The sequence below is a fragment of the Bradyrhizobium sp. SUTN9-2 genome, from assembly GCF_003122645.1.
GTDB lineage: Bacteria > Pseudomonadota > Alphaproteobacteria > Rhizobiales > Xanthobacteraceae > Bradyrhizobium > Bradyrhizobium yuanmingense.
Window position 1 is genome coordinate 2,240,018 of the sequence record NZ_LAXE01000001.1, and the last position, 57,671, is coordinate 2,297,688.

The following is a 57,671-nucleotide window of genomic DNA, read 5'->3' on the forward strand; positions in this document are numbered from 1 at the left end:
ACGTGATAGAAGTGTTGCCAGGATCGCCCTCGTTTGCACCGTTAATGTGGAATGGTTGGGCCGAACTGCGTCGCAGGTACTGGGCAGCGTATGGGCTCGGCCATTTAGGCACCGAAGCTATCGGTTAGAATCACCACGGCGCCCTGGGGAGCCGCGGTGGCGCTCGTCGAACCCGGCGGGTAACGGTTCAGTTTGGAAGAGCTCTCCAAATCCAGTCGGACGGGTGCGTCTATTGCGACGACGTGTGTTGTTGTGCCGGTCCGAGGACGCAGGCGGGGCAGAGCAGCCAGCCACTTGCTAGCCGAAAGTGATCTTCAGTTAACGAAGCGAACAAGCAAGCCGTGGCGCCGGCGCCTATCGTTGAGGAGGGATTTGAAAGTATGAGCAACGTCAGCAGAACGGCCATGTCAGCGGCGACCGGCCGCGCAGCAGCCAAGAAAGAGCTGCCGGAGCGCTTTAAGTCGTACAAGCACGTCTGGGTCTTCGTCGAGCTTGAGCGTGGTCAGGTGCATCCCGTTTCCTGGGAGCTTATGGGTGCAGGGCGCGGCCTTGCCGACAGGCTAAAAGTGAATCTTGCCGCTGTGGTTATCGGCCCGGAGGGGCAGCACACACGTAACGCCGCGCTTGAAGCCTTTTGCTATGGCGCCGATCTGGCCTATCTCGTGAGCGACAATGTTTTGTCGAATTACCGTAACGAATCCTACACCAAGGCGCTAACCGAACTTGTCAATACGTACAAACCCGAGATCCTGCTGTTGGGTGCGACGACGCTCGGTCGCGATCTCGCAGGTTCCGTGGCGACGACCCTGTCGACGGGGCTCACTGCCGACTGCACCGCGCTGGACGTGGACGCCGATGGTTCGCTTGCGGCGACGCGTCCGACCTTTGGCGGCTCGCTGCTCTGCACGATCTACACCCTGAATTATCGTCCGCAGATGGCCACCGTCCGCCCGCGGGTCATGCCCATGCCTAAGCGTGTCGAGCGCGATGCCGCTCGTATCGTCGTGCATCCGCTCGGCCTTTTCGAAGACGATATTGTCACAAAGGTATTGTCATTCCTGCCGGACCGCGATGCACAAACGTCCAATCTGGCCTATGCCGATGTCGTGGTTGCGGGCGGCCTAGGACTAGGATCGCCTGAGAACTTTCGGTTGGTGCGCGAGCTCGCAAGTCTGCTTGGGGCTGAATATGGCTGCTCGCGTCCTCTCGTCCAAAAAGGGTGGGTTACGTCTGACCGGCAGATCGGCCAGACAGGCAAAACCATCCGGCCGAAGCTCTATATTGCCGCGGGCATTTCCGGTGCGATCCAGCACCGGGTTGGCGTCGAGGGCGCGGATCTGATCGTCGCCGTCAATACTGACAAGAACGCTCCGATCTTCGACTTCGCTCATCTCGCGATCGTCAGTGATGCCATTGAATTGCTACCGACGCTGACGGCTGCATTCCGCGCGCGGCTTTTGCCAGAGTCGCGCGCCCGGATCGCGGTCTAGAGGAGATGAGAATGATTGAAGAGAAATTCGATGCGATCGTTGTCGGAGCCGGTATGGCCGGAAACGCGGCCGCATTGACGATGGCCAAACGCGGCATGAAGGTACTGCAGCTCGAGCGGGGCGAATATCCCGGATCGAAGAATGTGCAGGGCGCCATCCTATATGCCGATATGATGGAAAAGCTGATCCCGCAGTTTCGAGAGGAGGCGCCGCTCGAGCGCCACTTGATCGAACAGCGGTTCTGGATGATGGACGACCGCTCCCATGTCGGCATGCACTACCGTTCGGAGGACTTCAACGAGGAGCGGCCGAACCGCTATACGATCATACGCGCTCAGTTTGACAAATGGTTTTCTTCCAAGGTGCGTGAAGCTGGTGCGATCGTGCTGTGCGAGACGACCGTCACCGAGCTCGTACGGGACGATCATGAAAGGGTCGTCGGTGTTCGTACAGATCGCAGAGACGGCGAAATACATGCCGACGTCGTCGTCCTGGCCGAAGGCGTCAATGGCCTGCTCGGCACACGTGCTGGCCTACGCGCGCGCCCGACAGCCGACAACGTTGCGCTCGCGGTTAAGGAAATGCATTTCCTGCCCCGCGAGACTATCGAGGCGCGCTTCAATCTCAGGGGCGATGAAGGCGTCGTGATCGAGGCGGCCGGCACCATTTCTCGTGGCATGACCGGGATGGGTTTCATCTACGCCAATAAAGAGTGCATTTCGCTTGGCATCGGTTGTCTCGTCGGCGACTTCCAGCGCACGGGCCAAACGCCGTACGGACTGCTCGATCAATTCAAGAGGCATCCCTCTGTGGCGCCTCTGATAGCAGGGTCTGAGGTCAAGGAATATTCGGCGCATCTCATTCCCGAAGGCGGTTACAAGTCGATCCCTCAGCTTTATGGGGAAGGCTGGGTCGTAGTGGGCGATGCGGCTCAACTCAACAATGCCATTCATCGTGAGGGCTCCAATCTCGCGATGACTTCCGGCCGTATCGCCGCCGAAGCGATAGGTCTGGTCAAGTCACGCGGCGAACCGATGAGTGCAACAAATCTGTCAATCTACAAAAAGATGTTGGACGAGTCGTTCGTCATCAAAGATCTGAAGAAGTACAAGGATTTGCCGCCCCTAATGCATACTCACTCCCAGAACTTCTTTCTCACCTATCCGCAGCTCATCTCCAAGGCGATGCAGAACTTTGTGCGCGTCGATGGGACGCCAAAGGCTGAAAAGGAGAAAGCGAGCCTGAAATCCTTTGTCAAGGCGCGGTCATGGTCAGGTCTGTTCGGCGATGCTTGTCGTCTTGCGCGGGCCTGGCGCTGATCGCAACGGTGGAAGTCCAAGAATGGAAGGCCAAAGTATGAGTTCCGAACCCGCGGTGCGCGTCGAGGACAAGCTGTATTACAACCGCTATCTTGTCGACGTCGGAAACCCTCACGTCAAGGTCCGTGCGCACACAACGCCATCGCCGCAGCTACTTGCACTTTTGAAAGTCTGCCCCGCTCGCTGCTACGAGCTCAACGACCGCAACCAAGTCGAGGTGGCAGTCGACGGCTGCATCGAGTGCGGTACCTGTCGCGTTATCGCTGAGCCGACCGGCGACATCCAATGGAGCCATCCGCGCGGCGGGTATGGTGTGCTGTTCAAGTTTGGGTGATGGTGAACGAAAGGCTCTCAGCGATCGAGGCTAGGCGATGGGAACTCATCCTATCCGTGGCGCGTGGCGTGTCATTTGCGGGACGGGGGGAATTCGACCACGACGCTCTTCATGAGGACGCTGTGCAACATGACTCGCCGACGTGCCCCGCCGTGACGCTCGTGGCCGCAAAGGCTTCGTTGTGGTGCCACTGCGTGGCGCCCCAACTTCGTTGGTCGAATGGCAGAGCAGAGATCAGCCTTTCGCCTTAGCGGGGACGGGCCCCGCGGCCTCGATAGCGGTCGCCACTGACTGCGTGATCGCAGCAAAGCGCACGGCGGTGTGTATCGCTCGCGAATCAACGCCCGCGGCCCTCAGTGTCTTCTCATGGGCATCAATGCAGACACCACAACCATTTATGACGGAGACCGCAAGCGACCACAGCTCGAAATCTGTCTTGTCCGCGCCGGGATTTCCAATCACGTCCATACGTAGCCGTGGCGGCATCGTCTTGTATTCCGGGTCGGAAACAAGGTGAGCGAAGCGGTAGTAGACGTTGTTCATTGCCTCCACAGTGGCGGCGGCTTTCGCTGCGGCGATCTCTACAGAGGTCATCACGGCGGACGCCGCGGATTCCAGCGCGGCCACTAGGGCTGCATTTCGGGTGGCAGCCGCACTCGCCAGCAGCAGCCCGTATTTTCGTTCCGGCGAAAACGTCTCATCGGTCATCACGGAGATCAAGTTAAGCCTGACATCCTTCGCAAAATCGGGAATCCTTATTTGTTCGATCCACGACATGCTGCCTCAAGCAACTTTCAAGGTTTCGCCGCCGATTTCGCGATTGCAGGGACAGAGCTCGCCGGTTTGCAGCGCGTCCAGAACGCGGAGCGTGTCCTTAGGACTGCGCCCCACACTGAGATTGGTCGCATAAACGTGCTGGATCGTATTTTGGGGGTCAACGATGAAGGTGCAACGATAGGCGACCCCTTGGGGTGAACGCACGCCAAGACCATCGACGAGCGTTCCCTTTGTATCGGCAAACTGCCAGATTGGTAGATTGTGCAGGTCGACATGTGAACGCCGCCAAGCAAGTTTGCAGAACTCGTTGTCAGTCGAACCACCCAGTACAACCGCATCCCGGTCAGCGAATTCTTTGGAAAGCCGCGCAAATTCAGCGATCTCCGTCGGGCAGACGAATGTAAAGTCCTTTGGGTAAAAGAAGATGATCTTCCATTGTTCCGGAAAGCTCGTTTCGGTCAGCGTCTCAAATGCACTCTGCCCTTCTTCTTCCTGCACTTGAAAACCGGGCTTCACGCCTGTGATGTCGAATGGCGGCAACTGACTTCCAATTCCGAGCATGCTGTCCTCACAAACTTCGTTTTGTAGATCGTGACCTCACTGGTGGAGCAAACTATATGCCACTCGTCCTTAGGTCTGGAATGGGCGCAACAAGACCAGCCCAGCGGCTTGGGTTCGGCATGTTCGCGCGTTTAGTGCCTTGATCAGCACTAAGCTGACGGTCATCTGGAGTACCAATGCTCTCATAATGCGGGGCCAACTATAAAACACCGCCATACCCCAGCAGAGGAATGGCTACGATTGCGGTGCCTTAGTTCGACGACACGCGGCCGCTGGTCATGCGGTTGGCGGGAAGAGGGCAGACCTGAACCGTAGCAGGCTCGTCATCGACCGGTAGGCACCGCAAATCCAGCTACGGGCTTGATGTCGGCTTGCGCTGTTTTAGCGCGCGCAGCTGGTCGAACTGCGACGTTTCGCCCTTGAGGGTCCACAATCGTCGCGTTCGTAAGACATCAATGTGGCGCAGGAGCGGACGCTAGAGCTAAGCGGCTTCCGGAGATGGCAAAGATCTGATGGACGGTTGCGGAGCCGACGTGCTCGGCAGCCCCACCGTCGCGTTCAGGTCGTCCGGTCGTAAACAAACACCGCAGCTCGGGTTGGGCTCGGCTGCGCGCCGCGATCAAGGCAGCAGCCTGCCAAGTCCGCGGTGAGGCTCGCTGGCCTTTCCCGCGCGTTTCGCAATAAGATCGATCTCCTCGCGATTAGCAAATTCGCTAAACGAACGGGAAACAGCTGGCCGGTCCGACGGCTGCGGGCTAGGCAAGCTCATTTATCTAGACTACTGGACATTGCTCTGCTCCCGAGTGGTTGCGAACTCGAGATCTTTTCTTCCCTCGCAACGTCGATTGCGAGTATAATGCGCGTGCCCATTTGCCCGCCTCGAGTGTCGCTGCACCTGTCGCCGATGCGTACGCATTGGTGCGCGACATCCTGAGCCAAACCGGCCACTAGCCTATTCGTCTTTTGGAAGGTAGAGAACTGTCCGGTACAGTATTCGGATCTTTCTCATGTGGGCTACCGATCACCGCCAGGATCTTATTGGTGTTCTTCTCGCATCGGACATAGCTGTCGAAGGTGCACATGCGGATGTGGCAGGCGTTGCAAGCAGCCGCTCGGCAGCCCGAGCGGAACGGCGCGCGCGACCTCCGCGAATACTTCGCTCCCATTGCTAAGTTGTAGTGCATCAAAGGAGCGGCGTGTGATGCGCGCCAAAAGCGGCACGTCAGATCGGCCGGTTTCAAGGGTGAGAACCAAGGTGACCTCAGCCTCGCCGTGCGGCAAAGAGGCTTTTATGCGTGCTGTAAAAACATTTAGGATAGAGCTTGCGCGCCGAGGTTCGCGTGCAATGCTCACGGCGTCGGCGGCGATGCGCAGCCGCAGCTGCGCGCCCGGTGTAAGCGGCACCCCAGGTATCAGAAAGCGCACAGCTTTGAGGCGGAGCATGATCAGCCCATAGCGCCCGTCATAACCGCCGACCGTAGTATCAAGACAGATTGCCGCTTCGCCGCGCCTGGCAAGCGCCGGATCGGTCTGAATGACACTTAGAGGACCGGCCGTGGTCACGGCGCCATCCTTCATCATGACGAGATGATCGGCAAAACGCTCCATGTCAGCGATGTCATGGCCGAAGTAAATCATCGGTAATGCAAGCGTTTGCCGCATGCGCTCGAGAAAGGGCAGGATCTCGCATTTGGCGGAGCGGTCGAGCTCAATGAGTGGATCGTCCAGCAAGAGTAGCCGAGGCTGACGTAACAGCGCACGGCCAAGGGCGAGTCGCTGTCGCTCGGCTGCGGAAAGATGTAACGGCAAACGCTCGAGCAGTGGCGCCAAGGCGAGCAATTCGACCACACCATCAAAATCGATCAGTGTCGGCTCCGATTTGGACGCGTTGTACAAGAGTGTGCGTCGTACAGACAAATGAGAAGTGAGGAAAGGCAGCTTAAATACATACGCGACCTGACGCAAATGGGGCGGTCGAAACGTCGTCTCATCCTGCCAAATCTCCCCATCAATCGCACAGAATCCATTCGGCAGACGCTGGACGCCAGCGATGCAGCGCGCGAGTGTAGTTTTGCCGCACCCGGGCGGACCAAAAATGGCTGTGACACCTTTGGCTGGTAGGCTGATTTGCGTATCTAGCGGAATGCTTCCGAGAGAGCCGTTGAAGGCAACTTCGATATAGCCCTTTTTGGCTTCTCTGATGAACCTGCGCATGTGCTGCATCTTCTCATCTACGTCAGGAGCCCAATGGCTGCAGTGGAGCTGATCGCCATGCTTTCGACGATCCAGTCTATCCCGCGGCAGCACGGCGTTTCCGCTCGCGTGAGGGCCTAGGGTGGGAGGGCGGACTGCAGATTGGAGACCCGAGTCTTGTTGAGCAGCTCCGCGCCGCTAGGATTGTGGCAATCGGACGTTGCCCGCTGCCCTTCATTGAGAGGTAAGCGCCCTTCGACCTGCCCAAGGTTGTCAGGCCGCTTGGCAGGCCGAGGGCTTCGGATGAATGTTCGAATAGCGCGCGACTTGAGAGGCTTGGCGGTAAGCTGTCGGATCACGCCTGAGCCGACTAAGTGGCTCGGGCCAAAACTCGGCATCACGGATCCCACAGCTTCGCGAGCCGATTCGAAGTTTGCGTCGGTCGCCATAATCGTGGCCTTGGCACACTCAGGTGCGAGTAGCATCAAAGCTAGATCGATCAGGATGAATCGAATAAACCTCATCGGAATCCCGGCTCCGCCGCGACCGCTTCCTCCGCGGCAACTTGCTGATCCTTCACCCAGCAATCGGCGTGCCGTTTTAAGGAATATCTGGCCGGCTAGTGGCAAGGGAGGCTTTGCATCGGTGTCCAGCCTGCGTTCTAAATTCGCCGCAACGTATTGTAGGACTTTGGACGTTCGCGTCGCCACCCGCACATGCAGGAGCTATGATGGCGGCTGAGGGTGAAACCATGCCTCTCGCGTTGGAGATGGTGCTTCGGCGAATGGGCGGCCATAAAACGCGCTGGTGATGCACAAGTCCCTGCCTCCGGCCGACGCACCTTCAGATCTGCGAGAAGGAGAAGGTCGGCAGCCACTCGCTTGGAAAAAGCGCTGATATGATACGATATCCGCTGCCCGCTCGCTCAAAGTGCTTGAATCGATCGTAACGTCAGGATGTAGGCATTGCGAAGCAGAACGCCATATTGGGAGCCAGCATCGACACACAAGCGCTAAACGGCCGATCTCTGTTTGATCCGGTCCTCGCAATGCGTGTTGCGCCTAGCGGCACGATGATTCCGAGCGCCGGTATCATTGCGGCGCCCGGAACAGTGAGCCAGCGGCTGCCGAGGCGCTCCAATCCTGTAAACAGATCAGCCTGGCGGGCAATGAAAAAACAGTGAAGTATATGCGGCTTAAGAGAGGTTTGGTGGATCAAGCGCGACGAATAGGCGGGACTTGCAATGCGAACCGCTATGCAGCCGTCCTCGCTGCGATCGCGATCGCAGCGACGTGGTGCACAGAATACGCTTGCGCGCGAGATCGTCGGGCCGAGGAAGTGTTGGTGTCGTGCAAACCAGACGTGATCCGCTTCTGTGACCGCTTTACAGGTCGTAACGATGCTGACGTGGCCATGTTTTGTCTAACAGAAAACTTCAAAAACTTACGCCGCGAATGCCGACGCGTTTTGCCGACCGCCGCGGACAGAAACGACCGGTCGAGACAATCTCTCAACAGGCGACCGGTAGGCCTTCAACGAGAGTGAAGCACGGCAATTGCGAACTCGAACGATAGTGAGGTGTTCAGCCTGACGGGGCCTCCGGCTTTGGCCAGCTCGGTGGTTGCAAGTTGATCGGACTGGAGCATCAGCCTGCCGACGCGCAGCTCAACTACTTGAGGACTGATCGGTGGACCGAGTGGCAGCAGTTGCGCTTCAATCCGCGCTGCAGCCTTCGGCGACTTCGAGGCTTTGGTGACGTTGCTAATGGTTCGCGGTAACGGGTCCGAACGACAACTGCGTCAGCTGAAGGGAATGGCCGGACATATGCTGGAAATCCGTACCCACACCGATCTACCGTTGTCGTCGGCGACCAGCTATTTGTGGGCACATGGCTAAGCGGTAATGACAGACAAAAGAGCCGCCGAAATATCAGCGTTGGAGGTCTGTTTCATTGCAGTTTCCTGTAGAGTCTCAGCTTGGGACTACCTTGGGCTGGACTGCCGGGCTCAAGGTAACAAAGTGAGGTAGGAAACCCTTTTTGTTAGCCGCTGATCGACTTCTCGAGGCATCCGCTTGATGCCATTGCGGCGTTCTCGATGGGCGCTTCAGGGGAGTCGATCGTGGTGCTTTTGAACGAATACACTTTAGAGCTCAGGGTTAATGGGAACGCCGTGGACATAAGTCTATCAAAGGCAGAAAGCTTTTCCTGCAGACGCTTCTCAACGGCCTCCCGCTGCGCGCCAGGCAATTTAGTGCCAAGTAATCGACGGCAACGCCAGATTTCGTTTCGCAACCATCTGATCTCACTTAAAGTATCATCAATCGAAGTCATCACAGATATTCGTTCCTGGAGTATCAAACATGACGATCGTCTGAGCGGCCGTTGCTTGGCTCCGCATTTCTGCCGAATAGTAGAGCCTAGGACTTGCGACGTCCCGCCCGTTCGTCCGCGGAGGCGGCGAGCGAGATATGTGCAACTCTTGCCGATCAATATCACCCTACACCGCGCGTGTGACGACAATTCGCGGCAGAATTTCGCGGTTTCACGGCGTCCCGATCGTGTGTCCTGCACAATTTCAGCGCTCCACAAGATTGGTTGGCCGACGAGCAGTTAAGTAGATCCGGCCTGCTATAGGCAGTCACAATTGCTACACGAGAACTAATCTATGGGCGAGGTGGACCTTATCAACGACATGGGACGCGATGAGAACGAACTTTGAGGAGGGCAAACCAGCCTGACTGCGATCCACGGCACGCGCCAGCTAATCAAGGAAGCGAACGCGGTTGCGGTTGGTAGTACAAGGCAAAATGTCGATGGACGCAGGGATGAGGCAGTTGAGCATTCCACAGACGGTCATTGCCGTCGCATCCGCTGCGCACGTATCTGAAGATCGATTGAATAGCTTGGATCGCACTCTGCACCAGGTTGTAGCGTTGTTGATGCGTAAGAGAGCAGGGCTCACATGGCAGGCGTTGGCGTCCCATCTCAAATGAAGATCACGACGACCTGTTGATTTCCAGTTTTTCTTGCCTGCAGGCGATGGCCAGGAAAGCCATTTAAGATGACGGCACGGGGCGCCCGGCCGGCATCGTCAATACACTTGCCGGTTGGAGCCGCGAGACAGCGTCGATAATGGAATGAAGCGGGCGATAAAATGTGTCTGACCCAGCCAAGCCGCGCCTTTCCATCGCTCCGGCATCCGTCAGCTTATCGACAGCTAACTTTCATATCATGAACGTCGCTACTCGCTTGCAGGCTCGGCTCAAAGGGCGCAGATCCCGCAGGCGAGACCGGGGTGGATTCCGATATCAACCGGTCCGCGAGCGAGACGTCGCCTTGTTCGCTGCACTGCTTGCAGTTGCTCGGCGGTACTTGCGCAGGCGTATTCGCGCCAACCGTGCGGGGCTGCCCGGTTGTGGGATTGCGCCTCATTTCGGTTGGCCGGTGGAGCGTCAGCCATAGTGTGGGATTACCAGTTGTAAGATGCGCCGCCCCGGCGCGTTCGCTCCATTTTGACACGCAAGAAACGATATCGATGAACGCAGAACAGCTCGGGGCTGGTGCCCCTTCCGTAACTTCCGATTCAGAAAGCTCCGAACCCGGCTCCGCCGCCGCATCGCAGTGGGGCGAGGCGTTGAGGGACATGCACGGGTCCGGCGCGGAGGGGGCCGCCCGGCCCGAGTTGCTGGCCGACTGGGCTGCCGAAGACGGGCAGGGGCAAGATGAGGATCGGCAACAGGCGGTAAGTCGAACGAGAGCTTGGCGCGGTACGGGTGATCTCAATGAGCTGCTAGATCTAGCGTCCCTCTCCCTGACCGCCTTATCTGCGCCCATTCTGGCCGGAGTGCGCCGCCTGAATGTCGACAACAATCAGCTGGCAAGTCTGCCCGAACGCCTTCCAGAAACGCTTCAGGAGTTGGACGCGAGCGGTAACCGCCTGACCCACCTGCCCCGCCTTCCAGCCGGGCTCCAGCGTCTGAACGTCGAGCACAATCAGTTGGCGGACCTGCCCGAGCCTCTCCCGGCCGAGCTCGAATGGCTCAGCGCCAGCCACAACCGGTTGACCAGCCTGCCTGAGACGGTCCCGCACCAGCTGATATGGTTCGGTGCCAGCAACAATCTGCTGACCAGCGTGCCCGAGACCCTGCTGACGCAGCTAGGCGGTGAGTCGAGCGTTAATCTGGAGAATAATCCGCTCGCCGATTGGGTGCAGGCCGGCCTGGCAGCAGCGATGCATGCCGGACACTATGCCGGCCCTCAGGTTTTCTTCTCGATCACCCCTGGAGCGGTGCAACTTCAGCCGCGGTCCCTGCAAGAGGTCGCCGCGGACTGGCTTGAGGGCGAGCCGACGGCAATGTCCACTTGGCAGCACTTCGCCCATGAGGCGGGGGCCGCGGCCTATGCACGCTTTCTCGACCGGCTCCGGGGCACCGTGAACTACCATGATGAGGCGTTCCGTCAGGCGGTCGCTGAAGATCTGCGGCAGGCAGCTGTCAGGCCGCGTTTGCGTGAGCAGTATTTCGAATTGGCTTCGGGAGCGAACAGGAGCTGCGAAGATCGCATTACTTTGGTCTGGAACGGCATGCAGACTGCACGCCTGAACGCTGATGTCGAGGACGGCGTCTATGACGGGCGACTGGGCGAATTGCTCCAGAACGGCCGCGTCATGTTTCGCTTGGAAGCGCTGGACGGGATCGCGCGCGAGAGGGTCAATTCACTTCGTCGTGCCGATCCCGACGCGTATGTCGATGAGATCGAGGTCTACCTTGCCTACCAGACTCGGCTGCGGGACGCGCTGGAGCTGCGGCACACGGCTCCTGACATGCGCTTCATGAATGTCTCTCACGTGACCGAGGGCGATGCGGCCAGGGCCGAGGTATTGGTGCGGCAGCAGGAAACCGCGGAATTTCCGGACTATTTGGCAGCGCGCTGGCAACCATGGGAAAGCGTGGTGAGGCGCATCGCACCCCAAGACTATGCTGACATGCAGGAGCGGCTCGTCGACGCGATGGGCGTACAGTTTGAAACCCGCTTGGATGAGCGGCTGGCCGAGCATGGTCTGACAGGCGATGCCGATGCCGAACGGGTCCTCGGCGCCCACATCCGAGACGAGATCGCCCGCGAGATCAAAGGCGCGGTCATGCATCAGGTGCTTGGCAAATTGGGCCTGAAGCTTTGAGCGCCTCCCGAAGGAAGCCTCGTCGACCCGCCTAATCGCTCACAAAGTCAAGGCATTCATTGTTTCTTCGAGGACGGGGCTGTCAGCATCAGCCATTGGCGAGTGAGCTGCCGCCGATTGCCGGCCGCGCTGTCCGTGCGCCCGATTGTAAGGATGGAGATCCAAGGGAAAGTCGTATACCGCAATGCGTTTGCGGCGAACGCCATTGAATTCAGCGGTCAACGACCACTCATAGGCCGGACGAACAGATGGTGATCAGTCCGAACTCTTAAGTAGCCCTTGTGCAACGTAGGCTATCGATATCCGTTCCCCGTCGACGGTCAGACCTCCGCAGCGTCACACTCGAATCCAGATCGCGAAACATGCTGTAATTGCGTCGAATCCATTGATGCAGCTCGGTGGACCAATCCTTCTCGTCGCGCAGATATCCAGTGAAGGAAAAGCTAAGCCGGTCTATATATCGTTTAAGGAACAGGGGAAGTGCGGAAATCCGAATCACCCGCTCGTGATCCATCACTTCCGGTAATTCGCCACGCAGCACGAATTCATTGTGGACGGTGACCAGCGACGCCGGCGGAATTCGCCGCCGTAGCATTTCATAAGCGCGAAAGGAGATGCGGTCTGAGCCCGCGACGAAGAGGATGATGGGGGCGACATAGCCGCGCGCTGTCTCCTTCATGAAGCCTATCTCCTCGCACATCTTGAAGAATTCGTCGAAGACGTGAAAGCCGAGGTCAATTACCTTGGGTACCCGATCGTGGATGATCAGAGGGTCCATCAGCTGCATCTTGCCGTAAGTGTCGATCACATCAGCAGTCTCCGTGATGCTGGGGAGGTAGTCGAGCAATGACGGCTCTTTCAAGTTGACATCGAACGATAGCGCCGCGCCGTTTTTCAGCAGCAAGAACTCGCTCATGGCGCGAGCGATGAGGGTTTTACCGACCTGCGGGCTAGGAGAGCAGATGATGTAGATGGGGGTCGCTAACATAGCCAGCAGATCAATTTCGTTCCGTACGTAGGCCCGACCGGAGCTCGCCGGATATGCCGCTACTTTTCGCCGGCCCGGGTGGCGGACTTGGCCCCCGCCAATTCCGTCAAGTTGATGCGATCAAATTCGCTCCAGACATTTGCCAGCCAGTGCCGGACATAGCCGCGCAGGACGAAGGAGTTGTTCGCGGGTTCATCGTTCCGTCCCTTGTTTGCCACGAAGTCTATGAATGGGACGGATGCGACTTCCACCTGCTCATAGGCCATCTCGTTGAGCTTCGGTATGGTCAACTCAGTCGCATGTTTGATGCGGTGAAAATAGGAATTATAAGTCGCTTGATCCCACTGGAAGAATTGGGTGTCGTTGATGAAGTTCTTGACGAGGTAGTACTTTGCGCCGCTCATGAAAGTCGCGGTTTCCGCGATCTCGTCTAGCGAAGCGATGGATGATCCCAGGATGTGGAACACGGCAAATGTGATCTGGCCCGACCGCGCGGAGTCCAGAAAGCCGATGTCACGCAAGGAAGCCAACGCAGAGGACAGTAAGCCTGCCCGAGCATCGATGACAGTGACGGATAGCCCTGAGTTCAAGGTGTCGAAGATTTTCATCTGGTCCGCCGTCGTTGTCATGTCGACGATCTCAGTGATCTCGGGATAGAAGCGCTTCAGCGTTCCGCGGGGCGACTCTGTGTCGAATGCGCGTGTTTGCACGTTGTTGACGCTGAAGTAGTCCAGTAGTGTTCGTGATACGGTCGTTTTGCCGACTCCTCCCTTGTCCGCACCGACCACAATTACAACTGGCTTAACCATCAACATCTCCTGAGACACTCGTTATCGCCGCGCGCAAAGTGCGCAATCGGCGCGTCTCTGCTTTTGGGTGTGAACATGGCAGAAAGAAGGGGCAAATGAACCTTCGATGCTGGAGCTCTGCAACTGATAAACGTTTTCAACATTGAGCGAGTAACATCGTCCGATGATGCAGGCCGGAGAATGGGAGTAATCGCTTGTACTGGTGATCTACGTGAGGTTTGTGGACAGTTGGAATGCGCGAGGCAAGAATCGGCTGTCTGCCTGTTGTGATCGTTGTAACGACATAGGGTATCCATAGATGCCGTTGCTGCCGCTATCTACTTTTCACGAAGCGGCGGAAACTAACGTGGCGTCAGATTGCGAGCTCGATGAAATCGCAAAATCATATGGTTTGGCAGACCGCAAAGGTCTGCTGGATCACATGGTCGTCTTTTCGGCAGAGAGCGAAGCGACTGGTTAACTTCTGAAAGATGACTCTGAACGACCGAGCTCTCACTCTGCTGATGCTGTCGGGATATGCGAACGCTGAAGCGCGTTGACGCAAGCAGCGATGCATCTGTTCGCTCTGCGGCGAGATTATCGGGGGCACGGAGAACTAGATGGAAGGTGGCGGGGCGCCGGCGGACGCGCATGATGGGTGGCGAAGCGATATCGGACGCTCCGATGGAAGAAGCGCGCGTCTGAGTGGCCGGAACGGCGCTCTTTGTCTTGGACACAGATGTCGCCGAGCTACGTCCTACCGGTCAAGGAAGTTCTTAGCGGAATGAACGATGGCCATGGCACTCTCATAGGCCGCTTCCTTGAAGCGGCAGACAGTGTACGCTCCGGTTTTGAAGCGCCTACTTTGGCTAACTTGAAGATCCAACCCGGATTGTCGCCTTGTTCAAACGCGTTTGCGCAAAAGGCGGCCTCGAGGGGACGCATCGTAGCTGCCTCGCGCCGGAATATCTCCACAAGCTAAAGGCGGTGCTAGATGCACTCTGCACGCAAGAGCGATCCGCTTGCTAAGCGGGCGGCGCTGGCGTTGTCGGCGCGGCGTCTGGCTGATCGGCGCCTGGTGGGGGTTTGGTTCCCGTTGGCATGGGGGTGCACTGCGCTGCGTTGCTCGAGGAGCGGCCGACGATAACTGTGAGCAGACCCTCGCCCCACAGCCGCTGCGCTGCTCTCTTGGCGTCCTCCAGCGTCACCCCATCGACCAGGGCATTCTGCTTTTCGAAATAGTCGATGGGCAGCTTGTCGATCTGATTCTGCAGTAGCGTTCGCGCAAGCTTTGATGATGTGTTGAGAGCCACCTGTTGCGAGCCCTTCAGGTAGGACTTTGCGTCATCGAGTTCCTGCTGAGTAGGTCCTTCCTCCGCGATGTGGCGGACCTGCTTCTCGATTTCTTCAACCGTCTGGCCGGCACGATCTGCGCAGGTGCCGCTGCTGCCGAGAAAAATGGCTGAATGGTTCAACCAGAGAAGGTGCTCACGGACGAAATAGGCCAGTCCGCGCTTCTCGCGGACTTCGCGGAACAGGCGAGACGTAAGGCCGGCGCCGCCGAGGATGTGGTTGACGATATAGGCGGCCATGAAATCCGGCTCGCTCCGACGAACGGCCGGACCTCCAAAAGTCACGACTGTTTGCGGCACATCGACCGGAATGAAGACCCGCTGTGGTGGCTTTGCTGCGATGACTTCCGCAACCGGCGCCCGTTCTGCATTGCTCGGGAGGCCGCCAAATGTCTTATCGAGCAAGTTGCAGACGACCGCTGGATTGACGTCGCCGACAATAGCGACTTTGAGCGTGTCTTTTGCGATCACGCGTCGGACATAACTCTTGAGATCCGCGACCTCGATCTTCGGCACGCTTTCCAGCGAGCCTTCGGTTGGGCGAGCATAAGGATGATCCCCAAACGCGACTTCGAGAAACTTGCGATGAGCCAGAGACGAAGGATCGGTCGAGGCGTGCCGAAGGCGCGCAAGCACAGTAGCACGGGTCCGCTCGACGTCGGCCGGTTCGAAACGCGGCGAGGTTAGCGCCGTCCCTAAAAGCTCGAAGGCCTCGTCCGCGTTGTCCTGGAGCGTGCACAAGGCACCGCGAAAGTGATCAGGGGTCACATGAAAGCCCAACTCAATGGCACGACGGTCTAGCCGCTGATGAAAGGTCCTGAAGTCAAAGTCGCCGGAACCTTCCTTGAGCAGGCCAGACACCATGTGACCGAGGCCAGGTTTTGGAGCGGGGTCCTGAGTCGCGCCGCCGGTGAAGGCATATTCCATCGTGATCAATGGGACGGTAGAATCCTTCACGAACCAGGCTTCTATACCGCAAGACGAAATTAGGTGCTTGATCCTTGTTCGGCCAAGAGACCGCGCGTCGGCAACCAAATGTGGCGAAGCGAGCATAGCGATGGAGAGCGACGCTCCGCCGAAAAGGATCCCACGTCGTGTGCAAGGATAAATCACTAGAGCTTCTCCCAGTGTCGTGGAGTAGGCTCCTTTATGAGATAGCCGGTCACCGCTCGTTTCTTGTCGAGCCATTTCCGCGCTACCTCGTGCACCTGCCGTGCACCGACAGCGCGGATGTCGTCCGGCCAGCGTTCAATATCCTCGATGCATAGTCCCGTCGTCAGGCCGCGGCCGTACCGGTGCGCGAGCATTTCCTGACTGTCCTGGGCGTAGGTGAATTGCGCAATCAGCCGCGTCTTCGCCCTCTGCAGATCTTCGGGGCTCACGGGATTACGGCCAATGTCGGCGATTACCTCGTCGATGGACTGCTCGATCAGGCTGAGGTGGACGCCAGGTTTTGGTATGGCAGAAATCTCGAATAGCGAGGGATCGAGTGCGGCAGATTGGTAGCTCGCTCTGGCAGTGACCGCGAGCTGCTTTTCGACGACGAGCGAGAGATAGAGATATGAGTTGACACCGCCGCCCATCAACTGCTCGAGCACCTCAAGCGCCGGACCCTCCCCAGCGGCGGCGGTGCGAGCCGACGGTACGAGGTAATAGCGGTGCAGGGCTGGCTGCTCGACGCGAGAGTCGGCCAACGTCACTCTGCGCTGCGCGGCCGGCGTTGGCTCCTGCGGCCGCAGGCGTTGCACGGGAATCGACGGTTGCACGGGGACGTCGCCAAACGTCTCTTTCACCAGCGAGAGCATCTCCTTGGTGGTTACGTCGCCAGCGACAATCAAGATTGCATTGTTGGGTGCATAGAAGCGCTTGTAGAAGGTAAGCGCGTCCTCTCGGTTAAGCTTTTCGATCTCCTGGCGCCACCCAATAATGGGGTGGCCATAGGGATGGTTAAGGTAAAGCGCCGCCATCATCTGCTCAGCAAGCCGGTTACCTGGTTGGTTGGCGACGCGCATATTGAATTCCTCCAGCACGACGTCGCGCTCGGACAGCACATCCTCGTCCTTGAGAATGAGACCGATCATGCGGTCGGCTTCAAATTCCATCATCTTGCCGAGGTGCTCGCGAGGCACGTGCTGGAAGTAGCAAGTGAAGTCGAAACCGGTAAACGCGTTCTGATAGCCGCCGGCGCGCAGCACAGCCTTGCGGAACTCATCCGCCGGATGTTTGGATGTGCCCTTGAACATCAGGTGTTCGAGGAAATGCGCAAGTCCCGATTTGCCCGGCGGTTCGTCCGCGGAACCGACCTTATACCAGATCATCTGAGTCACGACGGGTGTCCGATGATCCGGGATCACGACCACCTGCAGGCCGTTCTGAAGCGTGAAGCTTGCTGGTCGATCTGATCTGACCGTGCCGGCAAAGACGCTAACCTCATCAGGAACCTTTAAGCCGGTGCGATCCTGCGTTGTGCGCTCAACCGCCGGGGCGGTGCGCGTGGTCGAGTCCGAGGCTTCAGCGGCGGTGCCTGCCGCCTTGGCGGTAACCGAAAGCCGGTTCTTCATGGCATCGCCTTTCGTTCAATAGTGGTCAGTAAGGTGGAAAACCGACACAGCGGGGAGCCGCGCCCGCGTGCTGGCAAACAGCGGAGCAAATACCGGACCAATCGCCGGACATGGCGTACTCACAGCCGCGCGCACGCAACTGAACATGAAACAGAACCGGCGGGTAATATTCTGGTCAAAGGTGAACCGTCGACATGTCGTGAACACGACGTTGCGCACAACGCGTCAGGAGAACTTGGCCTCGATTGCCAGAATGGAAACAGCAGAAAAGGCTGATTGAGCGGCGAATGACGCGGTACAAGTTTCGGCAGGCTCGCTGGTTACACATCTCGCCCTACACGATGAATGGTTGGTAATATTTCTCATAGTCTGAGGCGGGGTCGGCGAGCAGCTCCTTGGAGTACACTGCGCCGAAGTAGTCCCAGGATGATGGTGCCAGAATAGCGTAGATTATCGTTCGCGCGGATTAGGCTATCCAGAATTGTGCCGACTTGGCCGATGCGATCGCGATAGCGCGAGCGGATAACGTTAGGCGTTCATCCAGTGGACCGCCTCGTCGGCAATTACCTCCCGCAGCCAATGATGGAACGTGTTGTTCCCCAAGGATAGGCATACGATGAAGACCGCCCGATTGCCGCGTGCGCGCGGGCTCGGCGAGCTCTATGATGGCGTTGCGTGAAGGTCAGGCGGTCTGCTGACCGGCGGGCTTGCCGGCTTGGCCCAGCTTCGGCTAGCTGTCGGTAAGCTGACAGGCAGGCACCGAGAAACTGCGATCCGCTCTTGTTCGTTGACTACCTCTAACGGTACTGTGCGTGCCGGCCATCCGCTTGCAGTTGTGGGGCGGGATTGCCGTTCTGCGTCGTCCCTTCTAGGGCGAGCGACAGCTTGAGATTGTTGCTCAACATCGGATTTTTTGGGTCAATTGCCAGAGCTTGGCGGTATAGCGTTTGCGCCTCGTGATGGCGGCCCTCGTGATCGAGCACAACACCTTTGGCATTCAGTGCGCGCAGGTCGCCGGGTGCTGCAAGCAAGATGTTGTCGAGCACCTCAAGCGCCTCTTCAGGGCTTTCACGCACCAGCAGGGCCCGCGCAAGAGGAATCGCCGCATTGACATTGTCCGGTCGTTGCTTCAGCGCATCGCGCAAAGCCTTCTCGTCAGCATCCTGACTGAGGGCCTGAGAGATGCGCTCGCGCAGAGCTGGATCGACCTCCTTGGCCCCAACCAGTTCTGTCGTAGAGATCGGTTGCTGTGAAAGACCCGACGTGTGCGAATTAACGCAACCCGCGAGCAGCACAATGGCAAGCATGGGGAGAAAGGCCGAGCACGAATGGCGACGAAAGTGACGCCAGCGCCGCAGAGCGTTAATCCTACATGAATTCATAAGCGACCTCACGACCCCAAACCTGTGCTCGTCAACCGGCCGCAGGGAGGAGGTCACGATGCCCGCCTGTAGGAGTCTTGTCCTTGCCAGGCGCAAGTTTGACGGAGCCAATCGGCTGGACGGTGAAATCCGAGGCGAGATCCTGATACGAGAGAACAGGTAGGTCTATTCCATTGCGGGTGAGAAAGCCGCGGACGAAGCGCCGGATATCCATCGAGCCCAGGATAACTGGCTGGTTCTGACTGCGCGCGATGCTCGAATGGATCTGGCGAAATTGTGCAAGCAGCATCTCGCTTTGCCGATCCTCCAAAACGAGGTAGGGACCGACAGCAGTCTCGCGCACCGCACCTCGCACGATATCCTCGGTCTCACGCTCGACGATAAAGGCCGCCACAACACGATGCGCGTTGGCATAGCGGTGACAGATCTGCCGCTTCAGAACGGAGCGCACATATTCGGTGAGCAGTACGGCACTTTGCTCCCGTTCGCTCCATTCTGCAAGCGCCTCCAGAACCAAACGGGTGTTCCGGATCGGGATGCCCTCGTCCAGCAAGCGACGTAGCACATCCGCGATGCGAGGGATCGGTGTCGTGCGCAGCACCTCCTTCACGAGATCGGCATATTCCTGCTCCATCCGGCTAAGCAACTGACGCGTTTCCTGAATGCCAACTAGGCGCTGTGCGTAGCGTGTCAAAGTCGACTGGATGCGCAAGGCGATGATTTCGCTCGGACGGTGGTGCCCTATTCCGGCAGCTTTGAGAGCAGGCGCATGTCCTTGTTCGATCCAGATCCGATTCGTGTCTGGGTCCTGCCAAAAGGGGATCTCGCTCAGTTCAATGTTCGCCACGTCGTCGTTAAGTAAGAGTTGTGTCGGGTCAATGGCGCCCTCTTCCACCGGCACTCCTTCGACATCCACCCGGAATTGCGATTGGGGCAGGTGTTGTGCGCTTTGGGCGGGAATGCGTGGAATTGTGATGCCAAGATCAGCTGAGACCAGTGCCGAAACCCGTGCGACGCACTGCTCGAGTTCCCCTACGTCGATTGCCTGCATCAGGCTCGGCGCTAGCAACAGCGTAATCGGAAGTGCCTCCGCGGGCACGGTTTGCTTCTGACCTTGTGCGGAAGCGGAAGCCGAACCGGTGGGACCGGCGCCGGCCTTGGGAGCGGTCTTGCCCTCTTGCACGCCAACCTTGAGAAAGCTGGCGGCGGAGAACAGCGCGGCCAGTATGACAAAGGGCGGCAAAGGGAAGCCAGGAACGAACCCCATCACAAGCAAGACACAGGAGGCCAAGCGTAGCGCTTGTGTGCTGGCCGTAAGTTGGTTGACGATATCGGCACCGAGATTGAGTCTGGAAGGACCGTTGACCCGAGTGACAATGGTTGCGGCTGTAATTGACAGCAGCAGGGCCGGAATCTGCGAAATGAGCGCATCACCGATCGTCAGGATGGTGTAATGATGCATCGCCTCCTCGAGGGACATGCCCTTGGAGAGCGATCCGATCGTGATGCCACCCAGCATGTTGATGCAGATGACTATTAGTCCGGCTATGGCATCGCCCTTCACGAATTTCATAGCGCCGTCCATCGCGCCGTGCAGTTGGCTTTCTCGCTCCAGCGCGCCGCGCCGGCTGCGGGCTTCGTGCTGATCGATATGGCCGTTGCGCAGCTCCGCGTCGATCGCCATCTGCTTGCCCGGCAGCGCATCGAGCGTGAAACGCGCCGATACCTCCGCCACCCGTTCGGCGCCCTTGGCGAGAACCATGAACTGCACCATGGTCACGATCAGGAATATGACAATGCCGACGGCGATGTTGCCAGATATGACGAAATCGCCGAACGTATGAATGATGCTGCCGGCATCGCCCTCGGCTAGGATTAGTCGCGTCGTTGCAACGGTCAGAGCGAGACGAAAGACGGTGGAGATCAGGATGACGCCCGGCAGGGACGAAAAGTCGAGCGGCGTGTTGAGATACAGGGCCACCATCAACAGTAATATGGCAAACCCGAGATTGAAGCCGATCAGCATATCGATCACGAAGATCGGGATCGGCATGATCATCATTCCGATCGCCAGAAGAAGCATCAACGCGACCATCAAATCCGGGTGAGCCGGCGCGCGCGTGATGAGATTTCGTAGAAGGTTGGCCATGAGAAGCCTTATCGTTGTTTGATTGCAGCTGTGCTGCCCCGCAACAAAACATAGCGTTTGAAGACGGCTTGCGCTTCGGTCATGCGGCCAGCGTGACGCAGGGCGTGGCTGCGCATCAGCATCAAGGGCGGACACGAAGACGGCTCGTCATCGAGTTTGTCAAGCCTGTCCAATACCGACAGTGCTTCGTCACCGCGACGCTCCGAGATGAGAGCGTAGGCCAGGATGCGGAGCAGGCCGATGTCTTGACACTGTTCGTGAGCGACCAGCCGCAACAGAGCCAGGCTTTTGGCGCTCTGTCCGCACGCAAGGTAGACATAAGAAAGCACGCAGAGCAAATCTCGCTCCGGCCCGGAGATCAGCTCGATAGCGCCGGCTTCGGAAACGATCAGCGGCTGTGTAGATGTGAAGTGTTGCACTTTGTCTGGCCCGACCATTGCTAGCATTTGATCAAGCCGTTGTGACTCTGCCGCAGCAGGATTAAACGTTGCAGCTCCAGTTGCAGAAGGGCGGCCCCTTCACGTGGCACCAAATCCTCTGGCGCGGCTGATAGCGTATCAGCCAAACGCTCCAGAAGAAGGCCGTGTTGCTCCGGACGAAGAACATGCGAATGACGTAAGCGCGGCGTCACGAAGGAGAGCAGACTGTGCGCGAGATTGGGCTCATTAAGCCAAGCGAGTTCCGAGCTTGGCTCGATCTGACCTGGCGGGGCGCGCGCCTCGTCTAGATTGATGCGCGAAACTGCATCGATCGAACTGAGCTCGAGCGCGCTCTCGATCGTGGCGTTCACCAACCGATCCAGCACGTCACTATGACGAGAAATTGAGGTGTGGCTCTTGTGATCATCGCCACGCGTCCGGTCAATCCCGATGGACTTGGCTCGAGAATTGATCGGCGTGATGGCAGATGCATGATGATCAACGTTCGGCTCCTGAAAAGAGGTGCCGGGCTCGACGGGATTCGGGGGCAGCCTAGTCATGGCACTTTGCGTCCTTTCCTGCGGCCTAAAACGCTAATAGGGTAGAGTGGCAAGCCGGCCATCCCGGCTCAGCAGAACACGCCCTTCCTCAATCCCGTAGACGGTCCATCCATTGCTCAAGAGCGCGCCGACGAAATGCTTTTGACCAGCAATGACAATATAGGGGTCGCTCCCGCGCCAAACAGCTTGGACCCCAATTGCGGGAGGCGTCTTATCATCCTTGATAGCCACCGCATTGACGAGCGTATAAGCGCCATTGCTATCGTGATCAAACCGCTGCTGGACGTCTCGCCATGTGGCGAGCGAGGCGGGCGTAACGAAGCCATCGGCGGTGACAACGCCCGCCCCAAAGCCGACCTTGATGCCGACAAGGCCCGCTCTGTCAACTTCCTCTTGCAACCGTTCGGCAGCTGCATCGGTGGCCAGAGCATCAGGAGCGCTGAGCGCCAGCTTGGGCGCAATGTCCGGAGCAGGGGACGACGGACTTGACGCCACGGTGGTATCCGTCTGGACAAAACTGGAGGAGACTGCGCCTGCCGCGGCAGAGCTGATCAGGACCAAAGCGAGAAAGGCGAGCGATATATGCCGGCGGTCGATGGAGCGAGCTTGTTTGTAGTCCGCGATCGTCCAGCGAATGGACATCGCCCCGGCATGCAAAACGACAGGAAGAGGGACAACAATGGATTCGTTCGGTAAAACAGTCTCGTGCCCCTCGATCCTAACGTCCCTCGCAAGGGCCTCGATCTCGATTGAATTGGAATGAGGAGTGACACGAAGATGGTGCGGTTCGAGGCCTTGTTCGATGAAGATTAGGTCAGCATCGAGGCTGCTGCCAATCAGACACGATCCGAGCCCCACTTTACTTGTCAGCCCGGAGTAACACCCCGACAACACTTCGAAATGCGGGCAATTTGGTTCATTCACGGTCGGTTTCCTGAACAGCGAACGGAACCGTACGGCAAAACCGTACGGCCCGTGCGACTTCACAGACTAAGCAGCCGGGGAAAGTGGGGCGGCGACGTCGCCCCATCTCATCCCTTACTGCACCCGCTCATCGGCCGCTTTCTTGACGGTCGAGAGCTCGGTCGAGACGACGCGAAGTTCCACATCCCTCTCAGCGGCCTTTGTGCTGGTCGCGGTCAGAGCGGCGATTTGCCGTTGGAATGCCGCCTCTCCAGCAACTTCAGCAGCCGTGGAGCCGGCTGCAGCAGTAACGGTGCCGGCTGCCCCACCTGCAGTCGAGGTATGAGACGCACCAACGTTTTTAGTCATACTATTCTCCTGTCTGCTCGAATTTCGCCGCGACGCGCGGCTCTTATTTCCTAACGTCGCAACATGCGACGTCAGGAATCCTCCTCTGTCTCGGCCATGACATCGTCGAAATGGCTTATTGCACTATTCGCAAATTGGAGAGCAACGGCTCCCAAAGCGACGCTGAACGCTTGCTGCATAGCGGCTTCTTGCGAGTTGCCGCCCGTGGACGCGCCGCCATTTACGGGAATGTTTGCATCAGGCGATCGGGCATGATCGTCGCGCTCGTCAGGCTTGTGAGATCCTTTTTTGCCGCCGCTTTTGCCGGCAGCCGCATGGAGGTCAGCATCAACGTGCCCAGCGGCGCTAGAGCTCGTAACGCGCATCGGGTTCTCCTATGTCAATTCGATTGTGCCAATGGAGGCAGTTTCCACCCTCCACCATGCAAGTATTAGCTTTCGACAAGCTGACGAGTCGTAGAAAATGCAATGAGCCGTCGGTCATCATTATACGTCTTCACCAGCCGACCGTATTTGAACAAGTTGCCCGCGAAAGCTGGAGATCAGATGTTTAAGACAAACAATCGTTTGTGGAGCTTGATCGCTCGATCCTTGCGCAACCGGCAGGGCTCCGCGGCTGCGGCCGGTCTGTCGCGTAGTGTAAATGCATCGCGGTCTTGACAGGCGGCGCATGCAGTCGATGGAACTTCACAGCGGCAGACTGGGTTTGAGGTCGGATTCGAACGATCGAGTGCGACCAACATAGTTTGTACGCAGTGAAGAGCCGAAATAAGTTCCTCGGATTCGGGGGCGGTCTCAAGTATGCTGGTAGAGCTCGCGCGACCTACTGCTCGGCAGAGAGGCCCAACCGCGCGGAGGCCGCGCAAGCTCGATTAGCGTTTCCAGCGTGATCCTGAGAAGATAGCGTCGCTCCGCCTAGGCGTTAGCGCCTGCAGCTTGCAAGCGCTCGGATTCGATGCGAGCCTTCAAGTTATTCAGATAATCCTCCGCGTAGGACTGGGCCACCGAAACCGGCAGGTTGACGCCGGCCGTCGCGGCTTCTTGAATTGCCTGCTTCACCAACCCTTCTCGCATTGCTAATTTGACTTCAGGTCCGGCGATGCAGCCCACCGCCTGTGCCGCAAGGCTCAGTCCGGCTTCTTCCAGCGCTTGCTTTATGTTGCCGCCACTGATGGCAGTGTGAAGAAGATTTGCAGCTTGCGCCTCGGCTTCGAGCACCATTGACGCCAGATCGGCCAATTCGCCCAAGCCCGGAATGAAGCCAAGTACACCGACTGCTGTCGCGGCCCAGTCGAATACCTTAGAGCCAACGTTGAGCACGTCATTAAGTGCGTGCATGAAGGCGCCACCATTCTTTTTGGGAGACTTGATGTCGGGCTGGTCTGCCACGCCCATCGTCATGTCCGCGACCGCGTCCTGCTCGGCAGGCGTTTGGACGGCATGCGTCTTCACTTGGTGAACGGTACGGTTCGCACCCGACATGTTGTTGAAGAACTGGTTGAAGTCAGTGTTGCTGATGTTGCCGGAATCGACCGTATGGCCGCCGCCGAAGTCGAAGAACTTATGGTGGGTTTTGTAGCCTGTAATCGCGTTGTTCATCAACCCGAACAACACAGGATCGGAGAGCAGCTGGGAGGCTGCCTTTCGCACCTCGGGCGCGAGGCTCTTATCATCGACCATGCTCGCCAGCTTTTCCCGCGTCAGATCATCACCCTTCCCGAAGAAAGCGTTTTGGTTCTTGCTGATCGCATTGAGCGTATCGAGCTCGGCTTGCGTGAGATTCATCGATGATGAAGCAACCTGCAGGAAATCCTCTTTGTGGACCTTGTCTATCGAGCCACCGTACAAGTGCTTCCATTCATCCGGGTGGTCGAGGAAGTATTGAGCGGCCGCGAGGACCTGTGGCGGGCATTTGCCGGTTTTAGCTTCGCCGTCGACGATCCGCTTGAAATCCGCAAGGCTCAGGTTCTTAGGCAGGTTGTCGGAATACCGATAGAGCTCGCGCAATGCATCGGTCTGGGTCATAACCGATGGCTCGCCATTCCGGGTGCCGTCGGAAGGAATGTAGTGTTGCGTATAGCTCTTTGCCCGCTGCTCCTGGAAAGCAGCAACCTGAGGGTGGTGATCGGAGAAGCCGGCGAGATCACCTGCTTTGATCTTCCCGCCGCAGCGGCCGTCACCTTGCGAGCCTATCGCATAGAAGAGCTCTGGGTCCTGTTGCAGAGCCTCGATCGCCGCCTTTAGATCCGGCGGTGTGGAGGGATCGTTGGCCAAATCTCCGAGAGATTTCCAATCCAGCGGGCATTTGTCTTTGTGTCGGTTCAGCACCGACACAATCTGCAGCTCGGCATCAGTCAGCGTGCCGCTGTTCCACGTGATCCTGGAGCTTTGTACGGGTGCCTCTGCAATCTTCGAGGCGCTCGCAGCGGAGGAGGACTCCGCGGAGGATGGCTCTGGGGCCTGCTGACATGCGTCCAGTGCGGCCTTGATCTCCGGCGGGAGGATGTTCCGCACCTTCTGCGTGAGTTCGTCCGTCAGCTGCTTGGCTGAGTCTGCAGCCGGCGGATCCTGTGGAGTGGAATGGTCATCGGCATTGTCTTTCAACGAGAAACTAGCCAGCATCGCCTCGAAGTTTGAAGGATCCCGCGCCGATGAGGGCCCGGGGGCCAGCCCGGACAAACTCGAGCTGGCGGTTAGCGATAGGTTGTTGACTGACATTATACGTCCTCTGATTTGAGATCGCACCACAAGCCGGTCATGTGGCGCAGCCCGAGAATCGCGACGAACAACGAGCAAGAAATGTCGATAGGCTTCGATGGCTCCTACCACTTGCTTCCGATTGCTCGGAGCGCCCCCAGCGCTCAGTTCCGCTACAATCTATAGGCAAATCGCCGTCTAGATGTTCACGCCACATGGTAGGTTGGATTAGCTTTCCAAAAGCTGACGGCGCTCAGAGGTTTCACAACGAGAGGCGCAATGAGGTGTGAGAGGCGGTGATGGGTTCTCGATAGCGGAATCGGCTTGCTTGTTATGCTCGATCGCTCGCCTCCGGGCCAACTAGGTGGAATTAGCGAGGCCGAGTCTGCCGCTATGCGGAACGTGCGCTGATTCGTGAAACAACGTCGCAGGTACCCGCAGCATCTTATGTTGAAATCACCCACGTAGCGACCTCGCGCCTGCGCCCAACGGGAGTGTTGGCGCTTGCGTAGATACTCGAGAGAGTCCGACGGTATTGTGCGGACGTATTGCCCCGAGCGGATCGAAGCTCAGCTGCGCTCGGCATTCTTCATGTCATCATGCTTAGCCGCTTGGCGAGTGTTCGCTCGAACCTCTAGCCAAAGGGAAGGGCCCAGCGACGGTTTGAGACGAATAAAACCTTCTTCTCGCCATTCCGCCGTGTGAGGCACACCCAGGATGGTGAACGTTGTTGTCCGGACGTCCCTGGTAGGTTTGAGATCGCGGCTTCTTAGCATTTCGATCTGAGCGGGCGTAGCTGTTTGGCCAGTGAAGACCCAGTCGTCCTTGGCGCGACGACCGTTCGCCATGGCGAAATCTCCAATTTCCGACGAAGCAACCCCTGCGTGCAACATGGACGGTCCAGCGTGAAGTGACCCGGCCCACATGAGCCAAGGCTCAAGATCTTGCCAAACAAGGTCGTTGCCGAAATCGGAGGCGTCCGCGCGGTGTTGAGCGATCGGCTGTTGGGAATTGGACCGCCCGCCGCCGCTCAATGATGGCTCGACACGCGATGATCTGCCTCCGAGTTCCTGCCAAATTAGGTCCTGGCTGTATTCGGGTATTTCATGCAATTCCATTAGTTCACGCTCAAACTCCCTTGGACCGGCGGGCGATGAGGACGGGTGGGACGCTGGGCTGTTGTCCGCCCGGCTTAGCGCGTTGAAGTCCATCCTGTTCCTCCTTTTGGACAGCGGAGTGGCTTTCATTCTTGTGCGACGAAGCTCATTTGCATGACGGACTGTGGAGTTGTTCAAAAGCTCACATGAGGCGCTAAAGTGGCAAAGGACGCTCACCGATGCTGCTGGGTAGAATTCTGGTTCGCATCCGTGGCTCCGGCTTGGACGTTTATTGCGCCACCCTGCGGCATCGGCCATCCACACATCCGCGCTCTGACAACGGCAGCAGTAGCTTTCGAAAAGCTGACAGAGGGCATAAGCAGACGCATTGCAATCTCTTCCAGGCCATCTGTTGTCATCAAGTCATTTCTTACCTGCATCGGGTGTGTGGACCACGCCGTCTTGATGCGGTGCCTCCGGCGAAGGAGCCTCATTCAGTCGTCCTTCGCGAACGACCACGCTGGAGGATCCCCGAAACAGCATCAAAACCGACTCTTGCGGCGGCTTTTCGGCACCGCTCGAGTTTCGCCGTGCCTGTGCCTCGGCCGCAAGTCCTTTTACTGTTTGCTCCACAAGCGCGACAAAGCGGGGTGGACCGGAGGCGAAGACGAGGCCATCTCCCGGTACGGGTCTCACGATGTAACGCTCGTCGGAGATGTTGAGCGCATCGAGTGCCGCCTTGAACGCATCAAAGCTGATTGGACTCAAGACCAAGAGGCGGCTTTGCGCCTCATGCGCATCGGATACGTAGAGCACCAGCCCATCGTAGTACCATTGAAGATTATAGAGATTAATCAACCGTTCGAGGAATTCTCGCGGTGGGAGATCCGGCATTCGCCCGCGAATCCGCCCCTTCACCCCGGTGCTGACATTGACTCTGATATTTAGGTTGTTGCCGAATTCCTGCAGTGCGGCCGCGAGGTCCTGATCCAGAACTGTGTAACTATAAGGCGTCGATGGCAGCGCCAGGGGAGCGCCGAGCGCCTCGACGACGCCCAAGCAAATGAAAACACCAGCATAGAGGACTTTCTTCAAGATGTGCAGCCTTGTGAATGGGATGAGCATTCCTGCGATTTCTACACGTGAGAACAAGCACCGGAATTCCTCCCAAAATGTGGAAGCCGATGCTTCGTCCCAAATTGGAAGCTAACCGTGATCATTAGATGACAGATGCTCGTCAGTTTTTGGTCAGCTTGCTTCTCTAAGGTGCGGCCCATTCGTGTGAACGAACGGGTCATCTCACCGCGTGACAGAAATGATTTCCTCCATGTTGTTTGGCGTTACGTCGATCTCTGCCAACTCCGTCGAGTGTGCCTCCAACAGCTGTTCGCCGGTACACGCTCAGTTTGACGAGAGTCTTGCGCAGGCGGCCTCGAACCAAGGTGTCGCCTCTTCTGTGACCGAGCGCGCGCCAGCTCCATCGCTGCCGGAAGTGCAGCGCGCAGTAGCGCCGGCGAGCCCACTAGGCGATCGCGTCCTTCAGAGCATTTCTGCTATCCACCAAGGCAAACCATTTCCGTCGGGTGCAGTTTCGCCGACGCTCGTCGGCGAGCCCGATCCTACCAGGAGTCTGCAGCTTGGGCCGGCCGCGCAACGTGTGCAGCAAGTGGAGGTACATCCAGTGGGCAGACCGGAGGGTGCGGATCATTTCGATTCGGCGCTGGCGAATCTGCGGGATGTTTACAACGGCGTCATCCAGGCTTCGCTTATCTCCAAGGGGACAGGTGCTGTCAGTTCATCCCTGAATAAGCTTCTATCGGCGGGCTGAGCGGGCCGTTGGCTGTCTTGACGAAAGACAAGATCGGTAATGGCCGGCCCGCAAGAAAGCGGCTTGATGCTCTCGTCCTATTGCTGCTTTTGCTGACCCTCGCCGGTTGCAAAGCTGATCTGTATACCAAGGTTCAGGAGCGTGAAGCCAACGAGATGCTTGGGCTGCTCCTGAGCAGGGGCGTCGATGCCATCCGTGTCGTCGGTAAGGATGGGACCAGCACAATTCAGGTGGAAGAAAGGCAGCTCGCCTACTCAATCGAGCTGCTGAATGACCATGGCTTGCCGCGCCAATCCTTCAAGAGCCTTGGTGAGGTGTTCAAGGGGGCGGGCCTCGTTGCCTCTCCGGTTGAGGAGCGCGCCCGCTACGTCTATGCTCTCAGTGAAGAATTGTCGCGCACGATCAACGATATCGATGGGGTTCTCTCCGCCCGTGTTCATGTCGTTCTGCCGAAGAATGATCTTTTGCGACAGGATGCAACCCCGTCCTCGGCGTCGGTTTTCATTCGACACGCCTCCAACGCGAAGCTCTCAGCCTTGCTGCCGCAGATCAAGATGCTCGTCGCCAACAGCATCGAAGGTCTATCGTACGACAAGGTGGCCGTCGTGTTCGTGCCGGTTGAGCGAGCACAGCATGAGGTCTCCGTTGTGCCAGCGGCGGCAGCTTCCGCCGAACCAACCAAATTCATCGCAACTCACATTGCGATCGGCGCAGGAGGTGCGCTCGCCGCGCTGGGCATTCTATCTTACGTGCTGCTGAACACACGTGGGCGACAGCTTCGTCAATCCTGGCGCAAAGTGACAAATCTCGGCAGAGGTGCCAGCAAGCCAGCGGTCCAGTCCGCCGGCAAAAAACTGTCCTCCGATCCGAAATAGGCGGCAAGCAGGTCCGTATCGATGGCATCCACTGACCCAAATCCTTCACTCAATCCGCATTCCGATCGCCTGCGCGAGCTTGCCGCTTTGATTCATCCCGGCCGGTTTGCCGGCCATCTTGATGGGCTCCTGTCGGCCGGCACAGTGCTGCAGCTGCAGAAGACTCCGAGACTGCAGCAAAGACTGGTCGAATTGCTGCTGGGCAGTGAGCTGGTCTCGAGCGGAGGTGACTGGGGTAGGGACGTTCTGCTCGGGCATGATCCGCGTCGGGCGGCCCTGCTCGCCGGAAGTATCTGGCATGCCCGTTCGGTGCTCAAGCTCGTGTCAAAGCACGATGTAGCGATTCTGATCGAAAATATTGGTGCGGAAGCTCATGCTTTCGCAATCCGACACTTATCCAGCGCCGTCGCAACCACATCGATTGACGATCCGCAGAAGCTCGCGAGCCAGATTGAACATGACGGATGTGCCTGCCTTGGTGCTTGGCTCAAGGACGCATCAGAGCTTGACCGTGTGCGGGTTCTTTTCCGCTTACCTGTGGGGACCACCGCCGAATCCCCAGCAGCCGAACACCACAATTCAGCGGGTCAGTTACTGTCTTTGGTGGTGGCCCACTTGGCCAACGAGGAGCCAGCGGCGTGACGGCCAATGAAACAGTTTTGCCAGATAGCCCGCGGATACGGCCGCTTGGTCCGCTCATACCAGCCGCGGAACTTGGTATCTGGTACGATGCGGTGCAGACGCGCGCGCTAGCCGAGCGATATCTGCGGCAGGTTCGCAGTTGGGCAAGGAAAGCCTATCAGCAGGAGCGGGAGCGCGGCCATTGCGAAGGTCTTAGGTCAGGCTCGGACGAAATGGCACAGTTGATCGCCCGAGCTGCTTCCGATGTGGCCCAGCGAAAAGCCGTTCTGCAGCAGGAATTGCCACAGCTCGTGATTGAGATATTGACCGATTTGTTGGGCTCCTTTGATCCGGGTGAGATGTTGGTAAGGGCCGTTCGTCACGCCATCGAGCAAAGATATGGCAGCGCAGAAGTATGCCTTCACGTGTCTCCTGTGAATGCTGATGCACTAAGGCATGAATTCGTGGCGTTCGATGGAACGGATAGTCGGCCGAAAGTCAGAATTGATCCGGACCCGGCCGTTGGGCCTGACCAGTGCATTCTGTGGAGTGAGTTCGGCAGTGTCGATTTAGGACTTGCCGCGCAGCTCCGCACATTGCGTCTCAGCCTTAATCCATCTTCTCAGGCAAGCGATCCGTGACGACGCAACGATCAGGCCATGATCAATCGGCCGGAGAAGGAGATGTGCATGCGGCGATAGCATCTCTAAGATTCGCAGCAAAGGATGTCGATACGCGTGCCGTGCGGGGACGGATCACGCGTGCGATCGGCACCTTGCTCCATGCCGTGTTGCCGGGGGCCCGTGTCGGAGAACTTTGCCTGTTGCAGGATCACGCTTCCGGATGGTCACTTGAAGCGGAAGTCATCGGTTTGCTGCCGGACGGGGTATTGCTGACGCCCATTGGCGATCTGGTAGGCTTGTCCCACCGCGCGGAAGTGCTCCCGACCGGGCGCATGCAGGAGGTGTCTGTCGGGCCCGACCTGCTCGGCCGCGTGATCGATAGCTTCGGCCGTCCACTCGATGGCAAGGGGCCGATAAAGACGGTCCACACGTGTCCGCTCCGCGGCAAGGCGCCCAACCCGATGAGGCGGCGTGGCATCGATCAGCCGTTTCCGCTCGGCGTTCGCGTGCTGGATGGACTTCTGACGTGTGGCGAAGGTCAACGGATCGGAATCTATGGAGATGCCGGTTGCGGTAAGTCGACGCTGATGTCGCAAATTGTAAAAGGCGCGGCCGCCGATGTCACCGTGGTTGCGCTCATAGGAGAGCGTGGACGCGAGGTGCGTGAATTCATCGAACGTCATATTGGAGATGCCCTCGCTCGCACGATCGTTGTCGTTGAGACATCCGATCGATCGGCAATGGAGCGGGCGCAATGCGCTCATATGGCGACCGCACTCGCCGAGTATTTTCGTGATCAAGGGCTGCAGGTCGTTCTGATGATGGATTCGCTGACGCGCTTTAGTCGTGCGATGCGCGAAATCGGACTTGCCGCAGGAGAACCTCCTACCCGGCGCGGCTTTCCTCCTTCCGTCTTTGCGCTGCTGCCTGGTCTGTTGGAGCGTGCCGGTATGGGCGAGCGGGGCTCGATCACGGCATTCTATACCGTGCTTGTTGAAGGTGACGGCACGGGCGATCCGATCGCCGAAGAAACGCGCGGCATTCTCGATGGTCATATCATTCTTTCGCGCGCGCTGGCCTCGCGAGAGCATTTTCCCGCCATCGACGTGCTGTCGAGCCGAAGTCGTGTCATGGATGCGGTCGCCTCTGGTCCACATCGCAAGGCGGCATCCATCTTCCGCGATCTGCTCTCGCGCTACAATGAGGCTGAGTTCCTGATCAAGGTCGGTGAATACAAGCCGGGCAGCGATCCACTGACTGATCGGGCAATCGATTCAATCGAGGAACTGCGCGCATTCTTGCGCCAGGGACAGGACGAGCCGTCTAGCTTTGAGGAGACCGTTTCATGGATGTCGCGTTTGACGGCCTGAATCTCGTGCAAGCGTCGAAATTGCGGCTGGTGCAAGACATGAGAGAGCGAAGTGCGCTTCGTGAATTGTCGAACATGGAAGCCAGGCGCCGAATTGCGGTCGAAGCGCTGCAGCGAGCGTCTGAGAATCTTGAAGACGCGGAGAATCGTCGCGCCAAGGTCGAAGCTGAACTTTATCAGGAGCTGGCGTCGCTCAAGACGATGTCCGTGACCGAGCTCGATCATCGCTGTCAACTCGTCCCTGGGCGACTGGCAGCACAGATCGAATCGGCGCGCCAGGCGCGTGAGCAGGCGCGCGTCGCGCATGAGCAGGCTCAGCGGTCAGTGAATGAGGCGCGCACCATATGGGCCAAGCGTTCGGCGGCGAGCCAGAAATGGGAGGAGATTGAGGGCGATGTCCGGCGCACTACCGCTGTCCGTTCGGAGTGTGCAGCCGAAATCGATGCCGACGACGAGGTTTTGCTCCGATATCAGGGTGGTTCGCGCAACCAAGCGGTCGGTGGCTCGAAGTGATGGCTGGTTCTCTTATGACGTCGCGAGCTGCGCCCGTGGAACTTGTCGGTAAATGCCGTGGGTGAACCCGCATTTCAGCCAGCGGTAAAGTTGTCGCATGGCGTGGTCTCGTGGCTCAACGAGGTCGCCGCACCACGCACGGTTCTGCAGAGCCGCCTTGGCGATAAGCCGCTATCGATCCGTATAAGCCGGCTTGTTTGGCAAGCCGAGCCATATGCCATGTCGATGCTCGACTGCGTATTTTGCGCCGGAGGCGAGACCGCTGTCTTGTCCTTGCCCCGCCTTCTCGTCGAGGCGCTGATCTCAATGGTCCAGTATGGCCTTACTTTACCTTCCGACCCAACCCGCTCGCTGCTTCTCGAACTTGCTCTGGAACCTTGGCTCGCTCGATTAGAGATCATGCTCGCGCGGAATTTGCAGCTGATCCGCATCGAAGACGCGACGGCCAAAGACCCCTATTTGGAGCTCGACGTTATTTTCGGACCGCTGGCGGCCAAGGCCCGCCTGTTCTTGTTTGCGCCGCTTGACGGTCTGGTTCCGTCTGCGTTTCGTGTGTTAGGCGAGTTGATCGGCCAATTACCGCGAGACTTAAGCAAGATTTCTTCGGAATTGCCGGTCGTGATTGCGACAGAGATCGGCTCGCTGCGGGCGCCCGTCAGGCTTCTTCGTCAAGCACAGCCCGGCGACGCACTGCTGCCCGACGTCATTCCATTTGTCCATGGCCAGCTCATCCTCGCTGTGGACAAGTTGTGGGCGCCGGCGCAGGTCGCGGGCGACAAACTTATCCTTCGGGGACCATTCCGCCTCCAGTCCCATCCTCTAAGGTATGCAAATATGACGATACGACCCCAATCGGAGCAAGCAATCCCGCCCTCGGAAGCCGACATCGACAGCGTTGAGATCACGCTTGTGTTCGAATGCGGCCGCTGGCCCATCCCGCTGGGTACGTTGAGAAGCATCAACGAGGGGCACGTGTTCGAGCTTGGCCGGCAGCTGGACGGTCCGGTCGACATTGTCGCCAACGGCCAATTGATCGGCCGCGGCGACATCGTACGTGTCGGTGAAGCGTTGGCCATCCGGTTACGTAGCAGGTTGGCGGTCAATGGTTGACATTCAACCGAGCATCCTTGCGCTTGTTGCGGCGACCGTCGGCCTTGGCCTGTTGACGTTCGCAGTCGTCACAACGACGGCGTTCATCAAGGTTTCCGTCGTTCTCTTCCTGATCCGCAACGCGCTCGGCACTCAGTCCATACCACCGAACATCGTTCTGTATGGCGCTGCATTGATCCTTACCGTGTTCATAGACGCCCCGGTATTCGAGCAAACATACAACCGCGTGACCGATATGCAACTTCGTTACCAAACCGCCGACGACTGGTTGACCGCCGCCAAGGAGGGCAGCGAGCCGCTGCGCGCCCATCTCAAGAAGTTCACCACTGAGGAGCAGCGCACGTTCTTCCTGTCGTCGACGGAACATATCTGGTCGGAGGAGATGCGCGGCAACGCAACAGCCGATGATTTTGCGATTCTCGTGCCGTCCTTTTTGATCTCGGAGCTTAAGCGTGGGTTTGAAATCGGTTTCCTTCTCTATCTTCCGTTCATCACAATTGATCTGATTGTGACGACAATTCTGATGGCCATGGGCATGTCAATGGTGTCACCAACAATGATATCCGTTCCATTCAAGCTTTTTCTGTTCGTCACAATCGACGGCTGGTCACGGCTCATGCACGGATTGGTCTTAAGCTACGCATCTCCGGGGAGTTGAGATGGACGAGGCCAGCGTCCTCACCCACCTGAGCCGATCACTTGTCCTGTTCATGATCTGGGTTCTACCGCCTCTCCTGGCAGCCCTCGTGGCCGGATTGGGTATCGGCATCGTGCAGGCAGCAACCCAGCTCCAGGATCAAACCTTGCCGCTTACCGTGAAGCTCCTCGTCGTCGTCGCCGTGCTCGTTCTGTTTGCTCCGATGCTGAGCGCGCCGCTGATCGAGCAAGCCAAGCATATCTTCACTGAGTTCCCCGCGCTCACAGCGAGGTATTAGTGCGCAGAACGCACGGCTGTCTAAGTTTTAGCTATACGCGCGTTTGTCGGCCTTGATTGTGAACCACGAAAGGGCGAGTTCGTCAGCTTATCGAAAGCTCGCCTCACTAGCATGCGACGGATAGATATCCGAGCTGTCCTGTTCGGCTCTGTGAGCCTGCCGTATTCGGAGGAAGAATGACCCCATTTGGAAGCTCTATCCATTCGGTCTAGGTTTTGCTTACGACGTGACGGAATTACCTACTGAGACCTGGTCCTCGATGCATTGCCTGGCGAGTTGTCGACGCAGTGAACGGGCGAACCGCTTTGATTGCAAGCGGCCCCACGATTCTGGCGTTCTGGTGAATGAGCCTGCGAGCGAAGGTGCCGCTCGAGACCGATCTCCATAGACTGCGAAATGGATGGAAGCTTTGAGGCCCTCAGATCTCCAAACCGCGCTGCGGCCGGTGAGAGCGGAAGAAGCGTAGCTTGTAGGCCGCGCAGCGGCGCGATTTTGCCGGTGCTCTCATCGAATGGTCATACCTCTGCGCCGGATGGCTATAGTCATAAGGATGGTTGAAGCCGAAGTCATCTGCCTTGTGGGAGACCTGTCGCTCTGCAATCGCTGGGACACGAGATCTGCAGAGTTCTTGACGTTCTCACATCGTGGCGACGTGAGTGCGACGGTTGTATTGGCTGAACGAACGACGAGCTGAGCTCAAATGGATGCCTTGTCGCCCACCGAGACGCAAACTCTGATTCAGGCTGCTGTCGAGTTCGGCGTTGCGGCCGGACTTGGCGCGGCCCGGGCCCTCGGCATTATGCTGGTTCTTCCGGTATTCACGCGACCACACATTAGCGGGATCATCCGCGCAAGCGCCACGGTTGTGATTGGATTGCCTTGCTTGATGCAGATCAGGAACGGCTTGCAGACACTAGATCCGGGCACCCGTATGGTTGCGGTCTCGCTCCTCGGTTTGAAGGAGATATTTATCGGCCTGCTGTTCGGTTTTCTGCTTAGTATACCACTTTGGAGCATCCAGGCCGTTGGTGACATCATTGATACCCAGCGCGGCATCTCCAGCCAGGTGGACGATCCTGCCACACGCAGTCAAGCCGCGCCGATGGGGCTCTTTCTCGGAACTGCCGCGGTTACGATTTTCGTTGTATCAGGAGGTCTGCAGACCATGGTCAGATGCCTCTATGGAAGTTATCTGATCTGGCCCGTGTATCGGCTGCTACCGCCCCTGACCCACCATGGGGCAATGGAGTTTATCGGGCTTCTCGACCATATCATGCATACGACCCTCGTGGTCGCCGGGCCCGTGCTGGCTCTGCTGCTTCTGATCGACGTATCCCTCATGCTGCTCGGGCGCTTTGCGCCGCAAATCAAGCTGAACGATCTCTCTCCGACCATCAAGAATGCCGCCTTTGGCATCATTATGGTCAGCTACGCCGTCTTCCTGACCGAATATATGAGAGCAGAGATCTTTCGGTTCAACGGCGTGCTGGAGTGGCTCCAGAAGTTCTTGAAATGAACGACACGAGCGAAGAGAAAAACCTTCCACCAAGTCACAAGAAGCTAAGGGACGCGCGTAAGAAAGGGCAGAGCCCGCGCAGCGCCGACTTTGTGACCGCGGCAAGCCTTTGCGCTGGTTTCGGCTGCCTGTGCTTCATGGCGAGCCCGATCGAAGACGGATGGCGCGAAGCCGTGCGGCTCACCGACAAGCTGCAGGAACAGCCCTTCAACAGTGCGGCCCGGCAGGCGTTGGTCGGATTGATTGACCTTTCTATAACAGCCGCGGCTCCCATCTTAGGTGCGGCGGTTGTTGCGGCGATTCTGGCCGGTGTTTTGGCCGGCGGCGGGCTGACGCTTTCGGTTGAGCCGCTTAAACCCAGCTTTGAGAAATTGGACCCCGTCAAAGGGCTGAAGCGGATTGTCTCCCAACGTTCGGTTGTCGAGCTTGGAAAGTCCATCGTCAAAGTGTTGGTTCTTGGCGCTACGTTCGTTTTCACTGTGCTCGCAAGTTGGAGGGCACTGGTATACTTGCCCGTGTGCGATTTGAGCTGCTTTGGTGTTGTCTTTAAAGAGCTCAAAGTGCTGATCGCGATTGCTGCCGGCGCTCTTCTGATTGGCGGCTTGGCCGATCTGCTCATTCAGCGTTGGTTGTTCTTGCGCGACATGCGCATGACGCAGAGCGAAGCCAAGCGCGAGTCCAAGGAACAGGATGGTAATCCGCAGATCAAGGGTGAACACCGCAGGCTCCGCCGGGAGTCGGCGAACGAGTCGCCGCTCGGCATCCATCGGGCGACAGTGATAGTGAGGGGGCGAGCGACATTGATTGGGCTGCGTTACGTTCGGGGCGAGACCGGCGTCCCGGTACTGGTGTGCCGCGGCGAGGGCGAAACGGCTTCACAGTTACTGGCGGAGGCGCGCGCCCAACGTCTGAGCATTGTCGAGGATCATGTGTTGGCGCGTCAACTGATCCGAAAAGGTGCGATGGGCAAGGCCGTTCCGATGGAGTATTTCGAGAGGGTTGCCAAGGCAGTCTTTGCCGCCGGCCTAGCTTAGCGACGCGCAAAACAGCGATGCGCTCAAATCTCTGTTCAACGACCCAACTGTCCCAGAACTTGATCTGCAAGCTGCACGATCCCAAGAAAAGGACCGAGCAAAGATCTGATTCCAGGAGGCTCGTAGGCCGATTCCAAGACTGATATGGACAAGAATGGCCAACCGACGTTCATGCTGCTCGGGTCTTACGAACTGCTTATTGGGTTTCTGGCGCAACCTTGTTATGCGTTTCATCCTCCAAATTGCTCCTGTTGCCCGCCGACGTGGCCCCACGTGCGGTGATGGGAAGCACTGCACGATCACCACTGGTCGGCATGACAGCGCCATTGCCTAACAAGTCGCCAGGTTCATTGACCATGACCGCAAGGTTGTTCCGGACTGAGCAGCCAAGGGTTGGATTGAACGAATTGTCGTTCACTGTAGGAGCGACGATGGAGAGCGAGGGGCAGACCGGAGGATGGGCTTCGAAAGTGATCGCTTCGATCCTCACCCCGGAACGAGCCGGCAAATCCACACGAGAAGCGGACAGGCGGATGTTGTAGGTGGCAACGCCCATGGCGCGAGCCTCGTGGGCCACCTGTGCAATGAGTCTGGGTGGGCCGATGACACCCACATGGAGGGCATCCCGCCGGCCGCGACTGGTCGCTGCAATAAAGCTTCGCAGCCGATGCCGTTCGGGGCCACGAAGGCTATGCAGGAACAGCACGCTCCTCTTCTGCTCGACCTGGATCTCTTGGTCAGCCGGCGCGGGCTGGATCGAGGTAGTATTTGCGCAGCCCCCCAATGTTGCTCCAATAACGATCGGGTAGCACAGGTGTCGCAAAGTCATTTGGCAATCCTCATTCGATAATAAAGCCGGCGCTGCCGGTCAATCCTGGTGCGCTGGCGCGAGGCGCATCGCGCTCTCGTGGCGGCCGGGCCACCGTGTTCGTCAGAATTCGCCCCGCGTCTGAGGGCGGTGCGATGCGGTCGCTCGGCGCACTCATCCGGTTCGGATTCGGTCCGGGCCGCACGATGTAGGGCGTGACAATAATGACCAGCTCGGTTTCACGTTTTTGAAAAGATGAGGAGCGAAAAAGCGCGCCCAGGATCGGCACATCGCCGAGCCAGGGAAATTCGCCGATATCAGTGTTGAAGTTGCGCCTGATAAGGCCGCCGATTGCAAAGCTCTGACCGCTGGCGAGCTCGACCACTGTGCTCGCCCGCCGAGTCGAGAGGGCAGGAACCGCCATGCCATTGATTTTGACTTCGCCTTCGCTCGACAATTCGCTGACTTCGGGCTTCACACGGACATTGATCTGATTATTGTTGAGAACCGTCGGAACGAACTCGAGGCTCACGCCGAACTGGCGAAATTGGACGGAAACCTGTCGATTATCCTGCATGACCGGAATCGGAAATTCCCCACCGGCGAGAAAGCTTGCGGCTTCGCCGGACATTGCGGTCAAATTCGGCTCAGCCAGGATTGAGGCGAGGTGCTCGCTCGCGAGGGCGTCGAGAACAGCGCTGAGGTTGGTATTGCCGGCGCTAACCCCGATCCCGATCGTGCCGCCGCCGCCGGCCGCGCCGGACCCGCCCCCTTTGCCGGTAATGAGGAAAGCGCCGTTTGGGCCGGAGGCAGTGAAGTTGATATTGAGATTTTTGACGGCGCTGCGGGAGACTTCTGCCACCCGTACGCTGAGATTCACCTGTAATGAGCCAGCCACCTGGATCTTGTTGGCAACCAGCGCGCCCGCCCCAAGAAACTGCTCAGTGACCTTCCTGGCGTTCTCGACAACATCGGCACTGGGCGCGATCCCGGTAAGAATCGCGCCGCGGGGGGTATAGCTGACCTGTATCGGATAGTCGCCGACCTCGGCCTTCAGCGCGGCCCGCAGATCCTCGATCGGTTGAGTAACGACAATACGCAGCTCAGCCAGAGCCTCTCCCTTGTCGTTCAGGGCGAACAGGCTCGTCCGTCCCGACTTTTTGCCGAAGACGAAGATCGTGGTGTTCGACGGCGCCTGATAGTCCGCAATCGCCGGGTCCGCGACAAAAATGCTCGTAGCCGGTCCGGTCAGATGAACTGTCTTGCCCTGTGAGGAGGTAAGGCTGAGCGTGCCAGTGGTGCTGCCAGACGCCGCGCGTGGCTGTTCTGCGTTGCCATCTCGCTTTGTCTGAGCCGTGCCAGCCAACGGAAATATCAGAGCGACTGCGCACAGGGCGTAGCAGAGGTGGCGAAAAGTGGCATGGTGCGAGCGGTCTGCCACCATGGACGGCTCGTCGGCGCCGGCGGCATTGCTAACGATGTTCAAGGAAGTATCGCTTTCAAGTTCGATTGGCTAAGCAGCGGAGGCTGCGCCAATGAGTTCAAGGGTGTAACCGACACCGCGCGCGGTCTTGATCCTGAGCGTTGCACCCGCCTGGCTCAAATGCGTGCGCAAGCGATAGATCCCGACTTCCAGCGCATTGGTCGAGACCTCGTCGTCAAATGCATACAAGCTATCTTCAAGGGATGCGCGCGGTACGGTACGGCCCGCTCGGTTGAGCAGATGTTCAAGAATGCACACTTCCCGGCGCGCAATTCTGAGGATACGACCACCAACCGATACTTGTCGCGCGATCGGATCGAAATGCAGATTACCGAATGTCACCACCGGCGCCGTCATTTGCGTTGACCGTCGCAAAATCGCTCGCATACGAGCAATGAGTTCGTCGGTGGACACGGGCTTAGGCAGAAAATCATCGGCGCCCGCATTAAAAACCGCAATCCGCCATCCGAGGTCATTGAGACTGCTCATCATCATGGTGGGCATTGACCGTCCCTCGCGCCGCAACTGCTTCAGCCAATCTAATCCGTCTCCATCGGGCAAAGCCGATTCGAGCAGGACCATGTGGTAGTTCGCGCAATCGAGCGCGGCCGCCGCCTCATCCAGCGTGCGTGTTACGTCGACCGCGAAGCCGCAATTTAACAGCACTTCCTTCACGTGGCGGGCAAAGTCCGCATGATGATCAACTAGGAGAATTCTCATTTCATTGCCTCTTGTCCATCCACGAAGACCGGAGCGCGTCACGATCGAGCATGGGGCTCGATAGAACTGAGAGGAGGCTGGGCTGGTGCGAGTTTGGACAGCCCGAAACAAGAGGGCGGGATATGTTGACTGGCGTTCGCTATCTGCCGGTCGATTGTCGTTGGAAAGACCCCAGACCGCTGCCAACTGCTTAGGGTGTCGGCGCCGCTCAACATGCCCCTCATGCCAGATCTGACCTTGTTTATGACACTGACAACCGCGGCAGCCCGCCGGCGCGTACGTGGGCCGATCAAAGTTGTTCTTGCACGCACCGACCCGCCCCCTGCAGTACGAACAGCGCCGAGCCGCGCAATCGAAACCAGAGCGCGGGAGACGATCGGATTTGCGGCTGAACAGATGAGCGGAACGGACATAGATTTTCCCCAATTCGTCTTGGTCTGCGGCCAGTTTTGCTGGACTGTCGAGCCTCTCGTGTGGTGAAGTCACGACAATGTAAGTCTTTCCTGCATTCGAAGACACATCACGCGACGCATCTGGCCAATTGTGTGACCGGCCAAGATGCACGCCGAAGCGATCAATGCCTCTCTCGGCCGGAAGGGCACCCTCTCGCTCGCAATTGTTGGCATGCAAGATGAGCCCGTGCTGAAGTTCTGCCGCGCAGGAGGTCCCCCCATATGTCGCAGTCGAGCGAAAGCTGCGAGCGCATGCCGAATCGAGCTCCATGGTGTTGTCATCGCGCATAGATCCCGGTGGCTACACCAGAGCCATTTCGTCTCACGGAGTACACGGCGCCAGAATGATCTGATCTCGGTTGTGGAGTTGGAGTGTGCCCGGCAAGGCCCATATTGCGGCCGCAAGCGTTCTCGCGCGGTGCATCTTGCGTCGCTTGTGATGGGATCGGCGCTGCGTCCTTCGATCTGTCCATAGGCGATGAGGGGCGCTGACCTTGGAGAGGAGCCGACCAGCAGCATGGTTTGGCGGCGCGGCGGAGCATTGTGCTTTTGAGACGTTCGCAATTCTTGCTACCTGTCAGGAAGAGTTCACGCGAGCGGATTTCCGTGTCGCGGTTGTCAGAAATCCTACAATCTGACGCTATGTGAGGTTCAAGTGCTTTCGACCGCTGGTTAGTAGCAGTGCTTTAGTACTCACAAGGAGCCTGAAGCGATGACTACACGTCGGCAACGAGACCAGTGACCTGCGCGGAACGCTCCCTCTCCCCAATGTCATGAGCATTTCGTCGGTCCAATCGAAAACGTAGCTTGAGCTAAAGGCATGTCGGTGTGTGAAGGCGGTCCTCTTTGCTGTCTCTGAAGGTTTGAGGTCACGACCGTGCGATCGACCTCGCGCATGCCAATTCAGCAGGGAGACGGTGGCGAGCCCTGTGATGCTTCTATGTGAGGCGCCGGAGCTAACTTCTGGAATGCAGGCGCCCGAGCGCGCTAGCTGAGTTGACCGGCAAGGAACTGAAAGGATTGCCAAACGACATTCTTGAATGCTACCTCCATGGATCACGAGCGACTATGGAGCTTTGGGGCAAGATCGGCAAAATCGATTGTTTTGATGGAACGCATCCAAGTAGCGAATAGACCATTGGGCGACGGCAAGGCTTGTCGGGTGAGCGAGACTCTATTGACTTGATCTTTGATGCGATCGCGTTCGAGCTCTTGGGATTGATCGCACCATCGATGGCAGGTCGCGCTGCGGAAACGATCGATGCGCGGCCTCATCGCTCACGTCATCTGAACTATTTTCCGGTGTGTCGTCGGCCACTGGATCGATGCGAGGAGAGGCCGCAGAACTCGAGTGAGGGCCGTGGAAGAGCGAACAATGTCGCGAGTGTGTCCTCCTCCACACTATCGAGTACCTCTTACAATGCGGCGCGCCTTCGTTCCCCGCGTAGGTCAAGGGATAAGGTTGATCAGAGCGTGTGGCCAAGGCATTGGCGTTGTTCGTGAAGCGACGCCGTTGGGATGCCCCTTTCTTCGGGTCGTCATCTCGTCTTCACTAAGGGACCTACGCGCATGGCGCAGTCGCCAGTTGGCTAGTCGTTACTATCCAGTCTCCCGCTTGGACGGATTGTCTTCGCTGGCCACTTGATAGCTTTCCAAATTGCCGCCCAGGAACAAGCGCTCACGGGTTGGCGCTCTACCAAGCGAACACATCAAATCCACGTCCGCATCGATGTTGTCGTTATCCTCCGCATTCATTCCAGGGCCAATACTGCTCAGTACGTCGTCGGGCGTCCAGACTGCAGACTTCGGTACGACGTAGGTATGCAGCGTGTTGGCATCGTTTGCGATCGCTCTCGCCCAGTGGTCACGGGAAACGCTGAGTTTCGAAGGGTCTTCGACCAAGGACACGAATGGAGAAGCGGTCACACCGCGCCATCCAGCCTGGCGTGCCAGGTCCAGGGGATATCGCTCCAGAGGATGTCCAATGGAAGAATGATCTCGCGCCGTATTACGGACGTGTGATATTGCAAATGTGGCGGCTTCCGTGGGCGGTTTGCAATCGCTGTCCTAGTTCTGGAAACGATGCCGCGTGAGATATGCCGAGTCCGCTTGTATTGTCGTAAATGCGATCCCGGTCGACGCCGTTGGCTCCCGCTGGCGCCCATCGCGCTGATTGCTTGCCGGCGAGGACGATCTTTGTTCTTGAGCTCTTGGACCGTGCGCCCATCAGCGTTGCCGCAAGCTGGGCGCGCACGCCGACAAATGATGGGGCTGGATAACGACTGGTTTCCGAGGCTGCCTCGCCTGGAGCAGACGAGGACCTGGCGGACGCGGAACTTGCCACCAAGGGGAGTAAAGCCGAGGCTGGGTTAAGCGAATCTACGTCGTCTAGATTCAAGTCATTCAGGTGCTGCTCGAAGCGTCTTGATCGTCTGTACTGTACGCCGGTGCGCTGATCGGCGTGTTAAGCTCGTCCTGTGGCCCGTGGACCCGGCGCGGCTCCTGTAGCGGGTGTGAGCCTCAAAGGGAGTATCTGCGGCATTTCCTGGATCGACATTCATCTCTCACTGCCGTCGAAGTGCAGGCGGTCGGCCTAGATTGTTGCAGGCACAGCTTTCGAGAAGCTGACGGACCAGGAGGGAGGTCATTAGCTTCGGAATGAGTCGAATAGAGTCGATCAACGAGCGAACGGTCAGCTGGACGGAAGCTGCGCGAAGCGACCAATCATAATAGAGCACTGCCTTGTGCCTTCCGGCATTGGTGTTCGATCAGGCTGAGATCGGGTCCCCTGACTGAGCTTGTTCGGACCGCCGCGTCAGCTTCGCTCCACCAACTCATTGCGGGCGCGTCATCTTGGGAGAGCGCCCTTGCACAGCAAGACGGATTAACTGGCGCTTACGGCTAGTCAAATTTCTTTCGTAGAACGTCTCCTTTTTCAGATGTGAAAACTGCATTCTCTCGCCCGTTAGGACTGCGACGGGCAAGCGTCAAATCGTTCTAGTCGACGCGCGCGAAGTTAAGCCGCTTCAGCAAACCTGACCTACGGGGTTGTGATGTCGGAATAGAGTCGCAGCGACTTGCGCCTCGTTGCGACAGGCGGCTTTTGTACAGGTGCGAGCGCGCGTGGTGTCTGGACTCAGACGAACGGCTTGCGAGCACGACGTCTTCAAAAACGCAATCTGCAGTACGTACCGAGGGAGAAGAGCACATGAAGTATACTGGCCGAGCACTAACGATCCTGTTGGCCTTTTCGGCCGCGAGCGTGAGCGCGCCGGTGAGAGCCGATGAGCAGCCCTCGCCGAAATACACCGAGGTGCTCAGTGCGCTCCAGGCGGGGAAGAATGTGAAGCTCATACTGGACATGAGCCGCTGTACCGCAGCGGAGGGTGGCAAGCCTGCGTCGGCGACGCAAGCCGGTCTGGTCATCACTGCCTTCAGGGTGACCACCCAGCACGGCATCAGCTTTGCCAATGCTCATCAGACCGTCGACAGCTCCGGACATGCCGTGACCGAGTACATCCGCCATAGCCTTAGCCGCGAAGGCAAACTGACGGTGCGAGCCTCAAAACTGGTCGTCGGGACGACCGAACTCGTGAACCAGGGCGAATTCATCTGCGAACTGCCGGATGGAGCGAAGTTCATCTGGTGACGAAGAGCACAGAGTAGGGGCGCTGCAAAGCTTGATCCTTTAATCGTGCGGACACCTTCGCACGGATACGGATCCCTTCGATCGTCGGAACGATCAGAGAGTTTCTGACGTTCGTTTCGCTGGGCGAGGATCAAGTTGCACGAACTGCTGCTCAGGTAAGCCATGAGGGCCGCCGATCTCCAGTCGATCTCAGCGATTGGAAGATCGGCGGTTCAGGCAGGCGTCGTATGGGGGTGAGCCAAGGCTCTCAGTTGAACGCTTCAGATGAGCTCGCCAAGGACGTCCTCACGCTGCGGACAGGTTGTCGGTTACGTACGGGTCAGCACACTCGACCAGAAGACCGATCGTCAGCTCGTCGGTATACAACTTAACCGCACGTTCACCGACCACGCCTCGGGCAAGGATACCGACCGGCCGGAGCTGGCGCAGATGGTAGCCTATGTGCGGGAAGGGGACACCGTCGTGGTCCATTCAATGGACCGCCTGGCTCGCAACCTCGAAGATCTCCGTCGCCTGGTCAGGTTCAATTCCTAAAGGAAGGTCTCACCTTCACAGCTGAAGCATCCTCCATGTCGCAGCTGCTGCTCAACGTCATGGGCTCGTTTGCCGAGTTTGAGCGAGCGCTGATTCGCGAGCGGCAGCGGGAAGGTATCTCCATCGCGAAATCCAAAGGTGTCTACAAGGGTCGTCGGCGCGTGTTGACGCCGGCCCAAGTCGACGAACTGCTCGCGCGGGTCAAGGCGGATAACAAAAAGGCAGCGTTAGCGCGGGAGTTCGGCGTTAGCCGCGAGACCGTCCACCGCTATTTGCGCGCTGCCAAGACAGCCGCCCAGGCCGTCCAACCACAACAAGAGAAAGAAATGGCATGACGGCGATCATGCTCACCCGTATCAACAATCACCGCAATATGCCGCGGTTCTACAAGCTGAATATCCAACCGACGTTGTTCGGCGAATGCTCGCTGGTCAGGGAATGGGCACGCATCGGCCGAGCGGCCACGGTTCGCATTAAAACCTACCGGAGCCGGGGGGCGGCCGATATTGCCATGGTCTCGAACTGGGTCCGCAAGCTGAAGCGCGGGTACCGCTAGATCGTGCTATCATAACGCTAGGCGGTCTCGCTTGCCTTCGCGCGCAAGGTAGGCCGTAGAGGCCGCGCCGACAATTTTGACGCTGATCAGATAATTGCGCCGCGCTTCGTGGCCGGCATCCTGGCGTCGACTATTAGATATCATCAGCCTTCAGGTCTTCCATTCGATACTCGCCGGCCTCGATTCGCTTGTCGCGCGCGTCGCGGGCTTTTAGGCCGTCGTTTAGAACGAACAGGAATTCCAGTGCGCCATTGATTCTGACCAGGTGATCGTAGGCCGTTTCGGAATCGAAATAGTGAGCGTCCAGCGCGTTCATGACATCGGCGATGGACTTCAGCACTTCAGCGCCTCGTTAACCTGCTTCCGGCTCGCAGGGGCGAGCGGAGTTGCTGGCGCACCGGTTGCCAGTGCCAGGTCAATATGACCAATGTGCCGATTGCGTCGATCGCGGCAGAATTTCGTAGCGTCGAGAGCGGTGTCAACCAACGCCGTGACCTTAGCTTTGAGGAGCGCATCATCGATCAGCCCCGGCAGGTTGCGAATAGTGAGGTTGTCTCTGCCGGCACTCCTGGGCGAGTCCGTGATGCGAGCGAGGTGCATCAGCCGGTTATCCCAGAGTTCCTCCTGCAGCATGTGGAAGAACGCCGGAGCTGCCTGGTTCATAAGGTCGATGCGGGAAGGCTTGGTCCCGAACAGCTCCTTGTATTCCGCCCAATAGAGGTGCAAGACGGCCAGCTCCTGCCACAGTGCCGAATACTGGCCTCCGAGCGCTTCACCCATCCGCTACACATTTGCGCTGCTTTATCTTTTGCGCCGTGTAGTGCTCGGACACGTGGCTACCTCCCGTTCTGAGCTTAACATCTGACGCTTTTTGCGGCGCTCATTCTGCCAGAACTCAACCGCCCGGCTGGTACAGCCTAGACTAGCATCAGTTTTCCTACGTCATCCAAAGCGATCAGCTGGGATGCCACAAGGAAGCCGCTCTTGGGGCTCGGGGGGCTCATGGCAGGACGGTAGCAGGACGGTGATGGCTTAGGTCAGAACGCCGGCGCTGCGGTCCTCCACCAAGCTGGCGCGGAGCGTGTCGTCCGTGATCTTCCTCGCCGACGATTGCCGCAGACCTCGGCGCTGGGCAGGCGGTTCGATCCGGCATTGTTGAAGTTGTTAGCCCGCGATACTGCGGGAGAGGTGCGACCCACCCCATGCGCCATTACGTGACACATTCCCGTACCCAACCAGATGATTCTGCGAACGTTGATGCCCGCGAGCTTTGACGCTCCAAGACGGCCTGTCTTCGAAGGTAACGGAACCCATGCACATACTCCAATGCAGCGAGCGGCACGGTGGTGCAGAAGAGAGCTCGCTTCCAAGCGTTACCGCAACGAGGCATCTATAATCTAGAAGGTTTTATCTCATTATTAGATGGTTGGCTTGGCGCGGCCTTAATGATCGGATGTCGCTTTGCAACGAGGGCAGCATACGATTGATCAACAATGTCCCCGAAAAACTCTCGTGTGCTCTCGAACGCATCCGGGTCCTTCGCTTTAGCCGACGCTGCCAATCGAAGTCACTGCAATCACGCAGCACGCGTTCGGGGAGCCTGGTCAGAGGCCGTTTGGGTTAAGCGCTGGAAGGATGGACCTCGCAATAGAAGAGGATCCCAACGGACGAGAGTAGATTGAAATACTCAACTATTGCGTTTGCGTGGCCTCGACCTCTAAAGATCATCAAGGTTCGATCGCGAATGGGCATCCCAACACTTCCTGTGAAGGGGGCCTTCTCGATGAATTCTGGAGAGCCGACGTGAGTGTGCTCGTGTGCAATCAACTGGCCGCCGGAAGTTGGCTGTTACGACGGCGTCGATGGGCAGCCAGCGTGGTCGAATCGTTTTGCAGCCGCGCGCGCTCGCACAACATCACAGGACGTCACCGAGGCTTCTTTGGTGAGGGTCCTCTAACATCAGCCGACCGTTTGTTGTCCATGCCTCAAATCGACTGCCCGGCGCACATCCACCGCGATCTTGCGCGAAAGGGCAGGCTGGCCACCGAGCTTGACTTGCCCTCAAGGCCTACCAACAGAGGCCGCATTAGAGGTTGTGATGTCTTCGGTTAACTCCATGCTTCACCTTGGCCTAAATCTTCATGGCGCTGGCGGTCATTCCGCCGCCTGGCGCTGGCCGGGCACAAATCCAAGTGCCTTTTTCGATATCCAGCACTACATCCAGGCTGCGAAGGTTGCGGAGCGTGGTCTGCTGGATGCTGTATTCCTCGCCGATACTCCCGCGATAAGCTTCGACATTACGCACCAGCCACCGCTTAACGGTCTCGAGCCTACTCTGGTTCTCGCCGTGATTTCACGCGAAACGCACCGGATTGGCCTGATTGCGACAGCGTCGACGACCTACAACGAACCATACAATCTAGCTCGGCGTTTCCAATCGCTCGATGTCATCAGCTGTGGCCGCGTTGCGTGGAACGCGGTCACGACGTCGAGCCCGGCGACGGTAGCAAACTTTGGCGGTCGAGAAGTCGGGCGAGCGGATCGCTACAGGCGCGCCGAGGACTTCGTTGAAACTGTCCGTGCTCTCTGGCTGAGCTGGAGCGGCGAGGTGGTCATCGCCGACCAGGTTGCGGGAGTTTACGCAGATCAGAGTCAATTCCGCCTGCTCGATCCCGATACCAATAGCTTCGGCATCCGAGGCCCGCTGACGCATCCCGCTTCGCCCCAAGGTCACCCAGTCATCGTTCAGGCGGGTGGCTCGGATCCTGGACTACGGCTTGGTGCCCGCAGCGCAGATGTCGTGTTTGCGGCGGCGGGAGACTTGACAACGGCTCTGCAGGAGGCAGAGCGCCTACGCGCGCTCTCTCGGCAATTCGGTCGCGCTGCGGCTCCGCTCATCCTGCCAGGCCTTGTCACCTGTATCGGGGGCACCGAGAAAGAAGCGGCTCGCCGCAAAGAAGAGCTTGATGGATTGATCGACCTGGAGCGCGCCATCGCCGCTCTTGCACGAAGCATGGGCGTGGCAGTCGAGAAGCTCAGCCTAGAGAGGCCAATCCCGGAGGAGATTTTGCCTGATCCAGATCATGTTCCGTTTTCCGTCGGTCACCATCGCACGATTGAAACTCTGGCGCGTCAAGGCCGGACGGTTCGCGAGATCATTAGCAGCGTTCAAGCCTTTGGCCACCGCCTGCTCGTCGGTGCACCCGAGCAGATCGCGGAGTCGATTGAGGCATGGTTCCGCGCCGGCGCGGTCGATGGTTTCAACATCATTCCGGATGTTCTGACCGATGGCACTTCAGCGTTTGTCGACAATGTGGTTCCCATCCTGCAGAGGCGCGGGCTGTTTCGCAAAGAATATGCGGGACAGACTCTGCGAGAGCATTTTGGGATCTCGACTCCTTTTGTGCCGGCAAGAGCCACAGCTAGCTCACCGCTGTGACGCTTCCTCAACACCAATGCTCTGGAGACTGGATATGCATTTCTCAAATGCGCTGTCAGCGAGGCGCTTCACTGGCAAGTCGAACCTTCAAGCAAGAACGGTTGCGGCTACCTTTGCCATGCTCTTGGGCCTGTCGCACTTGGCGCCCAGCGTTCACGCTCAAGAAGGCTTAGCCGGCAGCGTCAAGCGAGGAGGCGTTATTCGTTACGGGCATTTTCAAGAGCCAGCCTGCCTGTTCGGAGGATGGGTGCAGCAATGGTATCTGCAACGCCAGTACAGCGATAATCTGGTTGCGCGCAGCGATGACGGCAAGATTTTGCCATGGCTGGCCGAGTCTTGGACCATTTCCGACGACAAAAAGGTGTACACATTCGAGATAAAGCCGAATGTAAAGTTTACTGACGGGACTGTCCTCGATGCGCAGGCCATCGCTGACAACATCAACGGATGGCTCAGCAATGACCCCGATCTTCGCAATCCGACTGCCGCTCCTTATCTCGGCGATAGCTTCGAATCGGCAAGGGCGATTGCTCCTCTGAGGTTGCAGGTAAAATTGAGGGTGCCGTTCCAGCCCTTGCTGAACGTGTTCGCCCAATCCTCACAAGGCATTCTCTCGCCATCGGCACTCAAACGTGGCCTTGCTGTCAATTGCGAGAACCCCGTCGGTTCAGGTCCATTCATTGTCGACAAGTGGCACCATGGGCGAGAAGTCACCTTCCGCCGCAATCCCAACTACAATTCGGCGCCGGCCACCGCAAAACATCAAGGGGCGGCTTACGTTGAAGGGATTAGTTGGAAGTTTCTGCCAGATCAGACTGTCCGATACGGCTCGCTGATCGCGGGCGAGACCGATGCCATATACGACATTCCGGCTGTCGCATGGAAGGACGCCAACTCCCGATTTCCAGTAGTGCGGCACCTAACCGGGGGCACCCCGCTGCGCCTTGCATTGTATACGGCTCGGCCCCCCTTTGACGACATGCTCGTCCGCAAGGCCTTTGCCTATTCTACTGACCGAAAATCCGCGGTCGACACATCCTTCCTGGGTTCTTTGCCATTTGAAGGTAACGGTGCGCTAAGTCAGAGCTCGCCGGAGTACCTGCGTGAGCTCGGGCAGTCCTATGGGTACGATATTCGAAAGGCCAATCAGCTGCTTGATCAGGCTGGTTGGACTGAGAGAAATCCTAAGGGCATTCGTGTCAAGGACGGTCGTCCGCTGATCGTGCGTATCTCCTATTCGAACGCTTTCCTGAAGCCGGATGGCGAGCAAGCCTTGCAAGTTATCCAGCAGCAGGCACGGGCGGCCGGTTTTGACGTACATCTCCAGCCCACCAATCCGGCTGATTTCTTTGCCGGAAAAAACCTCGGACCCGATGATTATGAGGTTGTTCTTCTCTATTGGGTTGCCCCCGGCGCCGAGATCTTCCGGATCTCGTGGAAGCCCGATCAGAATGGCGAGCCCAATCGCTTCAATCCCTCACGCTACCAGGATTTGATGCTTTGGGACATCATTGAAAAGGCGGAACAGAATTTCAATGGAGCTGAACGTACCGCGCTTTATCAGCAGGCGGAACGGAAGATCGTGGATGAGGCACCCGTTATTGGCCTTACTGTGCTGGACGTAACTTTGGCGATCAAGCCGACCCTGAAAGGCGTTTGGCTGGACCGTGGGTCCGTTGGCGAACCTGTCTTCTATGATGCGCATTTTGACGACAAGAAATGATGGCATGAAGATAGCCCGTCATCCCATTGTTTGGTTCACGCGCCGGATATTGTCCGGTGTCGTGGTGGTGTGGGCTGCCGCGACGTTTGCGTTCTTAATTCAGTGTGTGCTGCCCGGCGATCGCGCGCAGATCATCATTAATGTGACAAGTGGCAACGTCGGACCGGCATCCTCGGCAGAACTCGCGGCGATCAACGCGAAATATGGCTTTGATCAGCCGCTCGTGGTTCAATACGGAAAATACATACTGGGGATCCTGCATGGAGATCTTGGTGAATCCTACCAGCAGCATCGGCCAGTCGCAGGGATCATCGCGGAGCAGATCGGGCCTACGATTATTCTGGCGGTCACCGCGCTGCTGATCGCATGGTTTATCGCCATCCTGACAACCTTGTTCATCGCCGGCAGAGACAACATATGGTCGAAGCTGCTCAATGACACGCAAGTCTTTTTGGCAACAGTGCCGCCTTACTGGTTGGCCACAATTTTGCTGGTTGTTTTTGCGGTAAAGCTGCGCATTCTTCCGGTCATCGGCGGAAATTCTCCGGTCGGGCACATTCTGCCTACGGTCGCGTTGGCTCTTGAACTGTCGGGCTTTTTCGGACAAGTCGTTCAGAACGAGTTCACGCGCGTGCTCGAGCAGCCCTTCGTCACGTCCGCGCGGGCCCGAGGTATGAGTGATTTTGGCGTCAGGCTTCGCCATGTCCTGCGCCACGCCGCATTGCCCGGGATTACTTTGTCGGGCTGGGCGCTGGGCAAACTTCTTTCGGGCGCGATTTTGATCGAGGTGGTTTTCGCCCGTCAAGGCCTAGGTGGAGTCCTCGTCGCTGCAACGTCCTCGAGAGACGTTCCGATTGTCTCGGGAGCTGTGTTGATCTCTGCGGGCGTATTCGTTCTTGCCAATTTGATCGTCGATCTGACTTACCGGCTGGTTGATCCGAGGATCAAGTTGACATGAGCATGTTCGCCGAAGTCACCATATCTCGTTCGCTCAAAGAAGTCCTGGCCATCACGCGCCATGCTCCCTTCCGGGTTGCCGTCTCTCTTATCATAATTGGCCTCTTTGTCGTCGCGGCTATGGCCCCAAAGGTACTGCAGACGCACGATCCGCTCACTATTGATTTGAGATCGTCATTGCAGTCTCCGTCGATCATTCATTGGTTCGGAACTGATCAATTGGGGCGAGATCTTTACTCTCGAATAGTCGAGGGGACGGGCCAATCCCTCGCCATCGGAGTTGGCGCAACGGCGCTGAGCATGTCCATTGCGATCGTTTTCGGCGTCGCCGCAGCGCTTTCTGGTGGCGTAGTCGACAGCATCCTCAGCCGGATTGTCGACGTGCTCTTCGCGATTCCCACGCTCTTGCTCGCCCTTGTCTTCGTGACGGTTTTTGGCCCGTCGGTATTAACTGAGATCATAGCTGTCGGAATCGGCACAGCGCCAGGCTATGCCCGCATGATCAGGGGCCAGATGCTTGCCATCAAAGGGACAGGGTATGTGGAGGCCGCCAAGGCGCTGGGTCATCCATTTCCCCGTATTGTCTGGAGGCATATTCTTCCGAACGCCATGAGCCCGCTGACGGCAATGATGACGATTGGCGTAGGTCAAGCGATTATATGGGCATCGGGTCTTGCTTTTCTCGGCCTTGGCGTCGCTCCCCCAGCCCCTGAATGGGGCGCGCTGCTCAATGCCGGACGCAACTATGTGATCTACGCCTGGTGGCTGGAGGTCATACCCGGTTTGGCAGTGACGGCGTTTGCTCTCAGCGTCACCATCGTCGGGCGCCATCTACAGGACCGTCTGGAAGGAAAAACGTGAATGTCGCAGGGCCGCCCTCAGCCTCTGTTGCAGCAGGCAGACCTCCTCACGGTCGATTCGCTGCGCATTTCCTTCGGGCGGGGCAGCACCCAGAATGCGGCTGTGCGCAGTCTATCCTTTTCCCTGCAGCCGGAACAATGTCTTGCGATCGTCGGTGAATCCGGCTCGGGCAAAAGCGTAAGCGCGCGGGCTCTCATAGGCCTCGCTGGTCGCCGCGCCGATGTTCATGCACGCCAGCTGAACTTCGAGGGGACGGACCTGATCGGCCTCAACGATCGTGCCTGGCGGCGCATCCGCGGCAACAAGATCGGCTTTGTATTACAGGACGCACTCGTCGCGCTTGATCCGCTTCGCCCGATCGGCAAAGAGGTTGCTGAAGGCTTACTCCTCCACAATGCGGTATCATCGCGCGAGGAGCTCGCGCAGCGGGTCATTGCTCTCCTTAAGCTCGTCGGTGTCCCTGAGCCCGAAACCAAGGCCGCCCAGCTGCCGCATCAATTATCTGGCGGCCAGCGCCAACGAGCTCTCATTGCTGCGGCACTTGCACTTGATCCACGCGTCCTTATCGCCGACGAGCCGACTACCGCTCTCGACGTGATGGCGCAGGCTCATGTGCTAGCACTCCTCGAGGAAGCCAAAGCGAGGGGCAAGGCGCTGATCCTGATCAGTCACGATCTGGCAGTGGTCTCCCGCGTGGCGGATGAGATCCTGGTCATGCGCGGAGGCGAGGTCGTCGAACGCGGCCCCGCCGTCCAGATATTCAAAGATCCGCGACACCCCTATACTCGTCAGCTGCTCGATGCTGTGCCATCAGGCCGGCCGCGCGGCTCACGTCTGTCACCATCGACTGTTCTGCATTTGCCTGGCCGGCAAGCGCAGCCACTCGTGCAATCGTTGCCACAATCTCGTTCCATCCTGCTCGAAGCGACAGGTCTGGTGAAGCGCTTTGAGGGCCCGGATGGCACTGTACGGGCGGCTGTAGACGGCGTTTCCTTCGAACTGCGAGCCGGAGAGACTTTGGGCATCGTCGGTGAGTCCGGATCAGGAAAGTCGACGATGGCGCGCATGGTCATGGCGCTCGATGAGCCTGACGAGGGAGCGGTTCAGTTTGCAGGCCGGCCATGGACCACGCTCGCCGAACGCGAACGACGGGTTCGGCGGCGCTCGATATCCATCATTTACCAGGACCCTCTTGGTTCGTTTGATCCACGTTGGACGGTTGGACGCATCATATCCGACAGCCTTTCGGGCGACATCGAGAAATGGCAGCGGCGAGGGCGCGTTATCGAGCTGCTCGATATGGTCGGACTATCCGAGGCCTTGCTGGACCGCCGGCCGCTCGAGCTCTCCGGTGGCCAGCGCCAGCGCGTTGCGATAGCCCGCGCGATTGCATCAAATCCTGCCGTAATCGTCTGCGATGAAGCAGTTTCGGCGCTCGATGTCTCAATCCAGGCCCAGGTCTTGGATCTGCTGGGCGATCTGAAGGACCGCCTGGGCGTAAGTTATCTCTTCATCTCCCATGATCTCGGTGTCGTTCGGCATATCAGCGATCGAGTCATCATTATGCGCCGCGGGAGGATCGTCGACAGCGGGGCCACCGAAGAGATTTTTCGTCATCCGCAGTCTGATTATACCAAGAGCCTTATCGCTGCCATGCCGCGCCTTGTGCCTGTTTCACGGAGTGGTCATTCAGCTACGATGCTCGAAGAAGGCATCGCGTGAATGCCTTCCGAATTCGACTTCCTTTCTCAAAAATTGCCTGTCGCCGATGGCGGGGTAACCGCGCTTGCGCGCGATTTGGTCGCGATTGCGCCCTCGCTCATCGCTCCGTCGGGACAATCTATGGACCACAGGTTTGAAGTGGGGACCGGCCGGCGCACGGAGCAGGCCCGGCCGAGTTCGAACATTGGCTAATCAAGAGGCCGGCGATCCGTACGTGTGGAATTGTAAGCCGTCGATTGCCTGCCCGCAACGGGTGCGGCTCTTGCTCTCCTGCAAACGAGCTCGGGATCTCGCTTTCACGATAGCCTAGCCATGGTGCGTTCCCGACAAAGACCGTGTTTGTCAGATTCGAAACATTCGGCGTCAATCCCGCATTCATGATGCCCTATTCAGCTCGCTAATTTCGGCTGACGCGGCTGGCACGCTCGTTGCTACCGATGAGGTAGCGCCGTGATAAGTGCAGCCTGTTGATGAACGATCACTTTCCCGCCCACAAGCGGCGGGTCCATTCTGAAAAAGAAGCAAGACCTAGAAGTTTGCACATTCGGTTTGATGGAGAGTGATGGGGATTCTCCGGAGCTGACGAAGCCGATCGCATTGTCAGTTGTATGAGCACTGTCAACGGATCGTTATCGAGGTTGGCGGGCTTGGTGAACAAGCGCACCGAGTAGCAGTGGGGACGCATGATCAGAATTCGGTTGACGTGTTCAAGCGTCAGCTGCGAAGGACACCGACGCAACAGGAGTCACATCGACGCATGGTGTCGCCAATTCGCAGACGAGTCACCACAAGGCGCATAGCGTGGGTGCAGGCCCAGAACAACGAGGTCAATAACAGGACCTCCGAAATCTGGGCAAGACGGAACCCTCGACATGTCGCATAGGATCGGCGCTGATAGCGAGTGCACTGTGAATGAAGGGGCAGAGCACTGCTCAGATCCCAAAAACAAGCGTTCATCAGATGGCGAGTTCGTTCGATACTGGAGCCGAGCTGCCGATCGGCTGCGCGCAGTGGCTGCTGTCGGCAGGCGAACCGAGGAGGCAATCAAAAGGACCGGGGTTGGTTTGCAGCTATCCTCCGAGAACCTTAGCAATCACGACCTTTCAGATTTTCCAATGCGGCGCTGTACCCTCAATCGTGCGCAGCTTTACGGGGCAAAGTTGGATCGTGCAGATCTTTCTGAGGCGAACCTTATCTGTCCGGGGCTGGAGCGTGCAAGTTTCCTCGGGGCCAAGCTTGATTTTGCCTATATGCACGCGATGGCAGCGCAGGTCTGCAACTTCGATGACGCCAGTCTGCGCAATGTAATTGATGCAACCGGCAGCCTGTTTCATGGATGCAGCATGAAAAGAACACGCTTTGACAACGCGATGCTCAGCGGTCTCCTCCTTTATCAGTGCGACGCGAGTGATGCTGCATTTGATGGCGCGGAATTGCAGGGGTCAACTATCAATGAATGCTTCCTTCCTTCCGCTTCTTTTCGGTCTGCAAAGCTGAACCAAGTCACGATCACGAAAGCGCATCTGGCGGATTGCTCGTTCTTCCAGTCAAAGGGAGAATGTTTATCGATCGTGCGTCCCACCTCGATCGATGGCCTTCTCTTGGAAGGTGCTCATCTTCCGTATCTGAGACTCTCAAAGGTGAGCGGGCGGATTCTGGCGAGAGCCCTCAGCGCCCCATTCGCTGATCTTCACCTGTCAAATCTCGCGAGCGCGGAGCTGGAACAGGCGGACCTCACCGAGGCGCGGCTTCTGTCCGTAGGCTTGTCCGACGCGAACCTCCGCGGTGCTGTGCTCAATGGTGCATCCATTCATTCCTGTCAGCTGGATGGGGCGGACCTATCTCAGGCATCGGGCGAAAGCATTTCGATAACCGAGAGCACAATGCGAGCCGCCAAACTCACCGGCTTTCGCGGCCGCTGCGCCTTCGTACGCGACTGCGATCTCGAACATGCGGACTTGTCCCAGGCTTACCTCTACCGGTCGATGATCACTGGTGATCCGCCGCCATCAATGGCATTGAACCACGCAAATCTCGAAGGGGCCAATCTGGTTCAGGCATATGTCGCCGCGGGCATGACCGATAGCAACCTGGAGGCAACCCGCGCCGCATACGTTCGCATGAACCAATCGTCCCTACGCAATGCGAACCTGAGTGGGATATCGCCGTTCCAGGCCAGCTTCGTGAAGGTCGATTTTTCAGGCGCTAAGATAACCACTTTCGAGCCTCCGTTTTTTGCAGACCGTTGTCAGGGACTGCAGGTGGCTCTGGAGGGGGATCAGCCGGGCGAGCCATCAAACTATCTGGCTGAATTTTCATCGTTGATCAGACGCGGCCGCGAAGGTTCAACCTGACTCCTTTGAGAACCGCAAGAAAAGAGGGAGCCAACGTGCCCGTGCGCTTAGAACAGTTTGGTGCGGTGATCCGAGCTGTAAGCGGGTGTTAAAGCTCTTTGGAGCTCGTCTGGTGCGCGGCCCACGCGGGGTGCCCCGGCCGCGCATTTTCCGAGATCCAAGCGCTCCACGCTTTTGGCATTCAAGAAAACTGGAGTAAGAAGATGCATCTGGCAGGTCTTTCCGCAGGCAAGGCGTTCATCCAGGAGGTCGCAAGAACAGGTCAGACCATTGGCACGGTACACACGCTCGGCGCCCTGCATCTTGGGCATGCAGAACTGATCAGAAGAGCGGCTGTGGAGAATGATGTCGCGATTGTCACAGTGTACCCGAACAAGATCCAGCTTAGACCGGGTGGGAGCTACGATTTCAATTTGGACGATGATATTGGACTTGCCCTACGTTCGGGAGCGACTGCCGTGATTTCCTCGAACGACACTGAAATGTTTCCGCCTGGCTATCGAACCTTTGTATCGCAAGGTGACTATCATTTGCGCTTAGATGGGCCTCAGGCATGCTTGAAGGAAGCCGTAACCGGTGCAGTCCGCTGGATCTGCTATGCGCGGCCAACTCGCAGCTACTTCGGCCTGAAAGATATCGGTCAGGCGATCCTGGTGAAGCGCGCCGTCGCAGACCTCCTTCTCGATTGCGAGATAAGGTTTGTGCCGACCGTGAGATACAAGAACGGAGTGCCGATTTCGTCGCGCTTGAGGCGATTTAGCCGTTCCGAGCTTGATGAGCTGTCGTGCCTCTTCACGGCACTCAACCATTTAAGGGAAGAGATCGTCCGAGGAGCGTCGAGCGTCAAGGACCTGGTAGCGTCGGCTACATC

The 57,671-nt window shown here is 58.0% G+C and carries 51 protein-coding genes (1 of these 51 cut by a window edge); 27 read left to right on the forward strand and 24 right to left on the reverse strand.

The features are described from left to right. The first annotated feature begins 380 nt into the window (after nucleotides 1-380). Genes XF30_RS10545 through XF30_RS10555 form a run of 3 tightly spaced genes read left to right on the forward strand, consistent with a single transcriptional unit; the run spans nucleotide 381 to nucleotide 3,143 of the window. Nucleotides 381-1,490 (forward strand): electron transfer flavoprotein subunit alpha/FixB family protein, encoded by a 1,110-nt coding sequence (locus XF30_RS10545; RefSeq protein WP_109142624.1) that lies wholly within the window; start codon nucleotides 381-383, stop codon nucleotides 1,488-1,490. A gap of 11 nt (nucleotides 1,491-1,501) precedes the next feature. Beyond that, nucleotides 1,502-2,809, forward strand: coding sequence for an FAD-dependent oxidoreductase (locus XF30_RS10550; protein WP_109142625.1), 1,308 nt, complete (start codon nucleotides 1,502-1,504; stop codon nucleotides 2,807-2,809). A 37-nt stretch (nucleotides 2,810-2,846) separates the two neighbouring features. Continuing rightward, nucleotides 2,847-3,143, forward strand: coding sequence for a ferredoxin family protein (locus tag XF30_RS10555; RefSeq protein ID WP_109142626.1), 297 nt, complete (start codon nucleotides 2,847-2,849; stop codon nucleotides 3,141-3,143). Nucleotides 3,144-3,377: 234 nt separating this feature from the next. On the opposite strand, the gene ahpD is transcribed toward XF30_RS10555, so the two are convergent. The 4 genes from ahpD to XF30_RS10585 form a co-directional block, all read right to left on the reverse strand. Next, nucleotides 3,378-3,920, reverse strand: a complete 543-nt coding sequence (ahpD, locus tag XF30_RS10560; RefSeq protein ID WP_109142627.1) for an alkylhydroperoxidase, AhpD family — start codon at nucleotides 3,918-3,920, stop codon at nucleotides 3,378-3,380. 6 nt (nucleotides 3,921-3,926) lie between these two features. Beyond that, nucleotides 3,927-4,481: a peroxiredoxin gene (locus XF30_RS10565; RefSeq protein ID WP_109142628.1), complete on the reverse strand. Its 555-nt coding sequence runs from the start codon at nucleotides 4,479-4,481 to the stop codon at nucleotides 3,927-3,929. 1,035 nt (nucleotides 4,482-5,516) lie between these two features. Then, entirely contained in the window at nucleotides 5,517-6,695 is a 1,179-nt protein-coding gene (modC, locus tag XF30_RS10570) for a molybdenum ABC transporter ATP-binding protein (RefSeq protein ID WP_192893099.1), read from the reverse strand. Nucleotides 6,696-8,715: 2,020 nt separating this feature from the next. Then, nucleotides 8,716-9,006, reverse strand: a complete 291-nt coding sequence (locus XF30_RS10585; protein ID WP_244608896.1) for a hypothetical protein — start codon at nucleotides 9,004-9,006, stop codon at nucleotides 8,716-8,718. A 1,204-nt stretch (nucleotides 9,007-10,210) separates the two neighbouring features. On the opposite strand from XF30_RS10585, the gene XF30_RS38010 reads away from it, so the two are divergent. Further along, nucleotides 10,211-11,854 carry an NEL-type E3 ubiquitin ligase domain-containing protein gene (locus XF30_RS38010; protein ID WP_158284341.1) on the forward strand — a complete coding sequence of 548 codons (1,644 nt, stop codon included), beginning with the start codon at nucleotides 10,211-10,213 and terminating at the stop codon, nucleotides 11,852-11,854. Between the two features lie 268 nt (nucleotides 11,855-12,122). Here XF30_RS38010 and XF30_RS10595 read toward each other — a convergent pair whose 3' ends face one another. Next, complete coding sequence (locus tag XF30_RS10595) at nucleotides 12,123-12,842, reverse strand: hypothetical protein (RefSeq protein ID WP_109142632.1); 720 nt, start codon at nucleotides 12,840-12,842, stop codon at nucleotides 12,123-12,125. A 59-nt stretch (nucleotides 12,843-12,901) separates the two neighbouring features. Beyond that, on the reverse strand, nucleotides 12,902-13,651 hold the full coding sequence (locus tag XF30_RS10600; RefSeq protein WP_109145653.1) for a P-loop NTPase family protein: 750 nt from the start codon (nucleotides 13,649-13,651) through the stop codon (nucleotides 12,902-12,904). A 298-nt stretch (nucleotides 13,652-13,949) separates the two neighbouring features. On the opposite strand from XF30_RS10600, the gene XF30_RS38015 reads away from it, so the two are divergent. Then, a complete protein-coding gene (locus XF30_RS38015) occupies nucleotides 13,950-14,111 on the forward strand; it encodes a hypothetical protein (protein WP_158284342.1) in 162 nt (53 codons plus the stop codon). 544 nt (nucleotides 14,112-14,655) lie between these two features. Here XF30_RS38015 and XF30_RS10605 read toward each other — a convergent pair. From XF30_RS10605 to XF30_RS10660, 12 genes are all read right to left on the reverse strand, one after another. Further along, nucleotides 14,656-16,035 carry a M16 family metallopeptidase gene (locus XF30_RS10605; protein ID WP_192893396.1) on the reverse strand — a complete coding sequence of 460 codons (1,380 nt, stop codon included), beginning with the start codon at nucleotides 16,033-16,035 and terminating at the stop codon, nucleotides 14,656-14,658. A 59-nt stretch (nucleotides 16,036-16,094) separates the two neighbouring features. Then, complete coding sequence (locus XF30_RS10610) at nucleotides 16,095-17,543, reverse strand: M16 family metallopeptidase (protein ID WP_109142633.1); 1,449 nt, start codon at nucleotides 17,541-17,543, stop codon at nucleotides 16,095-16,097. 797 nt (nucleotides 17,544-18,340) lie between these two features. Continuing rightward, nucleotides 18,341-18,850 (reverse strand): tetratricopeptide repeat protein, encoded by a 510-nt coding sequence (locus XF30_RS10620; RefSeq protein ID WP_109142634.1) that lies wholly within the window; start codon nucleotides 18,848-18,850, stop codon nucleotides 18,341-18,343. 106 nt (nucleotides 18,851-18,956) lie between these two features. Further along, a complete protein-coding gene (gene sctV, locus XF30_RS10625) occupies nucleotides 18,957-21,074 on the reverse strand; it encodes a type III secretion system export apparatus subunit SctV (protein WP_109142635.1) in 2,118 nt (705 codons plus the stop codon). An 8-nt stretch (nucleotides 21,075-21,082) separates the two neighbouring features. After that, nucleotides 21,083-21,520 (reverse strand): type III secretion apparatus assembly chaperone SctY, encoded by a 438-nt coding sequence (sctY, locus tag XF30_RS10630; protein ID WP_244608897.1) that lies wholly within the window; start codon nucleotides 21,518-21,520, stop codon nucleotides 21,083-21,085. Beyond that, on the reverse strand, nucleotides 21,514-22,053 hold the full coding sequence (locus XF30_RS10635; RefSeq protein WP_109142637.1) for a hypothetical protein: 540 nt from the start codon (nucleotides 22,051-22,053) through the stop codon (nucleotides 21,514-21,516). The genes sctY and XF30_RS10635 overlap by 7 nt, the downstream gene beginning before the upstream one ends. Before the next feature lie 33 nt (nucleotides 22,054-22,086). Further along, nucleotides 22,087-22,977, reverse strand: a complete 891-nt coding sequence (locus XF30_RS10640; RefSeq protein ID WP_109145654.1) for a SctD/MshK family protein — start codon at nucleotides 22,975-22,977, stop codon at nucleotides 22,087-22,089. 114 nt (nucleotides 22,978-23,091) lie between these two features. Next, on the reverse strand, nucleotides 23,092-23,325 hold the full coding sequence (locus XF30_RS10645; RefSeq protein ID WP_109142638.1) for a nodulation protein NopA: 234 nt from the start codon (nucleotides 23,323-23,325) through the stop codon (nucleotides 23,092-23,094). Between the two features lie 71 nt (nucleotides 23,326-23,396). Beyond that, nucleotides 23,397-23,690, reverse strand: a complete 294-nt coding sequence (locus XF30_RS37670) for a hypothetical protein (protein WP_146207670.1) — start codon at nucleotides 23,688-23,690, stop codon at nucleotides 23,397-23,399. A 549-nt stretch (nucleotides 23,691-24,239) separates the two neighbouring features. Further along, complete coding sequence (locus XF30_RS10650) at nucleotides 24,240-26,042, reverse strand: HrpF/NolX family T3SS translocon protein (RefSeq protein ID WP_502696084.1); 1,803 nt, start codon at nucleotides 26,040-26,042, stop codon at nucleotides 24,240-24,242. A gap of 548 nt (nucleotides 26,043-26,590) precedes the next feature. Further along, a complete protein-coding gene (locus XF30_RS10655) occupies nucleotides 26,591-27,232 on the reverse strand; it encodes a hypothetical protein (RefSeq protein ID WP_146207671.1) in 642 nt (213 codons plus the stop codon). Between the two features lie 309 nt (nucleotides 27,233-27,541). Continuing rightward, nucleotides 27,542-28,243 (reverse strand): secretin N-terminal domain-containing protein, encoded by a 702-nt coding sequence (locus XF30_RS10660; protein WP_109142641.1) that lies wholly within the window; start codon nucleotides 28,241-28,243, stop codon nucleotides 27,542-27,544. Nucleotides 28,244-28,433: 190 nt separating this feature from the next. Here XF30_RS10660 and XF30_RS38020 point away from each other — a divergent pair, with 190 nt between their 5' ends. The 11 genes from XF30_RS38020 (at nucleotide 28,434) to XF30_RS10715 (ending at nucleotide 37,542) form a co-directional block, all read left to right on the forward strand. Further along, a complete protein-coding gene (locus XF30_RS38020) occupies nucleotides 28,434-28,946 on the forward strand; it encodes a nodulation protein NolB (protein ID WP_158284343.1) in 513 nt (170 codons plus the stop codon). Between the two features lie 32 nt (nucleotides 28,947-28,978). Then, on the forward strand, nucleotides 28,979-29,821 hold the full coding sequence (gene sctJ, locus XF30_RS10670; protein ID WP_109145656.1) for a type III secretion system inner membrane ring lipoprotein SctJ: 843 nt from the start codon (nucleotides 28,979-28,981) through the stop codon (nucleotides 29,819-29,821). A 21-nt stretch (nucleotides 29,822-29,842) separates the two neighbouring features. Continuing rightward, nucleotides 29,843-30,463 carry a nodulation protein NolU gene (locus tag XF30_RS10675; RefSeq protein WP_109142642.1) on the forward strand — a complete coding sequence of 207 codons (621 nt, stop codon included), beginning with the start codon at nucleotides 29,843-29,845 and terminating at the stop codon, nucleotides 30,461-30,463. Then, complete coding sequence (sctL, locus tag XF30_RS10680; RefSeq protein WP_109142643.1) at nucleotides 30,460-31,083, forward strand: type III secretion system stator protein SctL; 624 nt, start codon at nucleotides 30,460-30,462, stop codon at nucleotides 31,081-31,083. Before XF30_RS10675 ends, sctL begins: the two co-directional genes overlap by 4 nt. Beyond that, on the forward strand, nucleotides 31,080-32,435 hold the full coding sequence (gene sctN / locus XF30_RS10685; RefSeq protein ID WP_109142644.1) for a type III secretion system ATPase SctN: 1,356 nt from the start codon (nucleotides 31,080-31,082) through the stop codon (nucleotides 32,433-32,435). Before sctL ends, sctN begins: the two co-directional genes overlap by 4 nt. Then, on the forward strand, nucleotides 32,411-32,947 hold the full coding sequence (locus XF30_RS10690) for a hypothetical protein (RefSeq protein ID WP_109142645.1): 537 nt from the start codon (nucleotides 32,411-32,413) through the stop codon (nucleotides 32,945-32,947). Before sctN ends, XF30_RS10690 begins: the two co-directional genes overlap by 25 nt. Nucleotides 32,948-33,004: 57 nt before the next feature. Next, complete coding sequence (sctQ, locus tag XF30_RS10695; protein WP_109145657.1) at nucleotides 33,005-34,057, forward strand: type III secretion system cytoplasmic ring protein SctQ; 1,053 nt, start codon at nucleotides 33,005-33,007, stop codon at nucleotides 34,055-34,057. After that, nucleotides 34,050-34,715: a type III secretion system export apparatus subunit SctR gene (gene sctR, locus XF30_RS10700; protein WP_109142646.1), complete on the forward strand. Its 666-nt coding sequence runs from the start codon at nucleotides 34,050-34,052 to the stop codon at nucleotides 34,713-34,715. Before sctQ ends, sctR begins: the two co-directional genes overlap by 8 nt. A gap of 1 nt (nucleotide 34,716) precedes the next feature. Then, the gene (locus tag XF30_RS10705; protein ID WP_109142647.1) at nucleotides 34,717-34,992 is read left to right on the forward strand and encodes an EscS/YscS/HrcS family type III secretion system export apparatus protein; all 276 of its coding nucleotides are present in this window, start codon (nucleotides 34,717-34,719) and stop codon (nucleotides 34,990-34,992) included. Nucleotides 34,993-35,692: 700 nt separating this feature from the next. Next, entirely contained in the window at nucleotides 35,693-36,508 is an 816-nt protein-coding gene (gene sctT / locus XF30_RS10710) for a type III secretion system export apparatus subunit SctT (RefSeq protein ID WP_109142648.1), read from the forward strand. Further along, complete coding sequence (locus tag XF30_RS10715; protein ID WP_109142649.1) at nucleotides 36,505-37,542, forward strand: EscU/YscU/HrcU family type III secretion system export apparatus switch protein; 1,038 nt, start codon at nucleotides 36,505-36,507, stop codon at nucleotides 37,540-37,542. The genes sctT and XF30_RS10715 overlap by 4 nt, the downstream gene beginning before the upstream one ends. A 196-nt stretch (nucleotides 37,543-37,738) precedes the next feature. On the opposite strand, the gene XF30_RS10720 is transcribed toward XF30_RS10715, so the two are convergent. From XF30_RS10720 to XF30_RS39160, 4 genes are all read right to left on the reverse strand, one after another. Continuing rightward, nucleotides 37,739-38,371: a CpaD family pilus assembly lipoprotein gene (locus XF30_RS10720; protein ID WP_109142650.1), complete on the reverse strand. Its 633-nt coding sequence runs from the start codon at nucleotides 38,369-38,371 to the stop codon at nucleotides 37,739-37,741. A gap of 10 nt (nucleotides 38,372-38,381) precedes the next feature. Continuing rightward, nucleotides 38,382-39,794: a type II and III secretion system protein family protein gene (locus XF30_RS10725; RefSeq protein ID WP_502696160.1), complete on the reverse strand. Its 1,413-nt coding sequence runs from the start codon at nucleotides 39,792-39,794 to the stop codon at nucleotides 38,382-38,384. A 69-nt stretch (nucleotides 39,795-39,863) separates the two neighbouring features. Next, a complete protein-coding gene (locus XF30_RS10730; RefSeq protein WP_109142652.1) occupies nucleotides 39,864-40,553 on the reverse strand; it encodes a response regulator in 690 nt (229 codons plus the stop codon). 2,051 nt (nucleotides 40,554-42,604) lie between these two features. Next, the gene (locus tag XF30_RS39160) at nucleotides 42,605-42,931 is read right to left on the reverse strand and encodes a hypothetical protein (protein ID WP_244608899.1); all 327 of its coding nucleotides are present in this window, start codon (nucleotides 42,929-42,931) and stop codon (nucleotides 42,605-42,607) included. Between the two features lie 1,282 nt (nucleotides 42,932-44,213). Here XF30_RS39160 and XF30_RS10740 point away from each other — a divergent pair. The 4 genes from XF30_RS10740 to XF30_RS10750 all read left to right on the forward strand — a co-directional run bounded on the left by XF30_RS10740 (nucleotide 44,214) and on the right by XF30_RS10750 (nucleotide 45,744). Beyond that, nucleotides 44,214-44,654: a VirK family protein gene (locus XF30_RS10740; protein WP_109142653.1), complete on the forward strand. Its 441-nt coding sequence runs from the start codon at nucleotides 44,214-44,216 to the stop codon at nucleotides 44,652-44,654. A 264-nt stretch (nucleotides 44,655-44,918) separates the two neighbouring features. Continuing rightward, nucleotides 44,919-45,188 (forward strand): recombinase family protein, encoded by a 270-nt coding sequence (locus XF30_RS40060; RefSeq protein ID WP_502696085.1) that lies wholly within the window; start codon nucleotides 44,919-44,921, stop codon nucleotides 45,186-45,188. A 35-nt stretch (nucleotides 45,189-45,223) separates the two neighbouring features. Then, nucleotides 45,224-45,523 carry a helix-turn-helix domain-containing protein gene (locus tag XF30_RS40065; RefSeq protein ID WP_502696086.1) on the forward strand — a complete coding sequence of 100 codons (300 nt, stop codon included), beginning with the start codon at nucleotides 45,224-45,226 and terminating at the stop codon, nucleotides 45,521-45,523. Continuing rightward, a complete protein-coding gene (locus tag XF30_RS10750; protein WP_109142654.1) occupies nucleotides 45,520-45,744 on the forward strand; it encodes a WGR domain-containing protein in 225 nt (74 codons plus the stop codon). Before XF30_RS40065 ends, XF30_RS10750 begins: the two co-directional genes overlap by 4 nt. 133 nt (nucleotides 45,745-45,877) lie before the next feature. On the opposite strand, the gene XF30_RS10755 is transcribed toward XF30_RS10750, so the two are convergent. Both XF30_RS10755 and XF30_RS10760 read right to left on the reverse strand, forming a co-directional pair. Then, nucleotides 45,878-46,084, reverse strand: coding sequence for a hypothetical protein (locus XF30_RS10755; protein WP_109142655.1), 207 nt, complete (start codon nucleotides 46,082-46,084; stop codon nucleotides 45,878-45,880). Further along, a complete protein-coding gene (locus XF30_RS10760) occupies nucleotides 46,078-46,524 on the reverse strand; it encodes an AbiU2 domain-containing protein (RefSeq protein ID WP_109142656.1) in 447 nt (148 codons plus the stop codon). The genes XF30_RS10755 and XF30_RS10760 overlap by 7 nt, the downstream gene beginning before the upstream one ends. 1,318 nt (nucleotides 46,525-47,842) lie before the next feature. Between XF30_RS10760 and XF30_RS10765 the strand changes: the two genes are divergently transcribed. From XF30_RS10765 to XF30_RS10800, 7 genes are all read left to right on the forward strand, one after another. Then, nucleotides 47,843-49,183 carry an NtaA/DmoA family FMN-dependent monooxygenase gene (locus XF30_RS10765; RefSeq protein WP_109142657.1) on the forward strand — a complete coding sequence of 447 codons (1,341 nt, stop codon included), beginning with the start codon at nucleotides 47,843-47,845 and terminating at the stop codon, nucleotides 49,181-49,183. 34 nt (nucleotides 49,184-49,217) lie between these two features. After that, on the forward strand, nucleotides 49,218-50,906 hold the full coding sequence (locus XF30_RS10770) for an ABC transporter substrate-binding protein (protein WP_244608900.1): 1,689 nt from the start codon (nucleotides 49,218-49,220) through the stop codon (nucleotides 50,904-50,906). 4 nt (nucleotides 50,907-50,910) lie between these two features. Then, nucleotides 50,911-51,864 (forward strand): ABC transporter permease, encoded by a 954-nt coding sequence (locus XF30_RS10775; RefSeq protein ID WP_244608901.1) that lies wholly within the window; start codon nucleotides 50,911-50,913, stop codon nucleotides 51,862-51,864. After that, entirely contained in the window at nucleotides 51,861-52,724 is an 864-nt protein-coding gene (locus XF30_RS10780; protein WP_109142660.1) for an ABC transporter permease, read from the forward strand. The genes XF30_RS10775 and XF30_RS10780 overlap by 4 nt, the downstream gene beginning before the upstream one ends. After that, nucleotides 52,725-54,446, forward strand: coding sequence for a dipeptide ABC transporter ATP-binding protein (locus XF30_RS10785; protein WP_109142661.1), 1,722 nt, complete (start codon nucleotides 52,725-52,727; stop codon nucleotides 54,444-54,446). Nucleotides 54,447-55,318: 872 nt separating this feature from the next. Beyond that, nucleotides 55,319-56,800, forward strand: a complete 1,482-nt coding sequence (locus XF30_RS10795) for a pentapeptide repeat-containing protein (RefSeq protein WP_109142663.1) — start codon at nucleotides 55,319-55,321, stop codon at nucleotides 56,798-56,800. 203 nt (nucleotides 56,801-57,003) lie between these two features. Then, nucleotides 57,004-57,671 carry part of the coding region annotated (locus tag XF30_RS10800) for a pantoate--beta-alanine ligase (RefSeq protein WP_109145658.1) on the forward strand (this coding region is incomplete at its 3' end). 156 nt of the annotated region lie beyond the right edge of the window, so 668 of the 824 annotated nt are shown.

Excerpts from the sequence above, each read along its gene's own strand:
- XF30_RS37670 (WP_146207670.1), bottom strand. The coding sequence starts at position 23,690 with ATGCGCGTTACGAGCTCTAGCGCCGCTGGGCACGTTGATGCTGACCTC.
- XF30_RS10650 (WP_502696084.1), bottom strand. The coding sequence starts at position 26,042 with ATGTCAGTCAACAACCTATCGCTAACCGCCAGCTCGAGTTTGTCCGGG.
- XF30_RS10785 (WP_109142661.1), top strand. The coding sequence starts at position 52,725 with ATGTCGCAGGGCCGCCCTCAGCCTCTGTTGCAGCAGGCAGACCTCCTC.
- XF30_RS10565 (WP_109142628.1), bottom strand. The coding sequence starts at position 4,481 with ATGCTCGGAATTGGAAGTCAGTTGCCGCCATTCGACATCACAGGCGTG.
- XF30_RS10545 (WP_109142624.1), top strand. The coding sequence starts at position 381 with ATGAGCAACGTCAGCAGAACGGCCATGTCAGCGGCGACCGGCCGCGCA.
- XF30_RS38010 (WP_158284341.1), top strand. The coding sequence starts at position 10,211 with ATGAACGCAGAACAGCTCGGGGCTGGTGCCCCTTCCGTAACTTCCGAT.
- sctR (WP_109142646.1), top strand. The coding sequence starts at position 34,050 with ATGGTTGACATTCAACCGAGCATCCTTGCGCTTGTTGCGGCGACCGTC.
- XF30_RS10760 (WP_109142656.1), bottom strand. The coding sequence starts at position 46,524 with ATGGGTGAAGCGCTCGGAGGCCAGTATTCGGCACTGTGGCAGGAGCTG.
- XF30_RS10675 (WP_109142642.1), top strand. The coding sequence starts at position 29,843 with ATGGCATCCACTGACCCAAATCCTTCACTCAATCCGCATTCCGATCGC.
- XF30_RS10775 (WP_244608901.1), top strand. The coding sequence starts at position 50,911 with ATGAAGATAGCCCGTCATCCCATTGTTTGGTTCACGCGCCGGATATTG.
- XF30_RS10555 (WP_109142626.1), top strand. The coding sequence starts at position 2,847 with ATGAGTTCCGAACCCGCGGTGCGCGTCGAGGACAAGCTGTATTACAAC.
- XF30_RS40060 (WP_502696085.1), top strand. The coding sequence starts at position 44,919 with ATGAGCTCGCCAAGGACGTCCTCACGCTGCGGACAGGTTGTCGGTTAC.
- XF30_RS10780 (WP_109142660.1), top strand. The coding sequence starts at position 51,861 with ATGAGCATGTTCGCCGAAGTCACCATATCTCGTTCGCTCAAAGAAGTC.
- XF30_RS38015 (WP_158284342.1), top strand. The coding sequence starts at position 13,950 with ATGCCGTTGCTGCCGCTATCTACTTTTCACGAAGCGGCGGAAACTAAC.
- XF30_RS10605 (WP_192893396.1), bottom strand. The coding sequence starts at position 16,035 with ATGCTCGCTTCGCCACATTTGGTTGCCGACGCGCGGTCTCTTGGCCGA.
- XF30_RS10690 (WP_109142645.1), top strand. The coding sequence starts at position 32,411 with ATGGATGTCGCGTTTGACGGCCTGAATCTCGTGCAAGCGTCGAAATTG.
- sctV (WP_109142635.1), bottom strand. The coding sequence starts at position 21,074 with ATGGCCAACCTTCTACGAAATCTCATCACGCGCGCGCCGGCTCACCCG.
- XF30_RS10715 (WP_109142649.1), top strand. The coding sequence starts at position 36,505 with ATGAACGACACGAGCGAAGAGAAAAACCTTCCACCAAGTCACAAGAAG.
- XF30_RS10655 (WP_146207671.1), bottom strand. The coding sequence starts at position 27,232 with ATGGACTTCAACGCGCTAAGCCGGGCGGACAACAGCCCAGCGTCCCAC.
- XF30_RS40065 (WP_502696086.1), top strand. The coding sequence starts at position 45,224 with ATGTCGCAGCTGCTGCTCAACGTCATGGGCTCGTTTGCCGAGTTTGAG.
- XF30_RS10750 (WP_109142654.1), top strand. The coding sequence starts at position 45,520 with ATGACGGCGATCATGCTCACCCGTATCAACAATCACCGCAATATGCCG.
- XF30_RS10550 (WP_109142625.1), top strand. The coding sequence starts at position 1,502 with ATGATTGAAGAGAAATTCGATGCGATCGTTGTCGGAGCCGGTATGGCC.
- XF30_RS10740 (WP_109142653.1), top strand. The coding sequence starts at position 44,214 with ATGAAGTATACTGGCCGAGCACTAACGATCCTGTTGGCCTTTTCGGCC.
- XF30_RS10660 (WP_109142641.1), bottom strand. The coding sequence starts at position 28,243 with ATGCTCATCCCATTCACAAGGCTGCACATCTTGAAGAAAGTCCTCTAT.
- modC (WP_192893099.1), bottom strand. The coding sequence starts at position 6,695 with ATGCGCAGGTTCATCAGAGAAGCCAAAAAGGGCTATATCGAAGTTGCC.
- XF30_RS10720 (WP_109142650.1), bottom strand. The coding sequence starts at position 38,371 with ATGACTTTGCGACACCTGTGCTACCCGATCGTTATTGGAGCAACATTG.
- XF30_RS38020 (WP_158284343.1), top strand. The coding sequence starts at position 28,434 with ATGATTTCCTCCATGTTGTTTGGCGTTACGTCGATCTCTGCCAACTCC.
- XF30_RS10730 (WP_109142652.1), bottom strand. The coding sequence starts at position 40,553 with ATGAGAATTCTCCTAGTTGATCATCATGCGGACTTTGCCCGCCACGTG.
- XF30_RS10765 (WP_109142657.1), top strand. The coding sequence starts at position 47,843 with ATGTCTTCGGTTAACTCCATGCTTCACCTTGGCCTAAATCTTCATGGC.
- XF30_RS10705 (WP_109142647.1), top strand. The coding sequence starts at position 34,717 with ATGGACGAGGCCAGCGTCCTCACCCACCTGAGCCGATCACTTGTCCTG.
- XF30_RS10600 (WP_109145653.1), bottom strand. The coding sequence starts at position 13,651 with ATGGTTAAGCCAGTTGTAATTGTGGTCGGTGCGGACAAGGGAGGAGTC.
- XF30_RS10620 (WP_109142634.1), bottom strand. The coding sequence starts at position 18,850 with ATGCTTGCCATTGTGCTGCTCGCGGGTTGCGTTAATTCGCACACGTCG.
- XF30_RS10610 (WP_109142633.1), bottom strand. The coding sequence starts at position 17,543 with ATGAAGAACCGGCTTTCGGTTACCGCCAAGGCGGCAGGCACCGCCGCT.
- XF30_RS10725 (WP_502696160.1), bottom strand. The coding sequence starts at position 39,794 with ATGGTGGCAGACCGCTCGCACCATGCCACTTTTCGCCACCTCTGCTAC.
- sctT (WP_109142648.1), top strand. The coding sequence starts at position 35,693 with ATGGATGCCTTGTCGCCCACCGAGACGCAAACTCTGATTCAGGCTGCT.
- XF30_RS10795 (WP_109142663.1), top strand. The coding sequence starts at position 55,319 with ATGTCGCATAGGATCGGCGCTGATAGCGAGTGCACTGTGAATGAAGGG.
- sctY (WP_244608897.1), bottom strand. The coding sequence starts at position 21,520 with ATGCTAGCAATGGTCGGGCCAGACAAAGTGCAACACTTCACATCTACA.
- XF30_RS10585 (WP_244608896.1), bottom strand. The coding sequence starts at position 9,006 with ATGACTTCGATTGATGATACTTTAAGTGAGATCAGATGGTTGCGAAAC.
- ahpD (WP_109142627.1), bottom strand. The coding sequence starts at position 3,920 with ATGTCGTGGATCGAACAAATAAGGATTCCCGATTTTGCGAAGGATGTC.
- XF30_RS10635 (WP_109142637.1), bottom strand. The coding sequence starts at position 22,053 with ATGACTAGGCTGCCCCCGAATCCCGTCGAGCCCGGCACCTCTTTTCAG.
- XF30_RS10770 (WP_244608900.1), top strand. The coding sequence starts at position 49,218 with ATGCATTTCTCAAATGCGCTGTCAGCGAGGCGCTTCACTGGCAAGTCG.
- XF30_RS10595 (WP_109142632.1), bottom strand. The coding sequence starts at position 12,842 with ATGTTAGCGACCCCCATCTACATCATCTGCTCTCCTAGCCCGCAGGTC.
- XF30_RS10645 (WP_109142638.1), bottom strand. The coding sequence starts at position 23,325 with ATGACTAAAAACGTTGGTGCGTCTCATACCTCGACTGCAGGTGGGGCA.